The organism is Chryseobacterium sp. SIMBA_028 (genome assembly GCF_046535285.1).
Taxonomy (GTDB): domain Bacteria; phylum Bacteroidota; class Bacteroidia; order Flavobacteriales; family Weeksellaceae; genus Chryseobacterium.
The window spans coordinates 1-57,671 of sequence record NZ_JAWRWZ010000013.1 but is presented as its reverse complement, the minus strand read 5'-3'; the positions used below and the strand labels follow the sequence as shown (position 1 = coordinate 57,671).

At 35.3% G+C, this 57,671-nt stretch carries 45 protein-coding genes; 29 read left to right on the top strand and 16 right to left on the bottom strand.

The genetic code is table 11. The annotated features are described in order from the left end of the window. Window positions 1-76: 76 nt before the first annotated feature. Entirely contained in the window at window positions 77-538 is a 462-nt protein-coding gene (locus tag SCA31_RS17485; protein ID WP_410698275.1) for a hypothetical protein, read from the top strand. A gap of 99 nt (window positions 539-637) precedes the next feature. On the opposite strand, the gene SCA31_RS17480 is transcribed toward SCA31_RS17485, so the two are convergent. Beyond that, a complete protein-coding gene (locus SCA31_RS17480; protein WP_410698273.1) occupies window positions 638-1,057 on the bottom strand; it encodes a hypothetical protein in 420 nt (139 codons plus the stop codon). A gap of 204 nt (window positions 1,058-1,261) precedes the next feature. On the opposite strand from SCA31_RS17480, the gene SCA31_RS17475 reads away from it, so the two are divergent. Next, window positions 1,262-3,604: a TonB-dependent receptor domain-containing protein gene (locus SCA31_RS17475; RefSeq protein ID WP_410698271.1), complete on the top strand. Its 2,343-nt coding sequence runs from the start codon at window positions 1,262-1,264 to the stop codon at window positions 3,602-3,604. A gap of 9 nt (window positions 3,605-3,613) precedes the next feature. On the opposite strand, the gene SCA31_RS17470 is transcribed toward SCA31_RS17475, so the two are convergent. Then, window positions 3,614-4,069: a hypothetical protein gene (locus tag SCA31_RS17470; protein ID WP_410698269.1), complete on the bottom strand. Its 456-nt coding sequence runs from the start codon at window positions 4,067-4,069 to the stop codon at window positions 3,614-3,616. 149 nt (window positions 4,070-4,218) lie between these two features. Between SCA31_RS17470 and SCA31_RS17465 the strand changes: the two genes are divergently transcribed. Then, window positions 4,219-5,325, top strand: a complete 1,107-nt coding sequence (locus SCA31_RS17465; RefSeq protein WP_410698267.1) for an Mrp/NBP35 family ATP-binding protein — start codon at window positions 4,219-4,221, stop codon at window positions 5,323-5,325. Between the two features lie 48 nt (window positions 5,326-5,373). Continuing rightward, entirely contained in the window at window positions 5,374-5,622 is a 249-nt protein-coding gene (locus SCA31_RS17460) for a NifU family protein (protein ID WP_045500144.1), read from the top strand. Between the two features lie 123 nt (window positions 5,623-5,745). Here the strand turns inward: SCA31_RS17460 and SCA31_RS17455 are convergent, their stop codons facing one another. The 12 genes from SCA31_RS17455 to SCA31_RS17400 all read right to left on the bottom strand — a co-directional run bounded on the left by SCA31_RS17455 (window position 5,746) and on the right by SCA31_RS17400 (window position 21,228). Beyond that, window positions 5,746-6,174 (bottom strand): hypothetical protein, encoded by a 429-nt coding sequence (locus SCA31_RS17455; RefSeq protein WP_410698265.1) that lies wholly within the window; start codon window positions 6,172-6,174, stop codon window positions 5,746-5,748. An 8-nt stretch (window positions 6,175-6,182) separates the two neighbouring features. Continuing rightward, entirely contained in the window at window positions 6,183-7,265 is a 1,083-nt protein-coding gene (locus SCA31_RS17450; RefSeq protein WP_410698263.1) for an efflux RND transporter periplasmic adaptor subunit, read from the bottom strand. A gap of 12 nt (window positions 7,266-7,277) precedes the next feature. Continuing rightward, entirely contained in the window at window positions 7,278-10,430 is a 3,153-nt protein-coding gene (locus tag SCA31_RS17445) for an efflux RND transporter permease subunit (RefSeq protein ID WP_410698261.1), read from the bottom strand. Between the two features lie 14 nt (window positions 10,431-10,444). After that, window positions 10,445-11,830 (bottom strand): TolC family protein, encoded by a 1,386-nt coding sequence (locus SCA31_RS17440; protein WP_410698259.1) that lies wholly within the window; start codon window positions 11,828-11,830, stop codon window positions 10,445-10,447. Window positions 11,831-11,899: 69 nt separating this feature from the next. Next, window positions 11,900-12,307 (bottom strand): HYC_CC_PP family protein, encoded by a 408-nt coding sequence (locus SCA31_RS17435; protein ID WP_106914964.1) that lies wholly within the window; start codon window positions 12,305-12,307, stop codon window positions 11,900-11,902. Between the two features lie 165 nt (window positions 12,308-12,472). Further along, a complete protein-coding gene (locus SCA31_RS17430; RefSeq protein WP_410698257.1) occupies window positions 12,473-12,862 on the bottom strand; it encodes a DUF3060 domain-containing protein in 390 nt (129 codons plus the stop codon). Between the two features lie 166 nt (window positions 12,863-13,028). After that, on the bottom strand, window positions 13,029-16,067 hold the full coding sequence (locus tag SCA31_RS17425) for a choice-of-anchor I family protein (protein ID WP_410698255.1): 3,039 nt from the start codon (window positions 16,065-16,067) through the stop codon (window positions 13,029-13,031). Between the two features lie 143 nt (window positions 16,068-16,210). Further along, the gene (locus SCA31_RS17420; protein ID WP_410698253.1) at window positions 16,211-16,360 is read right to left on the bottom strand and encodes a hypothetical protein; all 150 of its coding nucleotides are present in this window, start codon (window positions 16,358-16,360) and stop codon (window positions 16,211-16,213) included. Continuing rightward, the gene (locus SCA31_RS17415) at window positions 16,357-17,010 is read right to left on the bottom strand and encodes an NAD-dependent epimerase/dehydratase family protein (RefSeq protein ID WP_410698251.1); all 654 of its coding nucleotides are present in this window, start codon (window positions 17,008-17,010) and stop codon (window positions 16,357-16,359) included. The genes SCA31_RS17420 and SCA31_RS17415 overlap by 4 nt, the downstream gene beginning before the upstream one ends. A gap of 173 nt (window positions 17,011-17,183) precedes the next feature. Further along, window positions 17,184-18,068 carry an exopolyphosphatase gene (locus SCA31_RS17410; RefSeq protein WP_410698249.1) on the bottom strand — a complete coding sequence of 295 codons (885 nt, stop codon included), beginning with the start codon at window positions 18,066-18,068 and terminating at the stop codon, window positions 17,184-17,186. Further along, window positions 18,065-20,137 carry a polyphosphate kinase 1 gene (gene ppk1, locus SCA31_RS17405; protein WP_410698247.1) on the bottom strand — a complete coding sequence of 691 codons (2,073 nt, stop codon included), beginning with the start codon at window positions 20,135-20,137 and terminating at the stop codon, window positions 18,065-18,067. The genes SCA31_RS17410 and ppk1 overlap by 4 nt, the downstream gene beginning before the upstream one ends. Before the next feature lie 122 nt (window positions 20,138-20,259). Beyond that, window positions 20,260-21,228 (bottom strand): hypothetical protein, encoded by a 969-nt coding sequence (locus tag SCA31_RS17400; protein ID WP_410698245.1) that lies wholly within the window; start codon window positions 21,226-21,228, stop codon window positions 20,260-20,262. A 154-nt stretch (window positions 21,229-21,382) separates the two neighbouring features. Here SCA31_RS17400 and SCA31_RS17395 point away from each other — a divergent pair, with 154 nt between their 5' ends. From SCA31_RS17395 to SCA31_RS17330, 14 genes are all read left to right on the top strand, one after another. Further along, window positions 21,383-21,823: a T9SS type A sorting domain-containing protein gene (locus SCA31_RS17395; RefSeq protein ID WP_109618941.1), complete on the top strand. Its 441-nt coding sequence runs from the start codon at window positions 21,383-21,385 to the stop codon at window positions 21,821-21,823. Between the two features lie 15 nt (window positions 21,824-21,838). Continuing rightward, window positions 21,839-28,336, top strand: a complete 6,498-nt coding sequence (locus SCA31_RS17390; protein ID WP_410698243.1) for a polymorphic toxin type 23 domain-containing protein — start codon at window positions 21,839-21,841, stop codon at window positions 28,334-28,336. Next, window positions 28,330-28,845 (top strand): hypothetical protein, encoded by a 516-nt coding sequence (locus SCA31_RS17385; protein ID WP_410698241.1) that lies wholly within the window; start codon window positions 28,330-28,332, stop codon window positions 28,843-28,845. Before SCA31_RS17390 ends, SCA31_RS17385 begins: the two co-directional genes overlap by 7 nt. Before the next feature lie 313 nt (window positions 28,846-29,158). After that, a complete protein-coding gene (gene dnaK / locus SCA31_RS17380) occupies window positions 29,159-31,054 on the top strand; it encodes a molecular chaperone DnaK (protein ID WP_106914974.1) in 1,896 nt (631 codons plus the stop codon). A 230-nt stretch (window positions 31,055-31,284) separates the two neighbouring features. Further along, window positions 31,285-31,854: a helix-turn-helix transcriptional regulator gene (locus SCA31_RS17375; RefSeq protein WP_410698239.1), complete on the top strand. Its 570-nt coding sequence runs from the start codon at window positions 31,285-31,287 to the stop codon at window positions 31,852-31,854. Then, window positions 31,851-33,098: a tyrosine-type recombinase/integrase gene (locus tag SCA31_RS17370; protein ID WP_410698237.1), complete on the top strand. Its 1,248-nt coding sequence runs from the start codon at window positions 31,851-31,853 to the stop codon at window positions 33,096-33,098. Before SCA31_RS17375 ends, SCA31_RS17370 begins: the two co-directional genes overlap by 4 nt. A gap of 15 nt (window positions 33,099-33,113) precedes the next feature. After that, window positions 33,114-33,830 carry a hypothetical protein gene (locus SCA31_RS17365; protein ID WP_410698235.1) on the top strand — a complete coding sequence of 239 codons (717 nt, stop codon included), beginning with the start codon at window positions 33,114-33,116 and terminating at the stop codon, window positions 33,828-33,830. 112 nt (window positions 33,831-33,942) lie between these two features. Continuing rightward, window positions 33,943-34,320 (top strand): helix-turn-helix domain-containing protein, encoded by a 378-nt coding sequence (locus SCA31_RS17360; protein ID WP_410698233.1) that lies wholly within the window; start codon window positions 33,943-33,945, stop codon window positions 34,318-34,320. After that, the gene (locus tag SCA31_RS17355; RefSeq protein ID WP_410698232.1) at window positions 34,317-35,546 is read left to right on the top strand and encodes a primase-helicase family protein; all 1,230 of its coding nucleotides are present in this window, start codon (window positions 34,317-34,319) and stop codon (window positions 35,544-35,546) included. Before SCA31_RS17360 ends, SCA31_RS17355 begins: the two co-directional genes overlap by 4 nt. Before the next feature lie 221 nt (window positions 35,547-35,767). After that, the gene (locus SCA31_RS17350) at window positions 35,768-36,646 is read left to right on the top strand and encodes a toprim domain-containing protein (RefSeq protein WP_410698231.1); all 879 of its coding nucleotides are present in this window, start codon (window positions 35,768-35,770) and stop codon (window positions 36,644-36,646) included. A gap of 218 nt (window positions 36,647-36,864) precedes the next feature. Continuing rightward, a complete protein-coding gene (locus SCA31_RS17345; protein ID WP_410698230.1) occupies window positions 36,865-37,314 on the top strand; it encodes a plasmid mobilization protein in 450 nt (149 codons plus the stop codon). After that, window positions 37,307-38,455 carry a relaxase/mobilization nuclease domain-containing protein gene (locus SCA31_RS17340; RefSeq protein ID WP_410698229.1) on the top strand — a complete coding sequence of 383 codons (1,149 nt, stop codon included), beginning with the start codon at window positions 37,307-37,309 and terminating at the stop codon, window positions 38,453-38,455. The genes SCA31_RS17345 and SCA31_RS17340 overlap by 8 nt, the downstream gene beginning before the upstream one ends. Before the next feature lie 21 nt (window positions 38,456-38,476). Then, window positions 38,477-39,088 (top strand): hypothetical protein, encoded by a 612-nt coding sequence (locus tag SCA31_RS17335; protein ID WP_410698227.1) that lies wholly within the window; start codon window positions 38,477-38,479, stop codon window positions 39,086-39,088. A 157-nt stretch (window positions 39,089-39,245) separates the two neighbouring features. Further along, window positions 39,246-40,349, top strand: a complete 1,104-nt coding sequence (locus SCA31_RS17330; protein WP_410698226.1) for a Fic family protein — start codon at window positions 39,246-39,248, stop codon at window positions 40,347-40,349. 344 nt (window positions 40,350-40,693) lie between these two features. On the opposite strand, the gene SCA31_RS17325 is transcribed toward SCA31_RS17330, so the two are convergent. Beyond that, window positions 40,694-41,788 (bottom strand): hypothetical protein, encoded by a 1,095-nt coding sequence (locus SCA31_RS17325; protein ID WP_410698225.1) that lies wholly within the window; start codon window positions 41,786-41,788, stop codon window positions 40,694-40,696. A 1-nt stretch (window position 41,789) separates the two neighbouring features. After that, window positions 41,790-42,605, bottom strand: coding sequence for an RNA polymerase sigma factor (locus SCA31_RS17320; protein WP_410698224.1), 816 nt, complete (start codon window positions 42,603-42,605; stop codon window positions 41,790-41,792). 370 nt (window positions 42,606-42,975) lie between these two features. On the opposite strand from SCA31_RS17320, the gene SCA31_RS17315 reads away from it, so the two are divergent. The 11 genes from SCA31_RS17315 (at window position 42,976) to SCA31_RS17265 (ending at window position 57,521) form a co-directional block, all read left to right on the top strand. After that, window positions 42,976-43,284: a helix-turn-helix domain-containing protein gene (locus tag SCA31_RS17315; protein ID WP_410698223.1), complete on the top strand. Its 309-nt coding sequence runs from the start codon at window positions 42,976-42,978 to the stop codon at window positions 43,282-43,284. Between the two features lie 402 nt (window positions 43,285-43,686). Next, window positions 43,687-45,177: a hypothetical protein gene (locus tag SCA31_RS17310; protein WP_410698222.1), complete on the top strand. Its 1,491-nt coding sequence runs from the start codon at window positions 43,687-43,689 to the stop codon at window positions 45,175-45,177. Window positions 45,178-45,189: 12 nt separating this feature from the next. After that, a complete protein-coding gene (locus tag SCA31_RS17305) occupies window positions 45,190-46,095 on the top strand; it encodes a hypothetical protein (protein ID WP_410698221.1) in 906 nt (301 codons plus the stop codon). A 12-nt stretch (window positions 46,096-46,107) separates the two neighbouring features. Further along, entirely contained in the window at window positions 46,108-48,630 is a 2,523-nt protein-coding gene (locus SCA31_RS17300; protein ID WP_410698220.1) for an Hsp70 family protein, read from the top strand. A gap of 11 nt (window positions 48,631-48,641) precedes the next feature. Further along, window positions 48,642-49,316 (top strand): hypothetical protein, encoded by a 675-nt coding sequence (locus SCA31_RS17295; protein ID WP_410698219.1) that lies wholly within the window; start codon window positions 48,642-48,644, stop codon window positions 49,314-49,316. Between the two features lie 2 nt (window positions 49,317-49,318). Beyond that, complete coding sequence (locus SCA31_RS17290; protein WP_410698218.1) at window positions 49,319-49,612, top strand: DUF6804 family protein; 294 nt, start codon at window positions 49,319-49,321, stop codon at window positions 49,610-49,612. Continuing rightward, entirely contained in the window at window positions 49,605-51,359 is a 1,755-nt protein-coding gene (locus SCA31_RS17285) for a protein kinase domain-containing protein (protein WP_410698217.1), read from the top strand. The genes SCA31_RS17290 and SCA31_RS17285 overlap by 8 nt, the downstream gene beginning before the upstream one ends. Before the next feature lie 91 nt (window positions 51,360-51,450). Then, on the top strand, window positions 51,451-51,948 hold the full coding sequence (locus tag SCA31_RS17280; protein WP_410698216.1) for a GIY-YIG nuclease family protein: 498 nt from the start codon (window positions 51,451-51,453) through the stop codon (window positions 51,946-51,948). Window positions 51,949-52,185: 237 nt separating this feature from the next. After that, entirely contained in the window at window positions 52,186-55,008 is a 2,823-nt protein-coding gene (locus tag SCA31_RS17275) for a type I restriction endonuclease subunit R (protein ID WP_410698215.1), read from the top strand. 14 nt (window positions 55,009-55,022) lie between these two features. After that, window positions 55,023-55,937, top strand: coding sequence for a DUF5655 domain-containing protein (locus tag SCA31_RS17270; protein ID WP_410698214.1), 915 nt, complete (start codon window positions 55,023-55,025; stop codon window positions 55,935-55,937). Between the two features lie 39 nt (window positions 55,938-55,976). Continuing rightward, a complete protein-coding gene (locus SCA31_RS17265; RefSeq protein ID WP_410698213.1) occupies window positions 55,977-57,521 on the top strand; it encodes a type I restriction-modification system subunit M in 1,545 nt (514 codons plus the stop codon). Window positions 57,522-57,671: the final 150 nt, after the last annotated feature.

Sequence of the window (57,671 nt, the reverse complement as noted above, 5' to 3'; positions counted from 1 at the left end):
TAAATCGGAATAAGAATTTTCCTATTCTGATTTTTATAGGTTTTGATTGTAAAACAACTTTTAACAAATAATATTAATGTATACAGAAATAGAGCAAGAAACTTTAGATATTGATTGTTTTTTTACAGATGGTAAATATATAGGATTTATGACTTCTTGTGGTGGAAAATTACCCGATTCGGTAGCAGGATCTAAAGAAGAACATCATGTATTAGTCAATTATTTTAGGAGTTTACCTGAAATCTCAGAGGTTTTGGTCAATTCCGAATTAGACCGTTTATTAATTAAGATAGTTGGTTCAGGAGTTGATGAAAGATATTTAGAAGACTACGTTTCTATGACGAAAAAAGGTCTTTATTCTTATGATAAAACAGGTTTAAATAATTCTTTAGATTCTCATTATCATTTAGTGGCCAGTCCTAATGAACCATTGAAATTAGAAAGTCTTCCAAAAGATATATTAAATATTCTTTCAAAAACTAGATTTCTAAATCATATTGAAAATTTCCGAGAAATAAATTTATTGGAAATAGATTAAAATAACAAAGCCATAGATTTTAGTGGCTTTGCTATTTTATAAACTACTTTTAAAAGGTGATTTAAGAACCTATAATGGACAAATGATTTACCTCCAAAACTATATATGAGAAATCATGACAATCGCATCATGAGTATTCACAATTCTATTATTTTCCTCACCTGTAGAACGTGTTTTTTCTATAATAATATGATCTGGATATGCCTGTATCGCTGCTAAAATCCTCGGATTATCTCTGGCTGCACATAGCGCTGTATCGCAACCTTTTAATTCAAGTTCCTCAAGTAAGCTTTTTAAGCTCTTGCCTGCTCCATTGATATAATCACCCATTCCTACAAAGCCAACTTTCTTACCCTCTTTTTCCAAAATATCGGTAAAGTCTTTATTATTAGAATTTCCCAAAACCCTGAAATTCCCGGGGACCTGTACATATCCATCCCTAAGCAGAAAAGAGTATGCAATATTAATTGTATGTGACTTTCCAGTGTCTTCTGCTCCTGATAAAGCTATAACTTTCATATGTTTTATTTAAATTTTTTCAGTCAATCATTCCTATCACTTTAAACAAAGCGAATTGCCTATAAAGATACATTTATCTAGAGCATATTTACAAGAAGTTTAGGGATTGTAGAATAACTATAGAATTGGTTCTAACCTTAAAAATAGATGATGCCATGTAACAAATAAAAGCCGTGGATTGTTCTATTAAAAACAACCATAGAAATGAAGAGAACACTACTTTCAGCGATGATATTGTTGCCAATGGCCTTATTTTCTCAGACGGTGACCGGAAAAATTACTCAAGCTGGAAGTTCAGTGTCCTATGTTGAGGTGATAGCAGTAAAGGATCAGAAAAAGCAGACTGCCATTTCAGATGAAAAGGGAAATTACGCGCTGAAGCTTCTTGAAAATGGGAATTACAATATAAAATTAATACAGGAGGGTACGGAAATATCCAGCATGGATGTTATGGTAAATGGTGATGTAAAGCATGATTTTTTTATCGAGAGAAAAAATGAAAAACAGATTGAAGGGGTTACCCTTACTGCCAGAAAAAAACTGATCGAGAGAAAAGCAGACAGGCTGGTTTTTAATGTGAGCAATTCCGTGGCATCACAAGGGATGGATGGAGCAGATGCCCTTGCAACAACCCCCTTGGTAAAGGTAGACGATAACGCAGGCGTCTCAATTGCCGGAAAAAGTGGAGTATCAGTAATGATTAACGAAAGAATCCTGAACCTCTCAGCCTCCGAACTTGTTACCTATCTTAAAAGCCTCCGATCAGAAAATATAGAAAAAATTGAAGTGATTACCACACCTCCGGCCAAGTATGAAGCGCAGGGGAACAGCGGGCTTATCAATATTGTTCTTAAGAAAAATCAAAACCTTGGATGGAGTGGAAGCCTGACAACAAGTCTTCAACAGCAGACCTACACCGCATTTTCAAACAGTGCAACGGTCAATTATCAAAATGAAAAACTGCGTTCTTCCCTGAAATTAAGACAAAATAAATACGAAAGACATTCCTTTGAAAACTATTGGATAGAAGGAGCAGAGGGACTTAAAAGTCATGATGACAGAAGAGATTTTGGGGATGGTCTGGGAGCTAACCTAAGTATTGATTATCAGTTGGGGGAAAAATCCAATGTCGGATTTATTTATGACTATGGCTTTGGACATTCCAATATGGATATTGAGAATACCTCAGACTATTTTCAGAATAAAATATATAGCAGTACTTTATCTACCGATGCGGAACACAGAGGAAAAACCATTCAGCATACGGTAAGTGGATATTACGACCTTAAATTTGGAAAACAGGATAATAAACTAAGCATCACAGGAAATTATTTTTCCAACAACCCTAAGAACATCATTGATTTTACCACAACGGAAAATTCAGGGAATAGTTTTGTGGTAAAGTCCCCATCCATGGTGGATTATAAAATATATTCTGGGCAGGCAGATCTTACGCTGCCTTATCAGTTTGTAAAGACAGAAGCAGGGGTGAAGTTCACCAATTTTGATAATAATTCAAGTATTTTTTATCAGAATCTGAATAATGGAAGTTATGGTACAGACCCTTTAAAGAGTAATGAGTTTGAGTATAATGAGAAAAACTATGCAGCCTACATAAGCTTTGAAAAATCATTCAACGAAAAATGGTCAGCAAAAGCCGGACTTCGTTATGAGTATTCTACAGTCAATGGAAACTCTCTAACATCGGGGCAACAAACAGAAAACTCCTATGGGAAATTCTTTCCTACCGCTTATATAGCCTATAAAAGTGACGAAAATAATACATTTAACCTGAACTATTCCAAAAGGATCGACAGACCGGGATTCCGTGCCATCAATCCGTATCGCTGGTATATCAATATTAATTCTTACTTCACCGGAAATCCTTTATTGAAGCCATTAATCAATCATAATTTTGAATTTTCACACGTTTATAAAGGGAAGTTATCGACTTCTGTTTATTTCCAGAGAACGCTGGATGCATTTGGTCAGGTAGCAAGCCTGTCCGGAGAGAGCAGAACCAGTACATTCTTCAATTTTTATAATCAGAATAATATTGGGATTACCCTGAATTATTCGGATACATTCCTGAAATTTTGGGAAGCCAATTACTCTGCGGATGTGTCCTATATGAGCACTGAGGTCTTTGCAACCGATGCTTTGTCAAAAAAAGGATACGCCTATGATTTTAATTTTCAGAATAATCTCTCCCTGAATAAAAGTAAAACAATTCAATTGATTCTTAACTATTGGTTCCGTTTGCCATCTAACTCCGGAAATGTGTATATGGATTTTGCAGGAAACTTTACCTCTGGCCTTAAAATAAGCCTTATGGACAAAAATCTCCAGATCAATGCAACAGTGTCTGATATTTTCAAGCAATCAAGAAGTATAGGGGAAATTTATTATTCCACAGGCACTCACTCCTACAACAATTATTATGACGCCAGAAGATTTACCTTATCTGCAACCTATACTTTTGGAAATAAAAAAGTGAAAGGAGCCGGCAGAAATGTAGACTTCGATGAAAAATACAGGGCGAATTGATTCGTGAAATCAGATCTCACCTTCAAAAAAGTTATTAAGATATTCCACCTTATGACTTTCATACCTTGCAGTTCCCAGGTACTTTTTCCATGCCTGGGACTCATGGTAAACTATTCCCATTTCCCAGACACAATACGTCGGGAGATGGGTTTTATTTCTATCCCATACCTTAAAATTACCTGAGCCGTCATAGTAAACGCTTTCCCATAATTCATTGTCATTGCGCCATGTGCAGACCAAAAGCAGATAGTTTTCCCCACATCGATGCATGATGATAAATCCAAGATCATCCCTATTTTGAAAATTTTCCTGGGCATTTTCAATACATATTTTAGCATGATGAATATCCTGTGAAGAAACCTCAGCAGGATCTTTTGCCAGATTATACCATTTAAATCTTGTTTTCCCAACAGTGAAGATTCCTTTGGGAGAAGCGTATTTGGATGGATAAGCAGTGGGTTCCATAGATTTTGTTTTGGAGGTTGATTATAAGTCAGGATAAAAAATAGAATAAACAAAATTTTTAACGATCTGATTTATCACCTGATATTATAGATTTTATTGATTCTAAATTATCGAAAAAATCCGTAAATTTGTAAACAATTTATATTTATATGTTGACGAAAGAAAAGGTTCAAGATTTCCTTAAAGAAATAGAAGTAGACGATTTGGTGAATAATCTTCAGATAATGGGTAATGATGTTTATATTGACATGACTGCTCATTCGCCAGCAATGCACGAAAAGAAAAAACTGGAAGCTGCAATGAAGCAGGCTTTTGCCAGTGAGTTTGGAGAAGATATTCATTTAAAACTTAAAATTTCTTCCCCAGAACCTAGTGAAATTCAGCAAAGTCAGATCAAGGGTAAACAAATTCCCGGAATTCAAAATATTATCGCTATTGCTTCCGGTAAAGGAGGAGTAGGGAAGTCTACCGTTTCTGCAAATATGGCAGTAACATTGGCTAAAATGGGCTTTAAAGTAGGATTATTGGATGCTGATATCTATGGTCCTTCAGTTCCTACCATGTTTGATACAGAAGGTGAAAAACCGGTTTCTGTAGAAGTAAACGGAAAGAGCCTGATGAAGCCTATTGAGAATTATGGTGTGAAAATGCTTTCAATAGGATATTTTTCCGGAGCAAACCAGGCAGTAGTTTGGAGAGGCCCAATGGCTTCAAAAGCATTGAATCAAATGATCAGAGATGCGGCTTGGGGTGAATTGGATTTCCTATTAATAGATCTTCCTCCGGGTACAGGTGATATCCATTTGTCAATCATTCAGGAGGTGCCTGTAACAGGTGCGGTGATCGTAAGTACCCCTCAGCATGTTGCCTTGGCAGATGTAAGAAAAGGGATTGCAATGTTCCAGATGGAAAGCATCAATATTCCGGTTCTTGGATTAATCGAAAATATGGCGTATTTTACACCGGAAGAACTTCCTGAGAATAAATATTATATCTTTGGAAATCAGGGAGCACAATATCTTGCAGAAGATCTTGGAATTCCGGTATTAGGAGAGATTCCTTTGATCCAAAGCATCAGAGAAGCAGGAGATGTGGGAAGACCGGCAGCGCTTCAGGAAGGTTCTAAAATTTCAGAAATCTACACTGAAACTGCAAGAAAGATGGTAGAAAGCCTGGTAGAAAGAAATAAAAGTCTTCCGCCCACTGAAGCAGTAAAGATCTCTACAATGGCAGGATGCTCACCAAAAGCAAAATAATAATAACTTTCAATCAAATTTGAAAAAACCGAATTGAACTGAAAAAATATGGAAACAAACATAACGCACGAAGATACAGTAACAAGAGTAATGGAGGCTTTAGAAAGCATCAGACCGTTTTTGAATAAAGACGGAGGTGATATAGAGCTTATTGACGTGAAAGATAATCAGGTTTTTGTAAAACTTCTGGGTAACTGTTCTGGATGCTCGTTAAATTTTTCAACCCTAAAGCTAGGCGTGGAAAATACAATTAAACAACATGCACCGGAAATTGAAAAGGTAGTAAACGTAGAATAAATTATATCTGAGATATTTTTAGAGACAGGCTTTTATACAAGGCCTGTCTTTTTTGTTTCCTATAAAAAGAGCCTGATAACCATAAGTTACCAAGCCCTAAAACAATTAACCTGAAAAATATAATTATGAATTTTGAGTCAGAAATTTATTATAGTTCTCTTCATTTTCAAAATAAGCCACTTCGCCCTCATCACTGATCATTACAATATAGGCATCCGCCTTATCCACTGTTTTTCCACTATACGGATCAATAGCTTCTCGGGCAGTTTTATCCGTTGGAATCTTTTTTACACACATCTCACAGCAACCATAGTACATTTTGCCGTTGTGAGGAACTTCCATTTGTTTTTTGCCCATATAGGCATTATTCACCATGCAGACAGTTTCATTCGGAACATGGCTGCCTTTTGCATACTGTCCGGAAGCTGTAGGTTGAGGTTTCTGTGTGGTCATAGGTTCCACATTTTTTATTGTCTCCTTTTCTTTATTACAAGCAAACAAAACGGTTGCACTGAAAAGAATGATACATGGGTTTCTAAATACTGCTTTCATTATTGATATTATTTAATTAAACTTCCCTCTAAAATTTCTTCATTTCCTTTTTTAATGATGTGGTCTCCTTCTGACAATTCTCCGAACACTTCGATGGTATCATTCAGGATTCTGCCCTTTTTGACAGGGATAAACTTTGCTTTTCCATTTTCTTTTTTGATGATATAAACTCCCATATTGCTTTCTACCACAGAAGATCTTGGAATGAAAAATGTTGCTTCCTTATTCTGTAAAGGAATCATGGACTCTGCTATCATAAATGGTTTTAATTCCTTAGAATGATTCACGAAATCGGCTTCTATCTTCTCTGAACGCAGTTTAAGATCCAAAGAACCCGATTTTCTGGAGATCTTGGCTTTAAAGCTTTTTTCAGGAATCGCATTTACCCTGAATGAAATGGTATCTCCCACATTAAGGTAAGGAACACTAGCCTCGGAAACAGATAAACTCAATCGTAGCTTTGATGTATTCTGAATAACCATGAGCGGAGTTCCTCCCATAGGTCCTACATAGGCTCCCAGATCTACATTTCGTTCCGTAATGACTCCACTAAAAGGAGCGCGGATCACCAGATAACGGTTGATATCCTGAAGTTCGTGATACGCTGATTTTGCTGCGTTTACCTGAGCAGCCTCGGAGAGTTTTCGGGCTGTAATCTGGTCCAGCGCATCCTTTGCAATGGCACCCTTGGTCTCGTTGGCCCTATTCATTCTTTCATAACTTGCCTTTGTTGAGGTATATATTGCTTCCTGTGCCTGCCATTTGGCTTTGGCATTGGCTGCCTGAGATTGTATTTCCGGAGCTTCCAAAACCATAAGAACCTGCCCTGCACTTACATAGGTTCCAATGTCTACATTAATCTTCTTTACGTAGCTCTGCACTTTAGCAAATAATGCTGTTTCCTGATCGGGAACCAGCTCTCCGGGAAGTTTAAGTTCCACTTTTGGATTGCTTTTTTTAATGGTTATCGTTTCCATGGGGTTCATCATCATGGGCTTCATTTCTTGTTTGGGAGCGGTTTTTTCTTTGCTGCAGGATGCCGGGATCATCATAAGGCTCAGGATGGTGGCGGTATATAATAGGTTTTTCATTGAATGTAAAAATTATAAGTTGGAATTAGAATAATGGATGCTTTCTTCGTCTTCAGGATCTAAAGAAGGGGAAATGATACTGGCATTGTTTTGTATCCATCCGAAAACAAGCGGAAGAATAACCAGAACAGAGAACGTTGAGAAAATAAGTCCTCCAATTACGGCACGTCCCAGCGGTGATACCTGATCTCCGCCTTCCCCGAAACCTATCGCCATGGGAAGCATTCCGGCAGCCATAGCCAATGTCGTCATAATGATGGGTCGGATACGGAGTTTTGCCGCTTCAATAGCAGACTCTAATGCATTTCCTGTTGATTTTCGAATGGACTCTGCATTACTGATCAATAGAACAGCATTGGCAATGGAAACTCCAACGGACATGATTAATCCCATGTACGACTGAAGATTCAGGGTAGAGCCTGTAAGCTTCAATAATGTCAGTGATCCTACAATAACAAACGGTACCGTTGTTAAAATAACCAGTGAAACACGGAAAGACTGAAAAGTGGCTGCCAGCATCAGAAAAATTACCGCTGCTGCAATGAGAAGTCCGGAAGAAAGGCTGTTCATGGTTTCATCCAATACAGGAGCCATTCCGGAAACCTCAATGTTTATTCCTTTCGGAAGTTCACCAAGGGATTCAATGGCTTTCTTTACATCCTTGGAAGCCTGTTCCAGATCCGTCTTATGGAGATTGGCTGTAACCGTGGTGTACCCCATTGTTCCCAGATTGTAGCTTTCTCCCAATTCCTTTGATGAAGTGATGGTGGCAACATCTCCCAAAACAGGTCTGTCAGAGTTTTTGGACAACGGAATATTGGCCAATTCTTCTTTACTGTTCAGAATATTTTGAGGAGTCTGTACCTGCACATCATAGGCAATACCCATCATTCCTCCCACCCAGAAGTTCTTATTGGTATAGCGGGTAGAAGCAGTGGCCGTTACCAAAGATTTGGCAATATCCTGAGCATCCAGTCCCAATTGGGCCGCTTTTACCCTGTCAATATTAATCTGTAAGCCAGGATAGTTCATAGATTGTGGGATTTGCTGATCCCGCATGTATTCAATTTCTTTGATTTTGGCTAAAAGCTTTTCTGCATACATACGGTTCATCTTTTTCATCATTCCTGAAATCCTTATTTCGACAGGATTGTTTGTTCCCTGACTTAGAATTTTTTCAGTTAATTCAATAGGTTCAAAAGAAATCTGAACATCAGGCATCTTTTCCTTGTAATACGTTCGCAGTTCATCCTTTAGTTCATCGGAATTACCATTAAATTTCTTCAGGGCAACCTGCATTAAAGCTTCATGAGGACCTGCATTATAAAGGTAGATGGGGCTTACGGCAAACGTAGATGGATGTTGTCCGATAAATACAGAAGAAATGGCAATATTGTCTTTTCCAACCTTATTTTTCAGATGTTCAAGGAATTTTTTGACTTTTATTTCAGTGACTTCAATACGGGTTCCTTCCGCTGCTTTTATACGAACCTGAAACTGTCGTGAGTTTACAGTAGGTAATACATCTTTTCCGGTCACTTGATACAGTCCGAATCCAATGCACAAAACAGTGACGAGGCTTAGGCTTACAATACCCTTTCTGCGTTTCATGAGAGAAGATAGAAATTCAGTGAAGCGGTCACGGAAACGGGTAAACCAATTCGGTTTATGATTTTCACAGGTTTTAGGATCATGCTTCATCATCCAGTTGGCCATTACCGGTACAAAAGTTTGTGACAAAATAAAGGATACAATCATCGAAAAACCTATTGCCATTGCCAACGGCATAAATAATGACCCCGGAATACCACTCATCATGAATGCCGGAGCAAATACAGCGAGAATACAAAGCATGATCAGCAATTTCGGGAAAGCGATTTCCTTACAAGCATCCCAAATGGCCTGTGCGCGGGTCTTCTTCATTGCAAAATGCTGGTGAATATTTTCAATGGTCACTGTACTTTCATCCACCAGAATTCCTATGGCAAGAGCAAGTCCGGATAAGGACATAATGTTAATCGATTGTCCGAACAGTTTCAGAAATAATACCCCCGAAATAATGGAGATAGGAATGGTCATAATAACAATCAATGCAGCTCTGCGGTCATTTAGAAAAAGCATCACCATAAGCCCGGTCAGTAAAGCTCCCAAAACTCCTTCAACAGCTAAGCTTTTCAGAGCACTTGAAATATAAACCGATTGGTCAAATTCATAGGAAATCTGTACATCATCAGGCATATTTCTCTGAATTTTCGGCAATGATTCTTTCAGCTTATTAACGACTTCAAGAGTAGAGGCATTGCTGGCTTTGGCAATATTGATATATACAGAACGTTTTCCATCGATCAATGCATAGCCGGTGGCAACATCTGCTCCGTCCTTTACAGTAGCTACATCCCGAACATAAACATTATCCGCTGTTCCTTTAAAAAGAGGAATATCTCCAAGTTCTTCAACCTTTTTTACTGTATTGTTCGTAGGAGTGAGATAATTAGTTTCTCCTATATACACATTTCCTGAAGGGGAAGTGATGTTATTCCTGCTGATGGCTTCTACTACCTGCTCAGGAGATAGATTATGGGCACGCAGTTTAATGGGATTCACGTTGACCTCTATGGTACGCGGGCTTCCTCCAAACGGTGGAGCAGTAGTCAATCCCGGAATGGCAATCAGGAAAGGGCGGGCATTGAAATTGGCAATATCCTGTAGTTCATTATTTGTTTTTGTATTGCTTCGGAAAACAAGTTGTCCTACCGGTTGTGAAGAAGAATCAAAACGAATAATAAAGGGAGGCGGTGCTCCAGGAGGTAAAAATACCTGCGAACGGGTAGATAGCGCATTGATTTGTGCAATGGCCTCTCCCATATTGGTTCCCTCATAAAAATTGACTTTCATCAGGGTAAGTCCCTGGGTATTTTTAGATTCAATACTTTTGATTCCGTTGGTAAACAGAAGCATATTCACATACATTTTGGTGAAATATCCTTCCATCTGCTGAGGAGTATATCCATTAAAGGAATGGGCAACATACACTACAGGAAGATCCATCTCAGGAAGGATATCTACCTTAACTTCTTTAGCAGCCTTGATTCCGAAAAACAACAGCCCTAATACCAATACCATTACAGATATTGGTCTGCGTAATGCAAACTTTATAAGATTCATGTGTAAATTTTTGGTTAGTGGGTAATTGCTTTTGTAATCATGGAAATATCTCCTTTAGAGGCTGCAATAAGTACGATAGCCTGCCAGGAATTATTCTGGGCAATTTCATAATTAATTTCAGCACGGTTCAGAAGATACAAAGCCTGTGTAAAGTCTACAATCGTGGTTAATCCGTTTTCATACAGCGCTTTTTGTTGATGAAAGGCATCTGTAGCAGCCTGTAGTTGTATTTTGGATTCAGCTACTTTTGTTACCGCATTTTTATACTTCAACTCCGAAAGGTTCTGTTGATTATGAAGTTCCTGCTGGAGCTGCTGATAATCAAAATCCAATGCTTTTGTAAGTAATTTCTGCTCATTTACTCTGGAATTGTTTCTGTAAAAGTCAGTAAGGTTCCAGCTAAGGTTAAACCCTACAATATAATTCATTCGGTCAACTCCAATTCCTTTCAAATAAGATGATGAGTAGGCGGAATTATCCTGAACATAATTTGACGCAAAACCAGATCCACGTCCCTGAAATGTACCAAAAAGAGAAATAGAAGGTAAGCTTGCTGTGTGTAAATAAGCTTCCTGCTGTTTACTTTTATTGATTTTCTGAGCCACAAAAAGAGTGCTGGGATGGCTATCTAAGGATGAGGTTTCCGGAATCAAGTAAGGCATATTCTTACTGAAATAATGATCTAATTGATAATCACTAAAATTTTCTGCCAGCAGGTCTGCCAGTTTTTTATTGTATTCCAGCACATGATCATTGGCATTGATGATCGCCGTTTGAGCGCCAGACATTTCTGCTTTTGCCAGAGAGGCATCTACTTCAGGGATCAATCCGCTGTTGGCCCTTGCCTGAGCAATGGAATAAATGACCTCTGAACGTTTATGATTTTCGTGCTGTACATTTTCAAGACGCTGGCTTACCAAAAGATTAAAATATGCCGCCGCCGCCTTTATCTGGTGTTGAAATACCTCCTGTTTTAAGTCTGCTTTTTGTAGTTCTGTATCAGCTATTTCTACATTTTCTTTTGTGGTAAGCTTTCCAAAAGTGTAGACATTCCAATTGATATTGGCCAGATATAAACTTCCGAATCCGGCATTCCAGTTTTGTTCTGCCAAAGGCATGGAAGTAGAGGCAATTCCAGATCCTCCCATATTGTACATGGGACCGTTTTGAGCATTGATGGTCCCAAAACTCTGCTGAGCCATTAGGGTAACCTCCGGAAGATAATAGGTTTTTTGAAGTTGAAGCCTTTCATTGGAGGCCTTTATATTGATTTCTTTTTTTTGAATGGACTGGTAATTTTTTTCGGCCCTGAGAAGTACATCCTCTAAGCTCGTGAATTGAGCAAAGGATAGGGCAGGGCAGCCCAGCCATAAGATGAGTGCTCTGAATGATAAATTCATAGAATATTTTTAGAATTAAAATTGAAAAATAGTTGTCCCCATCGGGATCAGAGTATGATTCAATGTATTCTAAATTCTATAAACGCAATGAAGAATGAAAAGGGAGGGGTAATTGAGGTGATATTTTGAGGGATCAAAATAGGAAGGATTGTTTTCAGGATCAATAGCTACTGCCTGATCAAATACGGTCCCCAGATTATAATACGGAATGGATGCTGATAAGAACTTTACCGGTGAATTTTTGTAAGAATGAGGAAGATTATCTTCTTTACAGATTTTTTTTACTTCCAGCTTACAGCATTTGCCATGATTTCTTTCTTTGTTGGCACTGCATTTCGGGCAGTCCAGATCAGAAAGTTTTTTAAGACCCAGATGTATTTCACTTGAGTTTCCCTTGCAAACATGTCTGCTGGTAGTGAACCCTGAGGAAACTACGATGTAAAGGAGGATAAACAGTATGTGAAAGACTCTTTTCATTTCGCGGGATAAAATTAGAATGAATAAGAGCGAACGTGTTATATAATTATGGAGGAAGTTTATATTTTTAAGGAAAAAGCTTCTCCACAAAATGAAATGATAATGTATTTAAAAAATAAAGGCCTGGATGAATACAAAATCCAAGCCTTGTTTTTACTGATTTTTTTATTGTTTCACGACCTTATTTCCTACACCAGTAAGGGCACTTTCAGGTTTTCCTGTTTTTGTTCCCGCAGATTTGTAGTACACTGTATTGTTCCCACCTTCGATGGCCACTTTGTCTACTTTATCAATATATACTTTGTTTCCGGTTCCTGAAACAGAAATCTTTTTTGCACTTCCCTTGATGATTACGGTATTATCACCTCCTTCTACCTCAACTGTTCCTCCATTCAGGGTATAATTGAGTTTATGACCTACTCCTTCTACCTGTATTTTTTTGTTGTCAGACTGTTCTACGCCTTTGGTAGATTCTGTCTTTCTGGATTGTGAAAAAGCTTTACCAGTTCCTAAGAATAGTAGGGCTAAAATAGCAGCCGTCTTAATATTTTTCATTTTTGAATTTGGTTTTTGTTCGGGATAAATATAGATATAAAATAATTTTCTCCTTGTTAATCAAAAGTTAAATGATGATAATTTTGAACAAAAAATCTTCGTATAATAAGACCGAATAACAAAAAAGCCCCCAAAAGGGAGCTTCAATTAAATAGTAAAATATAACCTACTTTACAATAATTCTCTTCAGGTGTCCTTCCGAGGTTTTTACAAGATAAACTCCTGTAGAAAGGGTTGAAGTAGATATTGTTAAAGCATTTTTCTCTTTTCCGATCAGTTTTCCTGACATATCGTATAATTCGTAGTCCTGTTTTCTATTGAAATATAATGTATTTCCTTTGTTCACAGGATTTGGGAACACATTGAAAGTTGCTTTTTCTGAGGTTATTTCATCGGTTCCTAACGTAGGAGGAATAGCCACTTCATACATAGATAAGGTTCCGCTCAATTCATTGGCAATGATGACATACCCTTTATTGGTTGTGGTATTTTCAGGGGCGATATAAATAATTCCTTCAGGGCCGTTGTCGCCTCCATATGCTGAAGTTAAACGGGAATGTTTATAATCTGTAAAAGTAGGATTACCTGGATCTGTGATATTGTAGACCATTACTCCTCCTGTTCTTTCCAATGTGATGAAAGCATACGTTTGTCCGTTAATGACTCCCAACGCTACTCCTTCCGGCTCTGGGCCTTTTGCACGGCTTCTGCTTTTAACCGTGTTGGATTCATTATCAGCATTGAAAATTAAGGGGTGATTGGCTGCAATATATCTTTCAAACTGGTCTCCACTGTCATAAACCTGTTGTCTTGTATCCGCATTAAAGATGGAGAATGAACGTGCTCCCAAGGCTGCAATTTCCTCAAAATCTGCATCCCCATCAGTATTTCCGGTAGCTGATGATACCCTGAATCGTCCAAGATTATGTGAAGCTTTTAATAGGCTGGCATTAGGGAAAATAACAGGGTCTAATGTATAGTTGTTGGCACCTACCGTTGTTCTTTCACTATATCCGGAAAGATCCTTTTCATCTCCCTCATTGGCGGTTACGATATAATTGGTATTTCCAACCTTATAGTTTTGTATGGCATCAGGAATATAATAAGCTTTTACGGGCCAGTTGGCAATAAGAACCTCTCCATTATTGTCTGAAGCATCAAAACCGTTACCCGGAAGACTCATATCCTTTTTACCTAACCCCCAGATGCCGGCTATAGTCTTGGTCATAAGATCAACCTCAGCGATGGCATTATTTTCCTGAAGGGTAACCCATGCTTTTTTGCTGTCTGGATTTATCGTAACATATTCCGGTTCCAGATCCTGAGATAAAGTATTATTTGTTCTTACCTTTCTTAAGCCGGTAGCTGTTAAGGCAGCAACCTGAGAATCAAAGCTGTTAAAGTTTAAGGTGGTCACATCAGTTTGAGCAAGGTTGTTAATTCCTCCCGAAATATCAATAATACTGATCGTCCCTTCAGGATCTACAGTGTAAGCATCATTAGGCTCTCCTTCATTGGCTGTAACGATTTTTGTTCCGTCAGGAGTAAAAGTAATCATGTCCGGTAAAGCACCTACAGTAACCTGTTTCAGAAAGTTTCCGTTAATATCAAAGAAAACAACCGATCCATTTTGCTGCGGATTGGCATTAGGAGAAGCTGCCGCAATAATTCCATCTTTTACGGCAATACTTGTGATGCCTCCATAAGGTGCCATATTTACAGTTTTAATAACGGATGGTGTTGCAGGGCTGCTAAAATCAATAATATCAAAAACGTCTGTAATAGAACTGATGGTAAACAGTCGCTGCGTAGCCTTATCATGAACCACAATTTCCGTAGAGCTGTTATTATTTCCGGATGGATCAAAGCTTCCGATATAGTTCAATTGTATCTGATTGGATGGAACAGGAGCTGGTTTATCATTATCAACAATATAAACCGTTGCTGAATGATCCCCCGAAATTGTTGCTCCTGTTGGATTTTCAAGGCTTACCACAAAATATTCCGCTTTTTGTTCCTCCAATGTGTCATCGATAATAGGAATATTAACCGTATAACTTGTTGTAGACGAATTGATATTGATGGTTTGATTGGCTAAAGTAAAGTCATTACTGTCCGCAGTACTAAAGGGTGCAGGTTTCACAACTAAATTCACTGTCGCTGTTGAGGGATTGGCTACATTAATCTTAAAGGCCAGATTTCCTATATTTTCATTAACTTTTATAAAGTTTTTATCAAGAGAAATGGATGTTCCGGCAGTGGTAAACGTGCTTGAACTTATTGTAGCTACTGCATTGTCACTGAAATCTTCTACAGTATTGGGTTTAAGTGCAAGATAATAAGTTTGGCCCGAAATTAAGCCGGAAGTAGGGATTACAGTGATGACGTTATTACTGAAAGAGGTGGTAAAGGGAACTGGTGTACCTGTAGAACTCCCCAGACGAAGTTCAACAAGATTTTGTGCATTAGAATCGTTAATCGCAGAATTATCTATAAGTCTTACATTTTCATTAAAGGAAATAGTAGGATTTGCAGTAGTAGAGGCATTATTGGTATTGTTTGAGGGAAGATAGGTTGTGGTAGGCGGAGTGGTGTCAATACCTCCGGCAGGATTGGCGTCCACCGTAAAATTATCAAAACGATTATTACCTCCGGCTCCTCCTCCTGTTGCCGAGAATTCCACCCTTAATTTAAAGTTGGGATTATTGGAAACTCCGGCAACGGCAGAAAAATCAAAAGTAATTAATTGAGGATTGGCATCCTGCGGGGTAACCGTTTGATAGGGCACAAAAGTTGTTCCATCCGTGGTATAAGACCAGGATTGTGTTCCGGCACCCTGCGTTGATTTTCTGGTGGTAAACTTTACGACAACATTATTATATCCTGTGGTCGGCAAATTGAACTGTAATGCTCCGCCTATCGGATTGTTGAATCGTAAATGAGTTCCTGACGCATCGCCGTTTCTGGCATTTAAATTATCAATATTAAAATTTTGTCCGGTACCGTTGGCAAAATCTATCACACTTGTACCTCCTGCTATGGCTGCAAGGGAACCATTCGCCAACGTAGATGATGGTGTAGTGATGGAGGCTGAGGATGTATTATTGTTAAAATTCCAGTAATGAATCAGTGTCTGTCCGAAAAGTCCGCTCTGTAAAAAGAACGCAGCTATAACAGACCCTTTTAATAAGTAGTTGTTGATCATTTTTTACTTCAGTTAGATGAATACAAAAATGAACTTTATGTTTCGCAACTATTTTAATGGAATTTTAAGAAATGTTTAAAAAATAGGTTTGTTTCTGATAAAATATAAAATTACTGATAGACTCATGTATTTTTAGGATTCAGTTATTTTGCAGGCTTACCGGAAAAATTTAAAATTGCTCCTGATTTTCCACCTTCCAGGGGATGTTTCTGCATATAGAGAAATCCTGAAACGGCAGTCAGAAGTAAGAGTACAAAAATAACCAGAACAATTCTTTTTAACATGTCTCTCATATCGCTAAATTTTTAATATCTCGAATTTCTAAAGTTGAGGTAGGATATCCTTTATTCACAGCATTAATCATTGCTCTACCCACTTCGTGTAAAGTTAATGATTTTGACGGTAAAAAAATAGGAAAAATCCAAATAAAAGGTTTAAAAAACCATTTTACATTCAATTGGCCATCAACAGGTTTCATAAATCCGGGACGGAAATTGTAAGCGCCTCTGAAATTCATTTTTTTTAAGGCATTTTCAGTTCTGCCTTTTACTCTTGCCCACATCACCTTGCCACTTTCTGTACTGTCTGTGCTGGCCCCTGAAACATAGTTGAAAACCATTTCAGGATTTTGGTGTAGAACAACTTCGGCAAAATGTATGGTGGTATCGTAGGTAATTTTGGTGTAATCTTCTTCATTCATTCCTACGCTGCTTATTCCGGCACAAAAGAAGCAGGCGTTATAACCTTTTAGATTTTCATCATTGGAGTTAATGGATAAGAAATCAGAAACAAGGTATTCTTTAAGTTTAGGGTGCTTTTTTCCGGATGGTTTTCTGCTGATGCTAAGGATTTCAGAGATATTGGGATTCTCAAGACATTCCATTAAAACACCTTCGCCCACCATTCCTGTAGCCCCTGTAAGAATTATTTTGATTGGGTTCATTGTTTTGCTATTGATAATTGTAAGACGTTTGGTAAGGAGATTTTACTTTAAATTTTCATTAAAAAAGTAAATTCAATTCAATAGGAGCAAACTTCAGTCCGCTTTCACTATCATCTTTAAAAAGAAAACCGAACAATAGATTGTCCGGTTTTGAAATAATTATGTTTTTAAAATTATATTTTATGCTGTAACTGGCTGTAGATGTTCTGAATTAAACCATCTGCAACAGAAATCTTCGGAACAAATATTCTGTTGATATCCGACCAGAACATCACATTATTAAAAATATTCAAGGCATGTACCAATACATCAGCTCTATCTTCTCTAAGGCTATGCTTTGTCATTCTTTCCTCTACAGAAAGCTCGTTGAACTCTTTGTACACTTTTTTCAAATGAGAAGAGGACATGGGTTTTCCATCCTTGGTTTTACTCATAGAGAATACTTTATTGATATTTCCTCCTGACCCAATGGCTACAATTGGTTTTTTGCTGACAATATTTTCTTTGATTTCATCTTTCATCTCTTTCCAATTATCTTCGGTGACAAGATTGTTAAGAAGACGGATGGTTCCTATATTGAAAGATCTTTCGTACACCATTTTACCGTTTTCATAAAATGTAAGTTCGGTAGATCCACCTCCTACGTCAATGTATAAATAAGCAAAATCTTTGTCAAGTCCCTCTGCTACATGATTTTCATAAATAAGGGTGGCTTCTTCGTCTCCGGTGATAATTTCAATATTAATTCCGGAGGCTTCCTTTACCCTTTCTATGATTTCATTTCCGTTGGTGGCATCACGCATGGCACTGGTGGCACAGGCTCTGTAATGATCTACTTTATAGATTTTCATCAGATCACTGAATATCTTCATAGAATCAATGACCATTTTCTCTCTTTCTTCGCCGATCTTTCCGATGGTGAAGACATCCATTCCCAGTCTCAGAGGGATCCTCAGGAGATTGAGTTTAATGAATTCGGTTTTTTTATTATTTATTTTTACCTCATTAATCAGAAGTCTGGCTGCATTACTTCCTATGTCTATTGCTGCTATCTTCATTTTTTGCTCGTTTTAGCCTTTAAATATTTATAGGTTTCTATTTGTGAACGACATTCCTTTTTGTCGTTTCTTATGTACTCATTGCTTAGTTTTTTGTCCAGTATTCTTGCTTTTACATTATCCCTAAGCTGGATATCAAGAATATCCTTTAGTTCCTTTTTAAGATTTTTATCTGTGATCTTGGCAGCCGCTTCAATTCTGTAATCAAGGTTTCTGGTCATCCAGTCGGCAGAGGAAATATACATATCTTCCGCACCTTTATTATAGAAATACATTACCCTGGCATGTTCCAGATATTCATCCACGATGCTTATACCCTTAATTTTTTCCTTAAAATCTTTCTGGTTAATGACACAGTAGATTCCTCGTACAATCAATTTTACGATCACTCCGGCCTTGGCTGCATCGTATAGTTTTTCAATCAATAGTCTGTCACTTAAGGAATTGGCCTTTACGATAATTTCGGCTCTTCTTCCCCCTTTAGCCTCTTCAATTTCCTTGTCAATATGATGAACGATCTTCTCACGCATAAACTGCGGACAAACCATTAAATTTTTACAAGTTTTCAATACCGGAAGATAATCATCCTTTGGTTTTTTCAGTACATTGAATACTTTATTAATGTCTGCCATGATCCCGCGATCTGCAGTAAGGAGCAAGTGATCTCCATAGATTCTGGCGGTTTTTTCATTAAAATTTCCGGTACTTACAAACCCATACTGAATAGTCTTGTTATGTGCTCTTTTTTTAATGATACAAAGTTTGGCGTGAACTTTTTTGTTGGGAAGACCTACAAGAACAGTAATTCCCTCCGGTTCCAGCATATCTTTCCATTCCAGGTTGGACTCTTCATCAAATCTTGCCTGAAGTTCAAGCATTACAGTAACTTCCTTACCGTTTCTTGCTGCATAGATTAATGCATTGATAATCTTTGAACTGCTCGCCAGTCGATAAGCCGTGATTTGTATGGATTTTACATCCGGATCCATTGCTGCTTCACGTAGAAGGTCAATAACAGGATTGTATTTATGGTAAGGGAATGTAAGCAGTACATCTTCTTTTAAAATAACGTCTGTTACTCTTTCCCCATGTTCAAATGCCTGATGGGTAAAAGAAGTCCTTTCCACGGGTCGTGCATAGGTTTCAAAAACATCAGGAAAATCCATGAAATGTTTGAAATTATGAATTTTTCCCCCAGGAATAATACTGTCTTTTTTTGTTAAATTCAATTTTCGGATAAGAAGTTCCAGTAAGGCTTTATCCATATCCTTGTCAAAAACAAATCGGGTAGGTTTTCCCTTTCTTCGGTTTTTGAGTCCTTTTTCTATCTTTTCTGCAAAGTTGGTACGGATGTCATTATCCAGATCCAGTTCAGCATCTTTTGTTACTTTAAATGCATTTGCTGCAAATTCATCATACCCGAAATAAGAGAAAATATGGGGTAGGTTGAATGTAATTACATCTTCCAGAAGCATTACATTTTTTTCTTCAGGATCTTCAGTAGGCAGCAGTACAAATCTTCCTACGAAACGTGACGGAATTTCAATAATGGCGTAGTTACTGGAATACTGCCAGTCTTTTTTTCTCATGGCAACACCCAGATAGAGACTTTTATCTCTCATGTAGGGCATTGGGGTATTTTCGTGAAGAAGAATAGGAATTACGTTGGATTCCACTACCTCATCGAAATATCTTCTTACAAATTCCTTTTGATTTGCGGTTAGGTTTTTAGAATTTTTGATGAAGACCTTATGGTCAGCCATTTCAGCCTGAATATTTTTCCAGGTTTTGTCAAAATTCAACTGCTGCCTCATTACAATTTCATTGATTCTCTGAAGAATCTTGGAAGGAGGCTGATAAAAAGACTCTGCAATGACTTTTTCCTTAAAATCCATGGCACGCTTTAATCCGGCAACACGCACTCTGAAAAACTCATCCAGATTATTGGAGAAAATTCCAAGAAAGCGTATTCTTAAATGCAAGGGAACCTTTTCGTCCATGGCTTCCTGTAAAACCCTTTCATTAAAGGCAAGCCATGTAATATCTCGTGGATTAAAGTGTAATGACATTCTAAATGTATATATTTTATCAAAAATAATAATTCGTAAAGTTTCTGACTCTATTTATTAGGTTAAACTTTGATTAATTTTAACAATTCCGGAGCCTGTGTTATTTCAATGAACAGATCCCTTTATGAATGATGATAGCTCTGCAGCATCTTTTTTATTTCCTCTACTTTTTTATACATTTTGTTGAAGAAAATATATCTGGCTTTATTGTTGGAAGAAAGGAGTTCTGAGTTCTTCAAAATCAATTCAAGGCTTTTTTCATAGTTTCCGCAGACTCTCTCATCCAGTGTGTAATAATAGCTCAGAATATTGTAAGGTAAAAAGAGCATTTTCTGGTCAGAAAACCTTATAAATACACTATTATTCATAATCAGAAGATCATTCTGGTATAATTTGAGTGATCCTTTTTTCTCACTAATGACTTCTTCTTCTATTTGACTAAGCATCTCTGTAATTTCTTCACAAATCTTTTGAGCATTCTCCGTATTGATGAGTTCCAACTGATGAAAATAAATAATCTGCTCAAGAAGAGTATAAATGGTAACATTGCTCCATATTTCCGTGGAGTTTACATCATTGTAGACCTCAGATAAAAGAATGGCTTTCTGACTAATTTTTTCAGGAATTTCGAAGTCTTCGAAACTTATTCTCTGAGCAAAAAAAACAACATCCATAAGCTTTAGCCATGCATAGATTTTGAATTTTCTCAGATTCTCAAACCTCATAAAATAAAAAAGCGGAATATCCTTGGCAGCGTAGATAAACTCTACATCCGGGGTGTTTTTTACTTTTTGTAGGTTTCGGATGGAGGAGTCAAAGTACATTTCCAGATCGTCAATATTATAAATATCATGAATTTTGTTCAAAACAGCATTATTAGGTGCCGAGTTGTGAATCAAATCCAATGAAACCCCAAAATGAGAAGCCAGTGAAATGCCTTCATTAAGGGTGATATGGCTTCTTCCGCTGATTCTTCTGTAAGCTGTATCATTGGAAAGTGCCAGTTTGTCAATCATGATATCTACCAGGTTCTTTTTTCCTCCAGATTCCTTTAATAATAATTCAAAAAGGTTTTTCTGATAATTTTTCATGGTAATTAGTGTTTTTTTATCAAAAATATCTAAAAAAAACAAATAATGGTTAATTTTTAGACATTTAATCTTATTTATATCCCTGATCTATGATACATTGTCCTTTCGCAGCTGATTTGTTTTCTGGACTTTTGTAAATACTAAGATATTGTTTATGAGAAAAAATTTACTACTAATTCTTTTCTTATTGATTTCAATAGAGGGAATTAAATCACAGTCATTATCATTTGAGTATGATAGCGGAGGAAATCAAATCGTAAGACGATATTGTGCTTTATGCTTAATTGCAGATAAAAATGCACTCGTCGATGAACAGCTCGGTAAAAAGGAATTTCCTCCTCCAGAGTATCAGGTTAAAATTTACCCGAACCCAACGAAAGATAAGGCGACCCTTGTGTGGTCTCCTGAATTTGGTGCTATGATCCAAAAAGTGGAATATATAGCCTACAACTTTACCCAGTACCGGGAGCTTGCCTTTGATAAAAGAGAAAATAAAGTAGTATTGGACCTTTCGGATAAGCCGATAGGAATGTATGTGGTTGTTTTCCATTTGAATACCGGAGAAAAACTCACCTACAAGATTTTAAAACAATAACCCAAACTACCAACCATGAGAATCAAAATTTACTTTTTATTAGCTCTACTCTCAGTAGTGGGGCTATTGAATGGGCAGTCTGTAGGACAGACATCGGGTGAGTTATCAGTATCTCCAAATGGAGGTGCCAACTATACAATACCTATTGCCAATCTTCCAGGAATTAAGAATGTTGCTCCGAGTATTTCTTTGGCTTATTCCAGCCAGGCAGGAAATGGGGTTGCAGGATGGGGTTGGAATATTGGCGGAATATCCTCCATTACCAGAGTGGCTTCTACAAAGTTCCATGATGGAGTGATTGATGGAGTGAACTATAATGATACAGACAGGTTTGCCTTTGATGGGCAGCGATTACTTCTGAAATCCGGTACGTATGGTGCAGACGGCGCAGAATATCAGACAGAGCAGTATTCTAACGTTAAGATTGTTTCCCACGGAAATATTGCCAACGGGCCGGAATATTTTATGGTATACTATCCTGATGGTAAAACCACAAAATATGGAGGCGGAAGTGGCTTTCTGGGATCCAATAGTTATGAATGGAAGATCAATTATATTGAAGATGCCCAGCAAAACAGGATTAAATTTACATATGACAGCTTTAATAACTATATCTACGTTAAAACGATAGAATATGGTAATAATTCGTCGGTTAATCCTGATAACAGTCCCAATAAAATACAGTTTTATTACAAAGATGCTGCCCGCACAGATCAGGCCTATATTTATGGTGCTCGGGATATCTATTCGCACAGAAAACTGGATAAGGTAGAGGTTACGGGAAATGACCAGCTTTTCAGAAAATATCAATTGACTTATGACGTAACTTCATTAAATTATCAGAGACTTGTTGGAGTTCAGCAATATAACGGCAGTGGTGAAGCGGTAAAGCCTGTTATTTTTGAATATGATAATACAGAGAATGGGATCAGCAATAACTCCAAAACGATAACAGGGGTTTCTCCCGCCTATGACAGAAGCAATTGGCAGTATACTTCAGGATATTTTGATAGTGATAGCTCACTGGATTTTATGACTTATCCTAATTCCAGAGATCAGCTCTATAGATTCAATTCCAGCCAGTTGATAAATTCTACTTCCAATGTGGCAGGTGCGATGACTAGTGTTGAAAAGTTTAAGGAAATTTTTTCAACGAAATTAGTGCTGCCTAATAACAAGTTTTACAACCTTGATGCTGTTTCTACCATTGTAAATAATGACAGCGATCCTGTTACGAATGAGGAAGTGGTTAAAATAAATAATTATATTCCTAACTCAACTAATTCTCTTGATCTTTCGTTTATCAATTCTTATAGGTTTTCTACTATATTGAACCAGAGATGCATAGTTATTAATGGGAGTAATACCTATCGTTCTAAAATCCCAAAGGATTACTTAGTAGGTGATTTTGATGGAGATGGTGTTTCAGATATTTTGGCTGTGATTAGGCCTTATACTGTAGAACAGACCTATTATTGTGGACCAACCAAGAATAGTGATACAAATAGACCTCCTGCAGATTGTTGCTCACAGGATGTTACAATTAATATTTCTAGTTTTTACCTATTAAAATTGGATCCGAATAATTCTGCTGTTCAAAACCCGCTCATGTTGGGATCTAATGGGGTGATTACAGGAGAGTCTAGAATATATTCGGCAGATTTTGAAGGGGATGGTGTTTCAGATCTATATGTATTTAACCCTGGTCAATTATATGTATTTGGAACAAAAAACGGGACCTTTGTTCAAAAGGCATCTTATTCTCATAATCTGATTAAAAAAGATTTACCATGTTATCTGGCTGATTTTAATGGAGATGGAAAAACAGATGTTATTTTTCCTATAGATAATGCCAATACCAATTGGTTTGTTATCATCAGTTCCGGAGAATCATTTGCAGGAAATGTAAGAGATATAGGAACCAATTATTTCAAGCCTCAGATTCAAAACACCTGTTATCCGGGACCGTCAGGATCCAATATTTGTGGGCATATGCTTCAGACGTTCTATTATTCTTTTACAGATATAAATGGAGACGGAAAAGCGGATTTGTTTTACCATGACATTTTGACTCCTCATAATGTACCTGACTTTGGTACCAGTGCCAATGGAGCTTATCTGACTTATGGGGACAACTATAGTATCAGAGACAGGGGTGGTATTAAGTATAATATGGGAAGTAATCTAAACGGAATGCCTATTTTTTCATCCTATATAGACGGCTGGCAAAATAATTATACCTATGGAGGAGCCATTAATAAAGGGACACCTATATTTTTAAGTAATTCTAATATCACAAACCAGAATCTGGATTATGCATTTTTCGGTGGGGATAAAATAAAATATGTCTCATTCAAAAAAGACAACCGTAAAGATGTTACCCTAAAGAGAATTAAAGAAAATGATCTGATAACAGATATTTCATATGATGCGGCCATAGATACAGGAAGTGGTTCCGGTACCTATACAGCAGATAATTCTGAGCAGTATCCTTATATCAACCTTAATATTGCTCCCTCTATAAAACTTGTGAAAAAAGTTGAGAAAAGCTTTAATGGAGAAACCAAAATACAGGAATACAGATATAAAGGAATTGTAATGAACATGGAAGGCTTAGGCCTTGTAGGTTTGAAAGGGGTAGCTACATCATCCGTATATGGAGGAACTGTAACACAACCTTTTTGGACAGTTTCTTTACAGGATTCGCAGAAAAGAGGAGCGGTGAAAGAAACGTATCTCAATTCAAGTCCCGATTTTAACTCTCCGGGTACCTTTGTTTCGAAAACCATTAACAGTTATACAACTTCCTTGCTACCGAACAAGGTTTTTGTGAATCTGCCATCACAGGTACAACAAATTGATAACTTGGCAGGAACTACTATCAATCAGTATTACGACCTCTATGATTCCTATAATAATCCTAAAAAAACAAGAACAGTAGCCAACGGCGGCGAAAAAACAACTTTGGTAGATTATGAAGATAATCCATCAGGAACCGGAAGTCAGTACTATGTGGGAAGGCCGGTGAAAAAGGTTGAAACACAGGTATTGGGTAACGACTCTTTTTCTACGGAGTTACTTTTTACTTATGCCAACGGACTCCTTACGCAGAATAGGAAAAAAGGAAACAATACCGATTATATCACTGAAGATTTTATATATGATGTATTTGGAAATAATATTCAGAAAACTCTTTCTACCAACGGTATTACACCAAGAGTTGAAAAGGTTCAGTATGATACTTCTGGCAGATTTGCAATTAAGACTATTGATATTTTAGGGGCATCCTCTCTATTTACCTATGATTCTAATTTTGGAACATTAATTTCCAGAACAAATAATCTCAATCAAACCGTATCCTATGTTTATGATACCTGGCAGAGAAAAGCACAGGAAAAGGATATTTATAATAATGTTACTCAATATTTTTACGAGTGGCTTACTTCAGGAGATTTTATTAATGGAACAAAGCTTAGGGTAGTTGATGCCACGGGAGCAATAAAGGAAACATTTACAGATAATTGGGGACGAACACGTGTTGAAAAGGCATTATCTCTTAATGATAAATGGATAGAAAAAAGAACAGATTATGATGTTCTAGATAGGCCATACAAGGTGAGTGAGCCTTACTTCTCCACAACTTCACCAAGTAAATGGACCATCACTGAATATGATGTATATGGAAGAGTGGTCAAGAGCAGCTTACCCACCGGAAAAATTATTATCTCTTCTTACAATGCATTAACGGCAACAGTTACAGATGGACAACAAACACAATCCGTCACTAAAGACGAGTGGGGTAATAAAATTAAAATGAATGATAATGGGGGTACCATTAACTATACTTATTATGCCAATGGAGCACTGAAATCATCAAACTATGCAGGGCATGTTGTAAATATAGAGCAAGATGGATGGGGAAGAAAAACAAAAATGTCCGATCCTTCTGTGGGAGGAGATTACACCTATTTATACGATGGTTTGGGGCAGCTTCTGAAAGAGGAAAACCCTAAAGGCAAAACAATATATGCCTATGATCAGTATGGAAGAGTTGCCAAAAAAGATGTTATAGGGGATAATACAGATATAAAAATTGTCTATAATTATAATGCCCAGGGACTTCTGGATTCAGAAACTGGAACTTCTAACGGGGTAAATAATTCCTATACCTATCAATATGATAACTATTACCGAGTAGCCCAAAGTGAAGAGAATAACGGAACAGCGATCTTCAAAAAATATTTTATCTATGATGGTTTTGGAAGAGTAAAAAGAGAAACTAAGCACACCATCTATGGTACACTTTCCAGCGAAGTGGCGATGGAAAATGTGTATGCTTCTTGTGGGATGCTGACAGGAATTAATGATCCCAACGGAAATGTACTCTGGAAATTAAGCAGTATCAACGAAAAAGGACAGGTGATTTCTGCCAATTTTGGTAACGGAACAGATATCGCCAATTCCTATGATGCCAATTATTTCTTAAAAGGAGTAAGACATAAGAATAGCTCCGGTTTGATTCTCTCCAATGAGTATACATTTGAAGGAAATACAGGATTATTGAAAAAAAGAAATAATGCAGCAATCACCAATGGTTGGCAGGAAAGCTTTGAATACGATAATATGCAGCAGTTAATCTCCTGGAAGAATCCTAACGGGATTCAATCACAAACTTATGATACCTATGGAAGAATCAATACCAATAGCGAAGTTGGAGATTATAAATATACAGATGGTAACAGGTATGCAAAAAAAGGGATTAATCTGAATCCTATCGGGGATGCTTATTATAAGGTAAACCAACTGCAGACCATTTCATATAATGCCTACAAAAATCCTGTAAGTATTATGCAGGATGGAGATGAAATGGCCAAATTCACCTACAATATTCATCAGACAAGAGCATCTTCAGAATATAATTATAACAGTTATTTCACATATTATGCAAAGAACAAACTTTATTCTGATGATAATACAGTGGAAATTATTGAGAATCGCTTCCCGGGAAGAGCCCCTGCTCAATTTATAAAAACAAGGATTATTACATATATCGCAGGAGATCCTTATTCAGCTCCCGTTATTCATGTCAAAGATTTTGACATATATGATGAATACCTGAGTGAGGGAATTCACTATATTCACAGAGATTACCAGGGAACTATCTTAGCCATTTCCGGCAAGGATGGGAAAGCTGAAGAAAGAAGACAATTTGATCCTTGGGGAAATCTGACATATCTGGAAAAGGATGGGAAGAAAATAGATTTCAAAAAAGGAGCAGCAGATCTGTTTATTGAAAGAGGGTACACAGGACATGAACATTTTATGCAGGTCGGGCTTATTCATATGAATGGAAGAATGTATGATCCTAAGCTGCATACTTTCCTATCTGTGGATAATAATATACAGGATCCCTTTAATACACAGAATTATAATAGATTCGGGTATGTACTGAATAATCCATTGATGTATATGGATCCTAGTGGAGAAATTATTTGGGCTTTGGTAATTGCCGGTGCAATTATAGGAGCTGCCACTGGTGCGGTAAGCTATATAGGGCAAGCCATACAAACTGGAGACTGGAGTTGGGGTAAATTTGGAATGTCTATCTTGGGCGGAGCAATTCAAGGGGCCATTATGGGAGCCATAGGAGTGCCGTCGGGCTCCTGGGGACAGCAGCTGACATCAGCATTTATAGGTTCCTTTATGCCGAGCTTTAGCATGAACCTGGGAGGGGGATTTAGTTTTTCCATATCGCCATCCATTGCTTTTGGACAAGGTGTCAGTGCTGGTTTCAACTTTAGTTTATCCTATAAAAACGGAGATTTCGGAATGTCTTTCGGATATGGAGTTACCTATCAAACCTCACATGCAGGAAGCGGCTTGAGCGGTTGGGAGTACAGAACCTCTGTAATGGCAGGAACACTGGGAACCGAAGGGAATCTTGGAATGATGGTGGGTACCAATATATGGAGCGGTTTACATGCTCAACAGACAGGAATTGTAAAACTGGTAAGCGGAGATTTCTCCCTGAGCTATGAAAATGATGGAAGCCCGTTTGATAAATTAGGTAAAGGAATTCTAGGCGATGGTAATGACAGATATAGAACGGCAGCTATGTCTTTAAGTATTGGAGATTTTCATGCAGGGTTTAATCTTTTCACAGGATCAAGAATGAAAGATACCTACGAAGAAAATGATTACAACGCAAAAAATTATTTAAATGATTATGCAGAAATGAGAAAATTCGGAAAAGATGATTATTTAGGTGGAGCTTATGGAGAAAAATATACCCATGGCTTGGTTGTAGAAACAGGACCTAAATACCGACTAGGTGCAGCCTACATTGGATGGGGTAATTACAGAGTTGGCGTAAACTCGGAGTGGGTAAGGCATGCCATTCAAAATGTAGCCGCTCACCGCTGGATTTCTCCACAGCCAGCATTTCAAATGATGTCAAATTCCTGGTTGCCTTATTTCCAATATCAAACAATAAATCAATTTACATCATGGTAAAACATAAAAAATATATGATTTTTTTAACTTTTTTTTCGTTCTTCTCACAAGCGGGCTGCCAAAAGATAGACCGTGTTCAGAACAAACTGTTAAAAGAAGTCGAAAATTTTAATGTTAAAGATTTTCCAGAGATAGCATTTGATAAGACATACATATTAGAAGGAATGTATATAGCAAAAGGAAAATTTGGAATTGTTCCTCCCAAGCTTGAGACACAGAGAGGTTCTGATAGTAAACACTACGACGATTTTTTAGTTTTTAATAGCAATGGAAGAGTTGATAAATTTTATGCTGAAAATATCAAAGCAGCTAAATTATTGATCAGTAAACAACCCTCAAATACCATTTATGGCATATTGGCTAAGAAAAAGGAGGAATGGGTTATTAAAACTATTCAAGCCTATAAAATGGGAGGGTATGGTACCTACAATCAACATGTAAAAGCTATTGATCATAAAGTATATGTTCAGAGTGATGGATATTGCTCAGTTTATTTACCTACTGAATAATAAGCGAATCATTTTGACATGATAGAAACTGACAAGAATATGAAAACCCGTAGTTTTAATTCAGGATGTTCAGAGAGTATGCCATTTGATCTTGGATATCACTAGGCCACATATTCTAAAACATGGAGAGCAGAATAATATGTAAATTATGATTCCATAGTATGAAAAAATTTCCATATTAATGAATGTAAAACCTCGATTAAATCGAGGTTTTATTTTTGTTGTGTCATTTTGTCACTATTTTTTAAATGGTACAGATGTTGTGAAATAGAGAGTGTAAATAAAATTAAAAATAGAAAAAATATAAAATATTATGAGTAAAATAATTGGAATTGACTTAGGAACAACCAACTCTTGTGTTGCTGTAATGGAGGGGAAAGACCCTGTTGTTATTCCTAACGCAGAAGGGAAAAGAACAACTCCTTCTATCGTAGCATTTACAGAGGATGGAGAAAGAAAAGTAGGAGATCCTGCAAAAAGACAGGCTGTAACGAATCCAAAGAAAACAGTATACTCTATCAAAAGATTTATCGGAACTCACTTTAAAGAAGATGCAAAGGAAATCTCAAGAGTACCATACGAAGTAGTAAGCGGACCAAACGATACAGTAAAAGTAAAAATCGACGACAGAGAATATACTCCACAGGAAATTTCTGCAATGACGCTTCAGAAAATGAAGAAAACTGCTGAAGATTATCTTGGACAAGAAGTAACAAGAGCAGTAATTACTGTTCCTGCATACTTCAACGATGCACAAAGACAAGCGACTAAAGAAGCTGGTGAAATTGCAGGTCTTAAAGTAGAAAGAATTATCAACGAGCCTACAGCTGCAGCGTTAGCTTACGGTCTTGATAAGAGCCACAAAGATCAAAAAATCGCAGTATATGACCTTGGTGGTGGTACTTTTGATATCTCTATCCTTGATTTAGGAGATGGTGTATTTGAAGTATTGGCTACAAACGGTGATACGCACTTAGGAGGTGATGACTTTGATGATGTAATCATCAACTGGATGGCTGACGAGTTTAAAGCTGAAGAAGGAGTAGAATTAAAAACAGATGCTATCGCTCTTCAAAGATTAAAAGAAGCTGCTGAAAAAGCAAAAATCGAGTTATCTTCTTCTCCACAGACTGAAATCAACTTACCTTATATCACAGCTACAGCTACAGGTCCTAAACACTTAGTGAAGACTTTAACTAAAGCTAAATTCGAACAATTATCTGCTGATCTTGTAAGAAGATCTATGGAGCCGGTTGCTAAAGCATTAAAAGATGCAGGTTTATCAACTTCTGATATCGATGAGGTAATCTTGGTAGGAGGTTCTACAAGAATTCCTATTATTCAGGAAGAAGTAGAAAAATTCTTCGGTAAAAAACCATCTAAAGGAGTTAACCCGGATGAGGTTGTAGCTATTGGTGCAGCTATTCAGGGAGGTGTATTAACAGGAGACGTAAAAGACGTATTACTTCTAGACGTTACCCCACTTTCTTTAGGAATCGAAACGATGGGTTCTGTATTCACAAAACTAATTGATGCAAACACTACCATCCCAACTAAAAAATCTGAGGTATTCTCTACAGCTTCTGACAACCAGCCGGCTGTAAGCATCAGAGTAGGACAGGGTGAAAGAGCAATGTTCAACGATAACAAGGAAATCGGTAGATTTGATCTTCAGGATATTCCACCAGCACCAAGAGGAGTTCCTCAAATTGAAGTAACTTTCGATATTGATGCTAACGGTATCCTAAGTGTATCTGCTAAAGATAAAGGAACTGGTAAAGAGCAGACTATCAAAATCCAGGCTTCTTCAGGTCTTTCTGACGAAGAAATCGAAAGAATGAAAAAAGAAGCTCAGGAAAATTCTGCAGCTGATGCGAAGAGAAAAGAAGAAGTTGAAATCTTCAACAAAGCTGATGGATTGATCTTCCAGACTGAAAAGCAATTAAAAGAATTCGGTGAGAAACTTTCTGCTGACAAAAAAGCAGCCATTGAAACAGCTCACGCTGAATTGAAAACAGCTTTCGAAGCTAAAAATTCTGATGATATTAAAGCTAAAACTGAGGCATTAGATGCAGCATGGATGGCAGCTTCTGAAGAATTGTATGCAGCGGGTCAACAACCTGGTGCTGATGCTGGAGCTCAAAATGCTGGAGGTAGCAATGCCGGAGCAGAAGACGTACAGGATGCAGACTTCGAAGAAGTAAAATAAGTAACAATTATCATCGATTAATATCGATTGAAATAAATTAGCAAATCGCTGTAAATGTAATGTTTACAGCGATTTTTTTTGTTTTAAGAATTTTTATTATTGGTTGATTTTAATCAATTTTTGTTGTATTTTTGTCTCCTATTTGTACCGCATCTTAGTTACGGACAATGTGGCTCTTATCGTGTCTTAATTGTACTAATGCATATTCTTAAATTTAAATGAGTTGAATTATGGGCTTCAGTAATCTTAAAATACCGAAACTTTGTGAATTTTGTCAGAAGCCATTTGAAGCAAAAACTGTTGCCACCAGATTTTGTAGTAAGTATTGCTCGGAAAAATTAGGAAAAAGGCAAAAACAATTGGCAAAAGAAATCGAAGCAAAAAAGACACTGTTAGAAAACTCAGTTTCTAAAATTGCTGAATTGCAAACACGACCTTATATATCTGTGAGTGAAGCGGAAATGCTTTTTGGGATTTCAAAAAACACGATTCATAGATTAATTAAAAGTAAAAAAATACCTGCCATCAATTTGGGCGAGCGACTCACTCGTGTAAGCAAAATTGATATAGAACAAATGTTTACAGCAGTTGAAATGCCAGCTAAGTCAGAGGAAATTCCTGAGAAACCCAATTTTGAAGTTGGTAATTGTTATACAATTTCTGAAATTGGTTCAAAATTCTACGCTGATCCAGGAACTGTAACAAACCTAATTAAAAGAAACAAAATTCCGACAAAGAAAGTTGGGAGTTTCGTTTATGTCCCTAAAAATCTAATTGATAAAATTTTTGAAGGAAAATGAAAGAATTATTGAAAACTAAAGTTACAGTAAGACTGCGAAAAGCCGAGTTCCGAAAAGAATGGTTTATTTATTTGGAAAGTTATCCTGTAATGGTTCCCGGAAAAGATTGCGCTCAAAGGATTCGGGAATACTTGAACCGAAGCGTAACCACCGTAGATTTTGATAAGAAGAGACCTGCAAGAACAACGCAAGAATCCGTTTCATTTAAACCTAAAAGAGATGACAATGGTATTATCGTTTGCAAAAGCGAAAATGATCGGGAGACAATGTTCTATGCAGATTCTCTGCGAAAATTACGTCAAAAGGAATATGATAATATAGAACTCTACAGTGAGCTTGAAGCAATAAAGGCTGAAGAAAAAGAAAGGTCTCAGGAGGATTTTGTCAGATATTTTGATTTGCTAGTCACTAAGAGGCATAAAAACAGTTCTAAATCTATACAAATAAATTGGTATCGCTCCATTAAATTTCTCAAAGATTTTGGAGGTGAAAAAATTATGTTTTCACAGATCAATACAAAATTCTGTGATAAATTTAAATCATATCTTCTGACTGCAAAAAGTGGAAATAATAAGGAAAATACTATTTCTCAGAATACCGCTTCAACTTATTTTTCTGTTTTCAAAGCCGCATTGAAAGAAGCTTTTATTGATGGTTTCTTTACCTCTGACATTTCTTCAAAAATAAAAGCGATTCCGCACGAGGAATCGAGACGAGAATATTTAACACTTGATGAGCTTAATACTTTAGTTGAAACGCCGTGCGAACTTGAAGTTCTTAAAAGAGCTGCACTTTTTTCAGCATTAACAGGATTGCGTCATTCCGATATTCAAAAACTAACGTGGAAAGAAATAACAATTGAAAATGAGCAGGCAAAAATAAACTTCACTCAAAAAAAGACCAAAGGTGTAGAATATATGCCGATTTCTCAGCAAGCATTGCAGCTGTGTGGTGAAATTGGTCTTCCGCTTGAGTTGGTATTTAAAAATTTGACCAATCCAGCTTGGATTTCTCGACCACTTAAAAAGTGGATTGAAAATGCAGGAATTACCAAAAAAATAACTTTTCACAATTTTAGACATACTTTTGCTACTCTACAACTTTCAAGTGGAACTGATATTTACACAGTAAGTAAAATGCTCGGTCATACGAACGTAAAAACTACGCAGGTTTATGCAAAAGTTGTTGATGAGAAAAAAAATAAGGCTGCACAGGCGATACAGCTCAATTCTTTGAAAAAATAATTTCAATAAAAAATTATGAATATCAAATTCTTAGATTCTGTTTTGAAATATTTTACCGTTATCATTTGTTGCGCAGTGGTTGGTCTTTTTGTACAAGAAGTTTATTCTAAAAACAATCCCCATATTTCTGGCAACATCGTTTTTTGGATTGCTTCTGGTAGCGCATTTATAGTGTATGCCATCATCATTGTTCTTTTAAATGAAATTCTTCCGAAACTAAATATCGGCAAATTTTTCAAGAATAAAAACTCTCTTAATGAGGCAATACAAAATGAAGTGAAAACAAAAAATAACTTCTCCGATACGCTTCCAGAAAAATATGATATGGATGTTCTTCGGAATATGCAAAAGGAAAAAAAGCTTCATAATGATAATGTGAAACTGCAAGTTGCGCTAGAATATACCCGGAATCAATTTGCACTATATGTGACAGATGAAGGTCTTGATGCACTTTGTAATGCCGTAAGTTTGTATTCGAAAAAAGAAGAGATTCCTAATGATATTTCTGTCCACACCAAAGGATTAACTAATCTAGACCTTTATCATTTCGGTTGGAATATTTGGAATTATTTTAAACCAATAAAACAGGAAGGAATTTCAAAATTATTAAAAACTGTTTTCGTTTCGCTTGATGATATTGATTTAGATAGTATCAAGTCACATTTGAAAGATGAACCCAAAAAAGGTAATATCAAAATTCAAGAAGACTTGACATACTACCAACGAACATAAAAAATTACAAAATGAAGTGTATGTTTAGTGATTCCTCTGTGATTGCGTATTTATAGCAATCACAGAGGAATCACTTTTTTTCTTTGCACCATAACAATCAAAAACAATAGTTATGGATAGCAATGACATTTCATTTGAAAACCTGCCAAGAGCAGTTGCGCATCTGGTTAGCGAAATAGCCGAAATTAAATTTCTGGTAGAAAGGAAAGAAGCTCCGATAATTCCCGTAAAAAGAATTCCGATTGATATTGCAGAAGCTTGCCAAATTATAGGTAAGGCAAAACCTACTGTATATACTCTTGTGCGGAAAAGATTGATTCCTTGTTACAAAAATGGCAAGAAACTTTACTTTTTTGAGGACGAACTATTGGATTGGATTTCTAAAGGAAAGAAGAAAACACTACAAGAAATTCAATCTGAAGCGGAAGCAAATTTTAGAAAAAATTCGAGAAAGGCAAATGTGGATTCTAACCAAAATCTACAAAGATGAGCCAAAAAATTCCTTACATCCGAGTTGGAACCACCTATTATAAAGTGATAGAAAAGCCATTAATTTCTGGCGATAAAACTTCAGTTTTGGTTCGTTGGAATCGAGAAACAATCGTGAGCGATCACGGAAAAATGTATGTTTCAAGTGTTCCAAAATTTGATGGTTTCTGTTGCATTCCGGAGCATCTAAATTATAAGCAAATCGTTCAGGGTTTCTATAATATTTACAATGAAATTCCATTTGCTCCTTCATCAGAAAAGGAAAATTTAAAAAATAATATTCCATTTTCTTTAAATTTTGTAGCGCACATTTTCGGTGAACAACTGGAAATGGGTTTGGATTATTTGAAAATTCTCCTGCAATTTCCAACACAAATTCTACCGATTCTATGTTTGGTGTCCAAAGAAAGAGCAACCGGGAAATCAACTTTTATAAAGTGGCTGAGAGAGATTTTCGGGTTGAATATGACCTACATCAAAGGCGATTCGTTCGGAAGTCAATTCAACAGCGATTGGGCAGCAATGTTATTAGTAGCAATCGATGAAGTTTTTTTCGACAAAAAGGAAATCACCGAAAGATTGAAATATCTATCAACAACTAATAAAGATAAACTCGAAGCCAAAGGTAAAGACAGAGAAGAAATCGATTTTTTCGCCAAGTTTATTCTTTGTTCCAATAACGAAGAGAATTTTATTCAAATCGATGAAAACGAAATCCGATTTTGGATTTTGAAAATCAATCCGATCAAAACGGAAAACACCGAGTTTTTGAATAACCTCATTTCCGAAATCCCCTATTTTCTGCGGTATTTAATAGAAAGACCATTTTCAACAGAAAAGAAAACACGAATGTGGTTTTCCGCCGATGAGATCAGAACAAAAGCACTTCAGAAACTAGTTTTCAAAAACAACAATAAGCTCGAATCTAAGATCATTGAATTGCTTTACGAGTTTTTCGAAAGCAATAATGATGAAGAAATAAATGTCGTTCCGCAAGACTTGCTGAATATGATAATTAGAATGTTTCGACTTACTTATTGGACGAGAAATGATATTCGAAATCTTTTAAAGGAAACTTGGAACTTGAATCCACAAAATAATGGTTTGACTTACATCCGATACGACCTTGATTTTGCAGGAATTTTCTATCAAAACAATTCAGTTGGTCGCTATTTCACCATAAAAAAAGATTTTATTCTTAATAAACGTGTTGAAATGTTGAATTGATTGCTAATGAAAAGAAAATCAAACACTTTGAACTCAACAAACTACTCAACAAACTTTTAAACTTCAATTTTTGTTGAATATTTGTTGAGGGTAAAACCTCTAGTTTGTTGAATTGTTGAGCATTTGTTGAGTGGTTAAATATTATTAAATCAATAGGTTACAAATTTTTCTCAACAACTCAACAAAAAATATCTCACCCAAAACAAGGAAAATTTACAGCTATGAATTGCAAACAATTAAATACAATCCCGTTGGAAGAAGTCCTCCTTTCTCTCGGACACCTTCCAACTAAACAAAATGAAAAAGAAGCTTGGTATCTCAATCCTTTCGCCAACGAATCCCAAGCCTCTTTTAAAATTAATAAAAGTCTAAACTATTGGTACTTATTTTCAGAAGGGGTTAGCGGAACTAACGTAGATCTGTTGAAAAAATATCTGAACAAAACTACAAGTGAAATTTTAATTTGGGCAGAAGATCAGAACTTTTCTTCTTTTCAAAAGCAAATTATTCCTAATCAGAAGTTTCAAGACCTAAGAAAAAATTATGAGATTCTTGACTCAAAAGAGATTAAGCATCCAGCCCTTTTAGAATACTTAAATGAAAGAAAAGTTGCGAATCAAACTGAATTTTTAAAGGAAATCCATTATCAGATGAATGACAAAAACTACTTCGGAATTGGTTTCAAGAACGATTCAGGCGGTTATGAAATTCGTAATAAATATTCTAAAATTTGCTTAGGTAAAAAAGACATCACTAGTATAGAGAGCGACTCAAATTCACTTCGAATTTTCGAAGGCGTTTTCGATTTTCTTTCCTTTAAAAATGTAGAAATCTTTTTAGAAAAAAGACCTTCCGATTACATCATTTTGAATTCAGTTTCGATGATTTCTAATATTAAGAATTCACTCAAAGATTACGAGAATATTGAACTTTATTTTGACAATGATGAAGCTGGAAATCGTGCAGTTGAAATGATTAAAAGTGAAAATAAAAACTCAGAAGATTGTCGGGTTTTGTATTCAGATTTTAAAGACCTGAATGATTGGTTGATTCATAAAAATCCATCCAATGAAAGACAGGTAAAGCTTAGAAGAAGGTGAGTGAAATAACACAAGGTTGTCTTTTAAATACCTGAGTAAAATAGATACAGGTATTCAGAGACTAACCTTGGTAAAATAAACATAGGTAAAATACGGTGGGTAGTTAGTGCAAAAAGTACCCAAAGTTTACAATAAGCGTACCCGCTGATTGCAAAATTGGGATTTTTGATTTCTTCCTATCGTCAGAAATGTTTTTTAAATACTTTTAAATTAATGAAATGGAAAAAGATTTTTTACAAGAATTTATAAACCAAGCCACCAAAGAAAATGAAGCAAAGATTGCTCGGGAAAATAGAAAAAAATATTTTCAGGATTTGGGCAGAAAAGGTGGTTTGAAAACTAAAGAAAACAAAAAAATGGATAAAGTAATTTCAATCAGAATGACCAATGCTGAATATGATATTTTAGTTCAAAATCAAGAAAAATATCCGCTAAAATTGTCCACGTATATCCGGAATGTTTTATTAGAAAAAGAGCTAAAAATTAATGAATTTCAAACTGATGAAGTGTTACTTCAATATGGAATGTATTTCAAAAAAATAACCAATCTTTTGCGAAATCGGGAATGGAATGTTTTTGAAAATAAGAAAGAAATTTTATTGAGAATTGAAAATCTTATCGAATTAATTCATCAATATTTATATTCTAAAACTCAGAAAAATGAATAATTCCGCAACTACAAGAGCTATATCAAAAATCGCTTTGGAATATAATGGAAACGACAAAGGAACAGCGGAGATGGTGGCTTCGAATTATCTTCTAAGCAATACTTCTGAAGGTCAGTTTAACGAAATGAAAACCGTAGCTGAGCGAAATCCTAAAGTGAAGAAATGGGCATTGACAGGCTACATTTCTCAACCGGACGAAATTGGCAGAAAATTGAAAGATGAAGAACTCGCAGAAATTGCGACCAGAGCTTTAGGAAAAATTGGAGTTACAAACAAAAATCAGTACCGATTGGATATTCACAACAGTACGAAACATAAGCATATTCATTTTGTAGTAAACAGAATTGATATTTCGGGGAAGTGCACCGTGAAAGCACACGATATCGGAAAGAAATTTGGTGAAGCTGTCAGAGAAGTTTGCAAAGAGAAAGGATTATTGACCGATGTCGAAATTGGAATTCAGAAAAAAGAACAAATGCTGAAAAGCTTAACCGAAGTTATTAGGTCAGAAGATAATTTTGATAATCTGATTGTAGCAATGAAGAAAAGAGGTTTTGAAATTCAATTGTCTTCAAATATCAAAGACGGAATTTCGGGAATGCGAATTGTGATGCAAAAAGACAAAAATCATCAAACAAAAAGAATTTATAAAGCGGGATATAAATTGTCTGAAATTTCAAATCAATTGAAAATTTCTGAAATAAAATCTGTGTTTGAAATGAAAAGAGTCGTCAGGGAAGCACAAAAACACGCTGACAATTTAAAGGAATTTCGGGAAAATCTACAGCAAAAAGGATTTTCTGTAAAGATCCAATATAAAGGAGAATTTAAAGCCGGTAAAAAAAATGAAATTCAAGACTTCTGGATAAATAAAATTGATAGTAGTCAAGAGAAAAACGGATTCTTCTTCCGGAAAAATGTCGGGTTCTCTCTGTCGGCAATAGATTCTGATCTTGGTGATGCGGTAAAAGCATTGAGTCAGAATGGTGTCATAAATTATGCAAGTAGTCATCTAAAATCAGAAATTAATGAAAGCCTAATAGAAATTGCAAGAGGGTTACTAAGTGACTTTCTTAATCCGACCTATGTTACTCAGGACGAAGACGAACTCTGGAAAAAGAAGCGAAAATTTAGAAGGTAATTAATAATTAAAAAAATAAATATGGAAAATGAAAATAAAGAATCTAAAAGTAACGGAATGGAAATTTTAGAAAATGTCATCAAATCAAATATGGAGAATATTGAACAAAATATTAAACTTCAATTTGCCATTGAAAACCATACTACGCTGTTAAACGAGATACAAATGAGTTTGCAAGAGATACATTCAATCTATGATGATGCAGTTCGATTTTCAAAATTAGAGGAAGCCAAGAGAACTGAATTTCTTGCCAGTATTCCTACTCAGATAGAGACAGTTCTCTCAAAAGAAACTAAAGATGATTTGAAAGGTTTTGGAAAGGATATAAAATGGAAGAAGATATTTATTTGGAGCGGAATTGGAGTTTTTGTCTTTTCAGTTTTAGTATTTATCGCCTCAATCAACTTCTCTACCAATTGGTACAGAGAAAGCATCAAAGCGAAAAGTGAACTACGTCAAGATATTTTAAATGAAATTGCTGATGAAGGAAAAAATATCTACGATGAAAATGAGATTAAAATCTTGAGCGAAAATACTCAAATAATGCAGTCATGGATTAAGAGTAATCCAAAGAAAGCAGAAGATTTTTTGAGGTTTAAAGATGGATTTGAAGCGAGTATGAAATCAAAATAATTTAATAGAACGTGGATAGTGAATCCAAATAAATCTTAAGAAATATAGTTCTAAAAATGCTGATTCTTTCAAAAAACAAAATCGTGAGCCGATTAAAAACATTAATCGGCTCATATATTTTAGTATATTTGAGCCAAATAAATTATTTAATCAGCTCATGGAATATATTTGGCAATCAGAAGATTTCCCGAAATTCATATTTAATAAGCGAGAAATCATTCCGCTGATTCAACAGTTTGCGCACGATTTGGGCGAAATATCTGGAATTGTGATGGGCTTTTCTGAAGAAAATAAAGAAGATTTATTTGCTGAAATTATGCTTTCTGAAGCACTGAAAACATCAGAAATTGAAGGCGAATATTTTAGTCGGGAAGATGTGATGTCCTCACTGAAAGCCAATTTAGGTATAAAAGATTACCATCAAAACAACCGGAACAAAAAGGCAAATGCCATTGCACATTTGATGATAGAGGTTCAAAACAGCTATCACAAGGCAATTTCCGAAAAAATACTTTTGGACTGGCACCATATCCTGATGGAAAATGAAAAAGGAATTAATGCCGGACAATTTCGAACAGGAATAGAGCCTATGCAAGTGGTCTCCGGTAAATTTGGTGATTTCGTCATCCATTATGAAGCCCCACCTTCTGAGGATTTGCCACTGATGATACCGCAATTTTTGAAATGGTATAATGACTTTGAAATGAACGACATCGGGAAAATCGGAGAAGGTGTCGTGCTTTCGGCATTAGCGCATCTATATTTTGAGACGCTGCATCCTTTTGAAGATGGAAATGGGAGAATTGGACGTGCTTTAGCGGAAAAAGCTTTGTCCGAGAAACTTGAAACCCCTGTTTTTGTTAGTATTTCAAAATCTATTGAAAAGGATAAAAACCGTTACTACGAAGAATTAAAGCTGGCTCAGCGAAATCTTGAGGTAAACAGCTGGATGCTTTATTTTTGCTCAATATTGCAGGATGCTTTACTCGATTCTAAAAATCAAGCACTTTTTACTTTGAAGAAAACTTTGTTTTTCGATCAATTTAAAAACCAACTTAATGAAAGAGAATTGAAGGCTATTCAGAAAATGACAGAAATGGGAGAAAATTCTTTTGTTGGCGGAATGAATGCGAAAAAGTATATGTCTATCAACAAAATTTCTAAAGCTACTGCAACCAGAGATTTGCAACATCTTTCCGAAATTGGAGTTTTTCTAAAATCGGGTGGTGGCCGTTCCATTTCTTATCAGTTGAATTTGTAAATAATCAAATGTTATTTTCGGATGTTCGTTATTTCAATCAAAATAGATGTTTTTGTATGAAATAGCAATCATTCATATCATTAACTACAGATAAACCTTCTGAAGTTCAAACAACTGTTACAGCAAATGGGAAAAAATTATAAGCTCGCAAGAGAGCGAGTAAGACCACAAACTTACAGGTTTTTGAAGAACAGACATTAGATGTTCAACATTTCAGTGCTAAAGTTTTGGTGAAAAAAGAAACCCACGCCGTTGTATACACCAGAAAAAGTAGTTAGTTTCCAGCATTTAGTGAGTGTTCAAAACCTCACCCTACGGGTTTACAAGCACCCTCAATTTTTTAGCTATCCGATGATCAATTCGATACCGGCCTTTTCTGCTTTGTATTTTATTTTGGTCTGCAATTCATAGTAGCTCCAATTGCGAAGTACAAACTCCTGTTCTTTTGCAATCCCAATTTTGTCTTCCTGATCTTTTAGAATCAGTGTGCCCGCCTGTTGCCGGATGCAGAAATCAATGAGCATACGGCTATACATATGAAGATGATGACTGACAAAACGGTTTTCCAGATTCTCTGTTTTTTGCAGTGCCTTCTGTTTCCGTTTGGTTCCGTGTCCTGAACGAGAGTAAGCGACTCCGGCTCGAATCCTTTTATTACTGGCCTGGATCGCCAACCTGCGGTAGAGGAATTCCTCTTTCGAGCCAATATTCATTCGCACATTGTTGGCTTTTACCACAATTGGATGTTCTAATGATAAGGTAGCTTCAGCAATGATTTCGGGTTTTAAACCGTGGTCTTCCTTTTCAAATTCAAAGACTGCCAGCCAAAAGATTTTCCCATCTCTCAGTTGAACGTTTGAGTTGCATAGTTTGATCTCTTCTCTTAGAAGGCGCTCGAGCACTAAATGTTTATCAGAGAAATCTCTGCCTAAATAGGTCTTGACCGGAATCGCAAACATATTGAAGGTAAATGCTTTCTTCTCAGAATTATATTTCATTTTGCTGATGCACTTGACCGGAAGCGGAATAGGAATGTCTTTTTTAAAGTTTCCCAGTGATTGTGATCCCTGCCAGTAGTCGGCTTTGTTTTTAGAAAAGGTGGACTGGATTGTATTGTTCAGGCATCCCAGAATATCTGTGGGAATCTCTCCCTTGAACTTGTCAAAAACCAGGCGTGCCGTCGTGTTTGTTTTCGAACGGTCAAAGATTCCCATTTCATCCTTTTTTTCATCAGCTAACTTATATTGGATTTCTTCGGTGAGGTAAAAGAAATCCTTGATCATTTCCTGTACATAAAGATGTGAAACAATCAGATTAGCCGCCCGGAAGCAACGGTTCTGATACCGGTAGAGTTTTTCCCACATCTGGCTTTTATCATCGGATGGAACATCAATTAACAGTTGAATTTTCCGGGTCAGGGTTATCGTGGATTTTTCCATATCAAAGTGGTATTTCAGATCGGTTTTGATTTTGTAGATGCTGATAGGCGTAAATAAATTCCCGATGGACTTCCTTTTCAGGTAGTTTGAGTGCTTTTGCAATCACCGCAAAAGAAGATTTCTGTCCAAACCTTCTTTTGATGATCTCCAGCTGCTGACTGCTGAGTTGTTCTGACCGCTCTTCTTTATTGATAGGTTTTTCCTCCGGCTGCTCAAACGAGGTGACCTTAAGAATTTTCCGAAGCTCATCGATGGCTTTACTCACCTCCATACTGATGCCTGTCACGCTGCTTCCCATAGCCTCTGCAATGGGTTTGTATTGGAAGCCATATTCTAAACAAAGTTCTATCAGGTGTTTTCTTTTGGGGTTCAATACTGGTAAGACCTTTGTGACTTCGTCGAATTTGTTTTGGTCTGATTCCTGGCTATGTAAATACTCTTTATCTTTCAAAGGATCGTAGCCTGCAAGATACTCCTGATAATTATCAAAACTGTCAAGAGAGGCCATCAGGCGGGTAAATTTATTTCTTGGCGCAGTCACATATGCGATACAATCCCTTTTCATCACAAAGCGTAAAAAGCCAGTAATATGATCAGACGATTCAATGGTGTCGCGGTGTAGCCACAATTTTAGGAAGGTATCCTGAACAATAGTTTCCACTACGAAATCATCTTTCAACACCTGCAGTCCTACCCAGAAAAGAAGTCTTTTGTAACGCAAATGAATGTATTCCAGAGCGGTCGGATTGCCTTTTTTAAGCAGTTCGTATAACTGAAGATTGGTCAATTTGCGGGGCAAAGATTCTGTTGTTTTCATAAGCATTTATCTGAATTATTGCTGAAAGGAACTGCTTAGATCAGCAATGTGAATTTTACTATTTATTATATCTCCTAATTCATTAAACATAACGAGAAAAAAGCATGAAGCTCAACTTACCGCCTAGTAGTATTGGTATTCCAGGCAACGATAAAAGAGCCCTGTCGAGGTCGTCGTACATTTACTTTTCAACTCGTCGCTTTTTGAAAAGTGCGAGTTTTCCAGTCGAGAATTTGAGCAATATCTTCTATATTTCTTTGAACTATCGCTAAACCACACTTGTGTAAATTGTATTACAAATATAATAATATTTATTCATAACGCACTATAAGTCTCTATGAAAAACATAATTATTTATAAAATTTACTAAATGTATAAATGGAAGTCGGAAGAAATAAAAAATCAAATTGGAATTTTTTTTAAACTACATCGTTTAAGAAAAGGACTATCACAATTTCAAGTAGCGACTGAGATAGACCTTTCTAAAGATTATATTGGTAGAATAGAAAGAGGCAATACCAATCCATCAATTGAAATTGTTATTGCGATTTGTAATTTTTTAGAAATTGATTTACTTGATATGTTTTCTAAAATAAGTCAATCTCAAATTGATTCAATGATAAGCGAGACAAAAGTTCTGGAAGAAAAATTTAAAAATCAAAATAAAAGAAAATCCTGATGAAAATATATTTTTTCTTAAGAAGTCAAAACTTTATGAAATCGACGGTATGCACTTACAAAATTTCTATTAAATCATTATAGAGGTTTGATTAGCTTTGAAAATATATTAACAATTTTATAAACTTTAATATTATAAATATCGACGAAAGTCGATATTTTTTGTTATTTAGTAAAAATTATAAGATATATTGAAAAGGGTATTATCTTACAAATTCCTCTCTATGTTAAAGATGAGGCAGGATAAATTACTTTAACAATAAAAATTAATTTGGACAGATTAAGTTCATCGTTTATATGCCCATACATTTGAACTCATTGCAACATATTTTAAAGACAATTACGGAAAACCGTAATAATAATAAAGAAAACTAATTTAACTTGTAAAACGTAAATATTATAGATGAAATCAATACTAAGTAATCCTTACAGAATTACTGGAATACTCTCAAACGCTTCCACAAGAGAAATATTGAGCAGAAAAGGTAAAGTAACAGCTTATGCAAAAGTTGGTAAGGAAATAACTTCTGAATATGACTTTCCTTTTTTCAATTCGCTTAGCAGAACAAATAGCGTTATAGAGAAGGCTTTTTCTGATATAGAACAAAATCAGAACAAAGTTGCCCATTCTTTATTTTGGTTTACCAATTTGAACCCTGTTGACACAACTGCAATTCAACATCTAATTAATGGAAATAAAGAAAAAGCTATTGAGATTTGGAGCAAATTAACAGACGAAAAAGAAGTCACATCCAAAAACTTTTCAGCGTTCAACAATGTTGGGACTCTTTATATACTGGAAGATTCCAAGGAGAAATTAAAGAAAGGAATAACATCAAAAATAAAACTGATAGAATCGGAAAGTTTTAAAGATTTTGTGCATTCAGTTGCTGATGAAACTTTTTCTATAGATAGAAACAAACAAATTGAAATATTGATTGATGAATTACTAACTCAATTCAAAAATAAGTATTCAACTTCGGAAATTATAGAATTGTTCAGCAATTGCACAGGAACTACACAAAAATATCTTTCCAATAAGTTTACCGAAGATCCTATTCATAAAATTGAATCACAAATTGAAAAAACTCAAAGCCAACGTAAAAACAATAAAGGTAACGCCTATCATTTTGGGATTGATCTTCATAAAACGATTAAAAATGAACTGTCTCTCTTAAAATCCATTCTTGGAGCTGGCAATCTACAATACAAGATGCTTTCTGATAGTGTTGCTAATGAAATACTGCAATGCGGAATTGATTATTATAATGAAAGCGATAAGCAAAAAAGAACAGGCAATTACTTACAAGAAGCATTGAACCTGTTAAATACTGCAGAAATATTAGCTGTAAGTGTTGCAACCAAACAGAAAATTAAAGAAAATATTAGTACGCTTGAAGGGATGAAAGACAAAGAGCTTTCACAAGCGATAGATATTTTAAAATCTATAAAAGAAGTATTTCAAACAAACGAGGCAAAGATCACAAAGGATGTTTTACAAATGCCAATGGGATATAATCAATCTATAAATTGGACAAAAGTTAATCAGATGATTGCTAATTCTTTGGATTGGGATAAAGTTGTCGAATTAATAAAAGAAACAATACCGCTCCATAATGTTGAAAAAATTAAAAATTCAATTCAATACTCTAAAGTAACAGAGTATAAAGCTTTAGTTGATTTTTTAATCGATAAACTAAATTATAATCAGAAAAATCAAGTAAAGTATATTTGTTATTGGAAAACAATTATTACTTCAGCACCTTCTTCAAATAAACCAAAAAATACATATCAACCTGCAAACAGAACAAGTGACTCAAATGGCAATAATGGCTGTATTTATTGGATTATAGGAATTATACTTTTCATCATACTTTTAAGAGCTTGCAACTAAATAATTTTAACTATGAAAAAACTAATACTTATTCCCGTTCTTCTTAGCGCAATAATAATTTTTGCACAAAAACAAAAAACAGAACAACAAAAACAACAGCAAGAAATTGTTTCGTTAAACCAAAAACTAAATAGTCAACGAGTTTCAATCGTTCAGCAAAAAGCTGAAATAGCAAAACTTTCTCTAAAGAGCGAAAATCAGAACAAACAAATTGATAGTCTTAAAGCAGAAACAAATCAAAATATTGAAAATATTCAGAAGATTGCCAATGATTTAGGGACAAAAATTCAGCAAACAGAAACTTCAGCAAAAGATGGTATTTCCAAACTGGACAAGGATGTAAACCAAAACAAGCTGTATTGGATTATTGCCACTTTGGCAACCCTACTTTTTGGGGGTGTTATTTATTGGCTTTTAGGCAAACGTATTGCCAACAGCAAAACCGATGTAGAAACCCAAATCAAAAATACCAAAAAATCTTTGGAAGAAGAAAGCATCAAATTAGACAGTAAACTGGTTGAAATGTTGGACACTCAATTGAAATTAAAACAAGAAGAAAAACAAATGGTTTCTGCAAATTCCACTATTGAAATTGACCATTCTTTGGCTTTGAAAGTGGCTGATGAAATTGTACGTATTCATAAAAACCTGCAACAGATGGACGCAAATACAAAAGGCTTGAAGCAATTGTCAGCATCGGTAAAACGTATTCAAGACAACTTTGCATCTAATGGTTATGAACTGGTTGAAATGTTAGGCAAAGAATATAATGAAGGAATGAAAGTAATCGCCAATTTTATTCCCAGCGAAGAATTGGATAAAGGAAAACAAATTATTACAAGAATTATTAAACCTCAAGTGAATTTTAAAAACGAAATGATTCAATCTGCACAAATTGAAGTAAGTGTAGGAGAATAAAAAAATAAAACTATGGGAAGAACTAAAATAGATTACGGTATAGACTTAGGTACAACCAATTCCGCTATTTCAAGAATAGAAAATGGTGAGGCTACGATTAAAAAAACTGATACACTAAAGGACACGATGCCATCGTGTGTTTATATCAATAAAAAACAAGCTATTCAAGTTGGTGACAGTGCTTATAATGCCCTTAAAAGAGATAAATTAGGTGCTATGAAAACTTGGGATAACAGTGATTCCAATTCTTACATTGAGTTTAAAAGAACGATGGGCACAGATAAAAAATACATTAGTTCTAATTTTGGAAAAGACTTAAACTCGGAAGAACTTTCCGCAGAAGTTTTAAAAACCTTAAAGACATTTATCAAAGATGAAAATGTAAATGCGGTTGTAATTACCGTTCCCGCTGCATTTGGTAACAATCAAAAAGAAGCTACCAGAGAAGCTGCGAAGTTGGCTGGTTTTAATCATATAGAATTGTTGCAAGAACCAGTTGCCGCTGCAATGGCTTACGGTTTAGACAGCAAAAAGAAAGACGGCTTTTGGTTGGTTTTCGATTTTGGTGGGGGAACTTTCGATGCTGCTATCCTCAAAGTAGAAGATGGCATTATGAACGTAATCGATACGGAAGGAGATAATTATCTTGGAGGTAAAAATCTGGATTTGGCAATTGTAGACGAAATCATTTTACCTTACATCAAACAAAATTATGAGATTAGTTCCATTTTAGCAAACGATAACAAAAAACAAATTTTGCGTGATGCGATGAAGTTTTACGCTGAGGAGACTAAAATAAAATTATCCTTTAACGAGACGCATAATATTTTATCCGATTTGGGCGATATTCCGGGAGAAGATGATAATGGAGAAGAGTTTGAACTAGATATTACGGTTACCCAAAGTGATATGGAAAGAGCTTTAGATCCGATTTTCCAGAAAGCTATTGACATTTGTAAAAAACTTTTAGAACGTAAAAATTTAAAAGGTTCTTCTTTGGATTCACTGATTTTAGTTGGAGGCCCAACATTCTCGCCAGTTGTAAGAAAAATGCTCGAACAGCAAATCTGTAAGCCTGACACAAGTGTTGACCCAATGACAGTTGTATCTAAAGGTGCAGCTTTATACGCTTCAACTGTTGAAATTTCAGAGGCAATTAAAGAACAAACAAGAGATAAATCAAAAATTCAAATCGAAATCGGTCACGAAGCGTCAACTGTGGAATTGGAAGAGTTTGTTACATTAAAAGTTCTAACAGATAAAACCGAAGGAACAATTCCCGAAAAAGTTCTTGCTGAAATTACAAGAAGTGATAAGGCTTGGTCGAGCGGAAAAGTAGAAATCAATGAAATTGGAGAAGTAATTGAAACCAAATTAATAGAAGGCAAAACCAATAGTTTTGAAATCACCTTATTTGATGATAAAGGAAATATTTTAGAAAGTGAACCTAAAGAATTTACCGTAATTCAAGGTTCTAAAATTGGTAGTGCAACGTTGGCTTATAATTTTGGAATTGAAATTAAGAAAAGAGAATCTGGAAAAATTGTTTTTGAAACTTTAAAGAATCTGGAAAAAAACAAGTCGATTCCAGCAATTGGAACTAGAAATGGATTAAGAACTCAGAAACAAATCCGCCCAGGAATGGAATCTGATTTTATTAAAATTCCAATTTATGAAGGAGAACACGAAGCAGAAGGAACAAGAGCAATTTATAATAATCACGTTACTGACATCATTATAAGCGGAGCAGAATTGCCTGCATTACTACCCGAAAATAGCGATGTAGATTTGACTGTAAATGTAGATAGGTCAGAACAAATTACGGTAACAGCGTATATACCTTATTTAGATTTCTCATACGAAGCTACAGTTGAGAGAAGTATTCAGTCTATTGATACCAGTTGGCTTTCTAATGAAATCCGTAAAGCAAAAGGAAGCATCGAAGAACTGAAAGAAGAAGGAATTCAAGAAGATAAAGTTCAAAAAGCAGAAACTGAAATTGCCGAACTAGAAAAGAAATTTGAAAACAACAAAAACGATGTTGACAGCAAACAAGAAGTTCTTACAAACCTAAGAAAAGCGCTTAAAGTAGTTGATGAACTAGCCGATGGAACAGAATGGCCAAAATTAGAAGAAGAGCTAAAAGAAGAGTTTTATAGATTAGAGAAAGCTAATCAAGATTTTGGAAATGAAGGCTCAACACAAGTCGTAAATCAATTACGAAGCCAGTTGGAAGAAGTTTTGAAAACGCAGGATATTAAAGTTGGTAAACATTTATTATCTGAAATAAGTTCTTTATTTGTACAGCTTACTTTGGTTTATCAACTTATTAATTTCATCAGACAACACAATCAGAATTTTGGTTCTTACCATTGGAAAGACAGTAACCGAGCAAGACAATTGCTAAATGAAGGTTTGCAGCAAATCGGGGAAAATCCAACTACAAAGGATTTACATCCTATTGTTATTGATTTAATCAATTTATTGCCAAACGATGAAAAACCAAGTGGAGATGATTCTGTTTTGGTTGGATAAAATTGTAAATTATGAAAAAACTATTACTTCCATTTTTTGTTCTTATTCTTCTAATTTCTTGCGAATCAGAAAAGGAAAGAAAACAACGCCTTGCTCTTGAGGAACAACTACGAATTGAATTTGAGCAAAAACAAAAAGAAGATGAAAAAGCTGAGACGATTCGTTTGGAAAATGTTCGTCTTGAGCAAGAAAAACATAACGAAGCAGAAAGAATAGAAAGAGAAGCTCAACTTGAAAAAGAAAGAAAAGAACAGGAGGTTTATGATCGATATATTTCCAATTCTTTACACACGGGTTCAACTCCTTACTCTAAATACTACGGAAGTAACTCATCTTGTAATGATTATGGTTGTTCACAAATAAAAGTGCGTACTAGTAATTCTGATGTGTTAGTTACTATTAAGAAAAATGACAAAGTAGTTAGACACGCTTTTATACAAGCTGGTGATGCATATACTTTTTCTTTCCCTAATGGAATATATCAGGCCTTTTTCTATTACGGAAAAGGCTGGAATCCTGAAAAAGAAATGAAAGGAGGGGAAATAAAAGGTGGATTTATCTCAGAGGAACATTTCGGAAAAGATGATCCTCAGAGTCTAGCTAATAATGAGTTGGTTTATGAATTGATTTTGCAACCAAACGGTAATTTCAGTACAAGACCAAGCAATCCTGACGAAGCACTTTAGCTATGGATAAAATTATTAAAATAGTTTTATCCGTTCTTTTATTTACCTGTCTGCTAGATATGCCCTATGGCTATTTCCAATTGGTGAGATTTGCTGCATTGATTGGATTTGGATTACTATCTTATAAAGCTAATCAACAAAGTAGACAAACAGAAGTGTTTATCTATGGAGCATTAGCATTGTTATTTCAACCTTTTTTCAAAATTGCTTTAGGCAGAGAACTATGGAATATCGTTGATGTGATTGTTGGAGTTGGATTATTAATGAGTTTATTCGAAAAACGAAAAGATGAGTAAATCTATATTATCAAAAGGTCAAATCATTGACGATAAATATTCGGTTAGTTTCTTTCTTAAAAAAGGAAGCTATGCCGAAACTTATCGGGTACAAAATGAAGCTAAAGAAACCAAGTTTCTAAAACTTTTTGACTTCGCAAAATTGCATCGGACACAGTTTATTGAGGACGGAGAAATTTTAGAAATTGAAATTTTAAAGCAAATCAAACATTCCAATTTGGTTAAGTACAACGACAGTGGAAATATCGTAATTGAAAACCAAAAATTCGCTTATGTAGTATTAGACTTTGTAAGCGGAGAAACTCTGGCAGATAGAATGAAACGTGAAAACACGTTGAGTTTATACGAAGCAAAAAGTATTATTTTGAGTGTTTTAAATGGTTTGAATTATCTACACAACAAACAAATTATTCACAACGACATTACCAACCAAAATATAATGTTGGATTTATCAGGCAAAGTTACCATTCCAAAAATTATAGATTTTGGATATGCTCGTTTTTTGCAACAGTCCAACAAAGAATTTTTAAAAGACGGTTTGAATTTGTTTTATACAGCTAATGAAACTTTTAATAAAGTCTTTTCTGCTCAGAGCGATATTTATTCGGTTGGAGCTTTGTATTATCATTTATTGACAGGTTTGCCACCCTATTTTATTGAAATTTCAAAATACAAATCCGATAAAATACAATTAGAAGAAGTCATTTTAGACGAAAGAAAAAAGTCTCTAAAGTTTTCTGATAAGATAGACGAGCAAACACAAAATATAATCCGAAAAGCATTACAGCCAAAAGCGGAAAACCGTTTTAAATCTGTAAAAGAATTCATTCAAACTTTGAACGGAGAACTGGAAGTTGAACTTTCAATTCAAGAAGAAAAAGTTGCTAAAATTCAACCCAAAGAAAATAAAAAAGGAAAAGGTTTTTCAGCCATTGCAGGAATGCAAGAGCTGAAAAACACCATTCAGTTAGATGTTATTGATGCGTTAAATCAAAAAGAACGGTATGCAGAATATGGACTAACAATTCCAAATGGAATGCTATTGTATGGTCCGCCAGGTTGCGGTAAGACATTTTTTGCGGAGAAAATGGCCGAAGAAATCGGCTTTAATTTTTATCAGATAAAACCTTCAGACATTCAAAGTAAATTTGTCAACGCATCACAGGAAAATATTAAAAACCTGTTTGACGAAGCAAAACAAAATGCACCAAGTATAATTTTTATTGATGAATTAGATGCTTTGGTTCCAAGTCGAGATACATCAAACATAAGTCATATGAATACTAGTGCAGTCAATGAATTTTTAGCACAGATGAATAATTGTGGAGATGACGGAATTTTTATTATAGGTGCTACAAATAGACCAAATGCCATAGACCCAGCAATTTTACGTTCAGGACGATTAGATAAACATATTTATTTGCCACCACCAGATTTTGAAGCTCGAAAATTGATGTTTGAATTTTATTTAAAAAAACGTCCAACAGAAATCGGATTAAATTACGATGATTTATCCAAAGCAACCCAAAACTATGTTTCAAGTGACATTAAATTTTTATGCGACGAGGCTTCAAGAAAAGCATTGAAAGACAATTTAAGAATTACAAAATCGATAGTTTTGGAAACGGTAAAAAATAATAAGCCATCAGTTTCTTTGCAGGAATTGAATAATTATTTAGTAATTAAGGCTAAAATGGAAGGAGAACTCACCAATAATTCCAGTCCAAGAATTGGTTTTAGATCATAATTAACATTAAGAAACTATGCAAAATGAAGCAATAAATTATTCTGAAATTAGCTTTAAAGTAGAGAATCTGAAAAACTAAAATATTAAAACGATGATTTTTAATCTTGAAGAAAGTGAATTATATAAAAATTTAATCCTTGCTGAAAAATTGCTACTTAAATCTCCCAAGATTAAGTTTGAAAGAACTTTATCTTGGAGAACACAATATTTTAAAAGTGTTTCTGGCATATATGTCCTCTTTGAAGCGAATAATAATATAATATATATTGGAGAGACAGGCAATTTGTATAAAAGAATGTCTGATATTACCAGAACAGTCAATCATACTTTTAGAAAGCAAATTGGTAATCTAAAGTTTGGAGGAAATAAATCGAGAAATAAATATGACTTAGAAATAGAAGCAATGTTGGATAAATATTTCGATGAAGAATTATTTATTACTTACATAGAAGTCAATTTTGGAAGATTAGAAATAGAGACATATTTAATTGATAAATATCAAAATCAAATTATTAACTCCACAAAAAAAAGAAAATTTTTATTTAATTATGATTTAATTGCTGACATTGAGAAGCAAATTATAAGTTAATTATGATATATAATTGATTTTAAGCAAAGTTGAGATGATTTAAGATTGAAATGTGTACCGTACATTTTGTATTTTAAGGAAAACCGTAAAAGGATTAGTTATTAATGATTTAACTTTATCCTTTTAACAAAAGTTTAAAAAAGCTTTATGAACACGAAAACATTTAATATTTTAGTACATTAAAAATTAATAATAAACATCATTACTTTTTTTGAATTCAGTAAATTAATATGACTAATGACCATTCAAAGTGAACAAGCCCTCGAAAACGGACTCATACAAACTCTAATTGATAATAGTTATGAGTATGTACAACTAAAGGAAGAAGAAAACCTCTATGCTAATTTCAAAAAGCAATTAGAAAAGCATAACAAAAAACGATTGGCAGAAATTGGAAAATCATCTTTTACAGATAAGGAATTTGAAAAAATCCGTATTCATCTGGAAGGAGGTTCTAGATTTGAAAAAGCAAAAAAACTTCGTGATTTATATCCTTTGGAAACCGAAGACGGACAACGTGTATGGATTGAATTTCTGAATAAAAATAAATGGTGTAAAAACGAATTTCAGGTTTCTAACCAGATAACAACAGAGGGAAGAAAAAAGTGCAGATATGATGTTACCATCCTTATTAACGGTATTCCGTTGGTTCAGATTGAGCTGAAGAGAAGAGGGACAGAGCTCAAGGAAGCGTATAATCAAGTTCAGCGCTATCATAAAACTTCCTTTGAGGGCTTGTTTGATTATATTCAGTTATTCGTTATTTCCAATGGTGTAAATACAAGATATTTTGCTAATAATCCAAATGGCGGATTCAAATATACTTTCAATTGGACGGATATGCTGAATAATCCGTTCAATGACCTAAGCTTATTTGCTAATTTTTTCCTTGAAAAGTGTAGTTTAGGAAAAATGATTAGCAAATATATTGTTTTGCATGAGGGAGACCGTTCATTGATGGTTTTACGTCCATACCAATATTATGCTGTAGAGAAAATATTGGACAGAATTGAAAATACGAGCAAAAATGGCTATATCTGGCATACAACCGGAGCGGGTAAAACTTTAACCTCATTCAAAACGGCACAATTGGCAGCTGAGATTGATGGCGTAGACAAAGTGATTTTTGTAGTAGACAGGCGTGATTTGGATACCCAAACGCAAAGCGAATATGATGCTTTTGAAAAGGGAGCCGTTGATAGTACGGATAATACCTATGAGTTGATTAAGCGCTTGGGAGGAAATTCAAAAATTATCATTACTACCATTCAAAAACTGAACAATGCTGTGACTAAAGACCGTTACAATAAACATTTGCAGAAAGTAAGGGAACAAAAAGTCGTTATGATTTTTGATGAGTGCCATCGAAGCCAGTTTGGAGAATCTCATCGTAACATCAGAAATTTTTTTACAAATCTACAGGTATTTGGATTTACAGGAACTCCTATTTTTGCGGAAAATTCTAATGACCATACTACTGCTGAAATATTTGAAGACTGCCTACATAAATATCTTATAAAAGACGCAATTGCAGATGAGAATGTTCTTGGTTTTCTAGTTGAATATTACAAGGGAAAAGATGAACTAACGGGAGATTATATGAAGGATTCCAGAATGAATGAAATCGCAAAATTCATTTTGAATAACTTCAACAAATCAACATATGATGGAGAATTCAATGCTTTATTTGCAACTCAATCCGTTCCAGCATTATTGAAATATTACAAAATATTCAAATCACTGAATCCGACCATTAAAATCGGAGCCGTATTTACATACGCAGCCAATGATAATCAGGATGACGAAAAAACAGGAATGAATCAAGGCTTTGCTAATGAAAAGGTAAATGCAGATGAATTGCAAAGCATTATGAATGATTACAACCAATTGTTTGACACTTCTTTTTCAGTTGAAAATTTCGGAGCTTATTATGATGACGTCAATTTTAGAATGAAGAAGAAAAAAGAAGATATGGAACCGGTTGATTTGCTTTTGGTGGTCAATATGTTTTTAACAGGCTTCGATGCAAAAAAACTGAATACATTATATGTAGATAAAAATATGGAATATCACGGGTTGGTACAAGCATTCAGCAGAACCAACCGGATTCTGAACGAAAAAAAGAGATTTGGTAAAATAGTCTGCTTTCGTGACCTGAAGTCAAATGTTGATGCAGCTATTAAATTATTCAGTAATAACCAACCGAACGAATTTATTATCAGGAAACCTTATGTAGAAGTAAAAGAAGAATTCTCACAATTATTGGAGGATTTCAAAGAAAAATATCCTGAAGTCCAATTTATAGACACTTTGAAAAGCGAATATGACAAACGTGATTTTGTACTTTCATTTCGTGAGATTATTAAAAAACGAGCAGAAATCCAGATATATGAAGACTTTGATACATCCGAAGAGTCTTTCCCGATGACTGAGCAGGAATTTATGGATTTCCGAAGTAAGTATATGGATATTGCTACAGGCGTTATTGCTCCTTCTACCGAGCCTTCTGGAGTTGGCGAAGATCCAGCTCCTTACGGAAATGACCCGCAAGGATTAGAAGATATTGATTTTTGCTTGGAATTACTACATAGTGATATCATCAATGTGGCATATATATTAACATTGATAGCTGGTCTTAATCCTAATAACAGTGATTATAAAAAAGAACGCCAGCAAATTTTGGATACAATGGTCAATGATTCGCAGATGCGTAACAAAGCGGTTTTGATTGACGATTTTATTAAAGAAAATATTGATAATAATAAAGACGGTTTTGAAAAATCGAAAGCAGATGGTTCTATTGACCTGGAAAGCAGGTTGAACGAATTTATCCGAAAAAAAAGAGATTCAGCTATTCAGAAGTTAGCAAATGAGGAAGATATTGACCCAACCGCATTATCGGCATATATTATCGAATATGATTACTTGCAACGTGAAAAGCCGGAAATAATACAGGAGGCTGTAAAACAAAAAAAAGTAGGTCTTAGAGAGCGTCGCAGTATAATGGAAAGAGTCTCTCAGAAATTAAGAAATATTATTGAAGTCTTTAGCTGGGACTAAACCAAAATACCTATATGGCTATATTAAAAATTGGGAATGAACTAAAAATTGTAAAAGAGTTCCCATTCAGATTTGAAAAAGAAATCCAAACTTTGGTAGAAAGAAATCTACAGACATTGTTACATTTAGATTTTATTTGTTCTGAGTTTTTTCTGAATAATTTTCGCATAGATACATTGGCTTTTGATAGAGAGACAAATTCTTTTACAATTATAGAATATAAACGAGATAAAAATTTCAGTGTAATAGACCAAGGATATGCTTATTTATCATTAATGCTTAATAATAAGGCAGATTTTATTTTGGAATTTAACGAGAAACAAAAGCATACACTTAAAAGAACTGATGTTGACTGGAGCCAATCCAAAGTGATATTTATTTCTCCCCAATTTACAAATTATCAGAGAGAAGCAATCAATTTTAAAGATTTACCTATCGAATTATGGGAAATTAAAAGATTTGAGAACGATACCCTATCTTTTGAGCAGATACAGAAAATATCTGCAAAAGAAAGTATTAAAACAATATCTAAAAAAGATGAAACCGTTGAAGCTGTAAACAAAGAAATAAAAGTTTTTACAGAACAAGACCTTCTGCAAAAAACAAGTTCCGAAACTCTAGAACTGTATGATGAAATCAAACGAAGGTTGATTTCATTGGGGGATGATGTTACATTCCAGGCAAAAAAACAGACCGTTGGATTTAAAGTCAATAATAATATTTTTTGTGATCTTGTTTTGCAGGGCAAAGGAATCAAAATCTATGTAAATCTTAAAAGCGGAGACTTGCAAGACCAAAAAAAAGTAGCCAGAGATGTCTCTAATGTCGGGCATTGGGGAAATGGCTCTTATGAGATAAAAGTTTCTGATTTGGATGATATAGATTATATCACCAGTCTTTTGAAACAATCTTTTAGAAAAAATAAATAAAAAATAATAGTTGTTATTACAACTTAAATAAACCGTAAAATGAGCGAAGAATTACAGGAAAAACTCCGAAATCAACTATGGATGGTTGCAAATGCCTTGAGAGGAAATATGTCACCCAGTGATTTTATGTATTTTTCATTAGGATTTATCTTTTATAAATACCTATCAGAGAAAATAGAAATGCACGTGAATGATGAGCTGTCTTATGATGGTTTAACATTCCAACAAGCGTGGAATGGTAAAGATGAAAATTTAAAAGAAGACGTCAAACAAACCTGTATAGAAAATTTAGGATATTTTATTCAGCCTGAAAATCTTTATTCATCTATAATTGACCTGATAAATAAGAAAGAAAATATCCTGCCTGCATTAGAACGTTCTATGAAACGTATCGAAGACAGTACAATAGGTCAGGAAAGTGAAGATGATTTTGGAGGATTATTTTCCGATATAGATTTAGCATCGCCTAAATTAGGAAGAACTGCAGACGATAAAAACAGATTAGTAAGTGAAGTGCTTATTGCTTTAAATGGAATTGACTTCGGACTGAAAGAGGCTGACGATATTGATATTTTGGGAGATGCATACGAATATATGATTTCTCAGTTTGCGGCTGGAGCAGGTAAAAAAGCGGGGGAATTTTACACGCCTCAAGAAGTAAGTGAGATTCTAGCGGAAGTTGTTACCACGGACAGGACACGATTAAAAGATGTGTTTGACCCGACTTGTGGAAGTGGTTCCTTACTACTTAGAACAGCAAAGAATGGTAAGGCAGATGCTATTTACGGACAGGAGAAAAATCCAACGACTTTTAATTTATGCCGAATGAATATGCTATTACACGGTGTAAAATATAAAGATTTTGATATCCGAAATGGAGATACCTTAGAGGCAGACGAATTTGGTGACCGACAGTTCGATGCTATCGTTGCAAATCCTCCATTTTCTGCTATATGGAGTGCTGCTGCTAAATTTAATAACGATGACAGATTTAGTCCTGCAGGAGTTTTAGCTCCAAAATCCAAAGCAGACTTTGCGTTTATCCAACATATGTTATATCATCTGAATGAGCAGGGAACGATGGCTTGCGTGGCTCCTCACGGTGTCTTGTTCAGAGGAAGTTCCGAAGGTAAAATACGGCAATTCCTGATTGATAAGAAGAATTATATTGATGCTATTATCGGACTCCCTGCAAATATTTTTTACGGAACCAGCATTCCCACTTGTATTATTGTGGCAAAAAAATGCCGAAAAGAAGACGACAGTATTTTATTCATTGATGCCAGCAAAGATTTTGATAAGGTGAAAAACCAAAACAAGCTTCGTAAAGAACATATTGAAAAAATTATTGAAACATATCGTACTCGTGCAGAGATTGCTAAATATAGCCATAATGCTACACTTCAGGAAATTGAAGAAAATGATTACAATCTAAATATTCCAAGATATGTCGATAGTTTTGAGGCTCAGGAAGAAATAGACATCCAAACAGTGATGCAGGAAATCAAGTCTTTGGAGGCCAAGCGTTCTGAATTGGACAAAGAAATTGAGGGCTACTTTAAGGAACTAGGACTTATTTTTTAATTTTTTAATCCTTAATGTTTTTACTAACGAAATTTGAATTATCAAGATGACAAATAAAAAATCAAAAGTAAGCAATGTTCCCAATTTGAGATTTCCGGGGTTTGATGGGGAGTGGGAGATTAAGAAGTTGGGGGAAGTTATGGACTTCAA

Coding starts and splice junctions, on each gene's coding strand:
- SCA31_RS17335 (WP_410698227.1), top strand. CDS start 38,477: ATGGAAAATGAAAATAAAGAATCTAAAAGTAACGGAATGGAAATTTTA.
- SCA31_RS17315 (WP_410698223.1), top strand. CDS start 42,976: ATGTATAAATGGAAGTCGGAAGAAATAAAAAATCAAATTGGAATTTTT.
- SCA31_RS17265 (WP_410698213.1), top strand. CDS start 55,977: ATGAGCGAAGAATTACAGGAAAAACTCCGAAATCAACTATGGATGGTT.
- SCA31_RS17435 (WP_106914964.1), bottom strand. CDS start 12,307: ATGAAAAGAGTCTTTCACATACTGTTTATCCTCCTTTACATCGTAGTT.
- SCA31_RS17320 (WP_410698224.1), bottom strand. CDS start 42,605: ATGAAAACAACAGAATCTTTGCCCCGCAAATTGACCAATCTTCAGTTA.
- SCA31_RS17295 (WP_410698219.1), top strand. CDS start 48,642: ATGAAAAAACTATTACTTCCATTTTTTGTTCTTATTCTTCTAATTTCT.
- SCA31_RS17330 (WP_410698226.1), top strand. CDS start 39,246: ATGGAATATATTTGGCAATCAGAAGATTTCCCGAAATTCATATTTAAT.
- SCA31_RS17450 (WP_410698263.1), bottom strand. CDS start 7,265: ATGAAAAACCTATTATATACCGCCACCATCCTGAGCCTTATGATGATC.
- SCA31_RS17445 (WP_410698261.1), bottom strand. CDS start 10,430: ATGAATCTTATAAAGTTTGCATTACGCAGACCAATATCTGTAATGGTA.
- SCA31_RS17475 (WP_410698271.1), top strand. CDS start 1,262: ATGAAGAGAACACTACTTTCAGCGATGATATTGTTGCCAATGGCCTTA.
- SCA31_RS17425 (WP_410698255.1), bottom strand. CDS start 16,067: ATGATCAACAACTACTTATTAAAAGGGTCTGTTATAGCTGCGTTCTTT.
- dnaK (WP_106914974.1), top strand. CDS start 29,159: ATGAGTAAAATAATTGGAATTGACTTAGGAACAACCAACTCTTGTGTT.
- SCA31_RS17440 (WP_410698259.1), bottom strand. CDS start 11,830: ATGAATTTATCATTCAGAGCACTCATCTTATGGCTGGGCTGCCCTGCC.
- SCA31_RS17270 (WP_410698214.1), top strand. CDS start 55,023: ATGGCTATATTAAAAATTGGGAATGAACTAAAAATTGTAAAAGAGTTC.
- SCA31_RS17365 (WP_410698235.1), top strand. CDS start 33,114: ATGAATATCAAATTCTTAGATTCTGTTTTGAAATATTTTACCGTTATC.
- SCA31_RS17455 (WP_410698265.1), bottom strand. CDS start 6,174: ATGAAAGCAGTATTTAGAAACCCATGTATCATTCTTTTCAGTGCAACC.
- SCA31_RS17345 (WP_410698230.1), top strand. CDS start 36,865: ATGGAAAAAGATTTTTTACAAGAATTTATAAACCAAGCCACCAAAGAA.
- SCA31_RS17470 (WP_410698269.1), bottom strand. CDS start 4,069: ATGGAACCCACTGCTTATCCATCCAAATACGCTTCTCCCAAAGGAATC.
- SCA31_RS17340 (WP_410698229.1), top strand. CDS start 37,307: ATGAATAATTCCGCAACTACAAGAGCTATATCAAAAATCGCTTTGGAA.
- SCA31_RS17360 (WP_410698233.1), top strand. CDS start 33,943: ATGGATAGCAATGACATTTCATTTGAAAACCTGCCAAGAGCAGTTGCG.
- SCA31_RS17350 (WP_410698231.1), top strand. CDS start 35,768: ATGAATTGCAAACAATTAAATACAATCCCGTTGGAAGAAGTCCTCCTT.
- SCA31_RS17385 (WP_410698241.1), top strand. CDS start 28,330: ATGGTAAAACATAAAAAATATATGATTTTTTTAACTTTTTTTTCGTTC.
- SCA31_RS17410 (WP_410698249.1), bottom strand. CDS start 18,068: ATGAAGATAGCAGCAATAGACATAGGAAGTAATGCAGCCAGACTTCTG.
- SCA31_RS17400 (WP_410698245.1), bottom strand. CDS start 21,228: ATGAAAAATTATCAGAAAAACCTTTTTGAATTATTATTAAAGGAATCT.
- SCA31_RS17415 (WP_410698251.1), bottom strand. CDS start 17,010: ATGAACCCAATCAAAATAATTCTTACAGGGGCTACAGGAATGGTGGGC.
- SCA31_RS17290 (WP_410698218.1), top strand. CDS start 49,319: ATGGATAAAATTATTAAAATAGTTTTATCCGTTCTTTTATTTACCTGT.
- SCA31_RS17465 (WP_410698267.1), top strand. CDS start 4,219: ATGTTGACGAAAGAAAAGGTTCAAGATTTCCTTAAAGAAATAGAAGTA.
- SCA31_RS17325 (WP_410698225.1), bottom strand. CDS start 41,788: ATGGAAAAATCCACGATAACCCTGACCCGGAAAATTCAACTGTTAATT.
- SCA31_RS17300 (WP_410698220.1), top strand. CDS start 46,108: ATGGGAAGAACTAAAATAGATTACGGTATAGACTTAGGTACAACCAAT.
- SCA31_RS17285 (WP_410698217.1), top strand. CDS start 49,605: ATGAGTAAATCTATATTATCAAAAGGTCAAATCATTGACGATAAATAT.
- SCA31_RS17460 (WP_045500144.1), top strand. CDS start 5,374: ATGGAAACAAACATAACGCACGAAGATACAGTAACAAGAGTAATGGAG.
- SCA31_RS17480 (WP_410698273.1), bottom strand. CDS start 1,057: ATGAAAGTTATAGCTTTATCAGGAGCAGAAGACACTGGAAAGTCACAT.
- SCA31_RS17370 (WP_410698237.1), top strand. CDS start 31,851: ATGAAAGAATTATTGAAAACTAAAGTTACAGTAAGACTGCGAAAAGCC.
- SCA31_RS17430 (WP_410698257.1), bottom strand. CDS start 12,862: ATGAAAAATATTAAGACGGCTGCTATTTTAGCCCTACTATTCTTAGGA.
- SCA31_RS17280 (WP_410698216.1), top strand. CDS start 51,451: ATGATTTTTAATCTTGAAGAAAGTGAATTATATAAAAATTTAATCCTT.
- SCA31_RS17375 (WP_410698239.1), top strand. CDS start 31,285: ATGGGCTTCAGTAATCTTAAAATACCGAAACTTTGTGAATTTTGTCAG.
- SCA31_RS17305 (WP_410698221.1), top strand. CDS start 45,190: ATGAAAAAACTAATACTTATTCCCGTTCTTCTTAGCGCAATAATAATT.
- SCA31_RS17390 (WP_410698243.1), top strand. CDS start 21,839: ATGAGAATCAAAATTTACTTTTTATTAGCTCTACTCTCAGTAGTGGGG.
- SCA31_RS17485 (WP_410698275.1), top strand. CDS start 77: ATGTATACAGAAATAGAGCAAGAAACTTTAGATATTGATTGTTTTTTT.
- SCA31_RS17355 (WP_410698232.1), top strand. CDS start 34,317: ATGAGCCAAAAAATTCCTTACATCCGAGTTGGAACCACCTATTATAAA.
- ppk1 (WP_410698247.1), bottom strand. CDS start 20,137: ATGTCATTACACTTTAATCCACGAGATATTACATGGCTTGCCTTTAAT.
- SCA31_RS17420 (WP_410698253.1), bottom strand. CDS start 16,360: ATGAGAGACATGTTAAAAAGAATTGTTCTGGTTATTTTTGTACTCTTA.
- SCA31_RS17395 (WP_109618941.1), top strand. CDS start 21,383: ATGAGAAAAAATTTACTACTAATTCTTTTCTTATTGATTTCAATAGAG.
- SCA31_RS17275 (WP_410698215.1), top strand. CDS start 52,186: ATGACCATTCAAAGTGAACAAGCCCTCGAAAACGGACTCATACAAACT.
- SCA31_RS17310 (WP_410698222.1), top strand. CDS start 43,687: ATGAAATCAATACTAAGTAATCCTTACAGAATTACTGGAATACTCTCA.